We start from the raw sequence: 57,671 nt of genomic DNA on the forward strand, positions 1-57,671 counted from the left end.
GATGGAGACCCACGCCGAGAAATCCGAGATCCTCGCGCAGCGCTGCGCCGAGGCCGGTCGTCGACCCGAGGACATCGAACGGTCCACCTCGTGGCCCGGCGCCGACGCGGCCCCGTCCTATGTGGAGCTCGGGATCACGCAGTTCACGGTGGGTGTCGGTGGTCCCGACTACGACCTCACCGAACTGCGCGAAGCCATCGCGTGGCGAGACGACAACTCCGCACCCCCGCTGACGGGGCTGAGCTGATCCCGGCCCGTGCCGACGGACCCTGAGCCGAGCACAGTACGTCGGTAGCATCGGTGGTGCATGTCGAACGCACCATGGCTACCGCCCTGCACCGCCGACGACTGGGACGACGGTCGGCGGCGGCGACGTCTCCGCGATACCCGCGCCGGTCATCACTGGGTACGGTTCGGCCGGCTTCGACGAGCCCTCGCGCGCACCGCCGTCGCGGCGCTCCCGCTCGTCGCCCTGTTCACCCAGTACTGGGCATGGGACGTCGCGCCGGTCCGTGAGCGACTCGCTCTCACGCAGCCACAGCTACATCCGATCCACGACGCGGCGACGCGGGAGGACCGCGACACGGCGGTCGTCGACCTGGTGGGCCTGGGCAACCTCGACGCGACCGAGACCGCCACGGCACTGCCCGCACTGAGCGAACTCGGGCAGGTGTGGGCGGTCGAGTACGACAACAGCGGTCTCGACACCGCCGTCGTCAGCCGCCTGATCCGCGAGCGTGCCGCGTGGTCCGGGATCGAGAACATCGTGCTCACCGGGCACAGCATGGGTGGGATCATCGCCCTCGAGGTCGCCCAGCACCTGTATCAGGACACCGATCTCGAGGTGACCGGCGTGATCCTGGACTGCACGCCGCTCGACCTGCACGCCGTGCGGGCCGACGCGCGCGACGCCGGTGAGGACCTGTTGCGCTGGATCGGCTGGCTGCCCGGCGCGCGGGAGAGCCGCAGTATGCGGATGCTCGTCGAGGTCGTCGCCCGCATGGACCGTTTCGTACTTCCCTCGGACCGGTGGTACCGCCGTATCGACACCGAAGAGTTGCACGACGTCGCGGTCGAGGTGCTCCACGACAAGATCTTCTCCACCGACGCCGCGAGCAACGGACTGATCGAATCGCAGTTCCGGGCGATCGTCGCCTCCGGTGCGGTCGACAACCTGAGGGCACTCGCCGACGAACGCGACGACAAGATCCGTCCCGCCATAGCGTTCCTCCGGCCACGGAACGCCGTCAACGACAACGTCGTCGACGTCGAGTACAGCCACCGGATCCTGATCGACCAGTCCGGCGGTGTCGACGGCACGCTGCTGGTGTCGAAGCTCGACCGTACCGGTCACGCCAATCCCATCCAGGCTCCCGCCGAATACAACACGGCGATCACCGACCGGGTGGTGCCGTTCGTCGACGGCCGGCCCGGCGAGGTCGAGGACGAGGACGAGCAGTCGCGGGACGAGGAATTCTCCGATGGCAACCGTCCCGGTGTACGGCCGATCGTGGATCTCGACCGCATCGCCCCGGGCTGACCTCGGCCCGTTCTGTGACCGCCGTCTCACGGCCGCCGAATGCTCATCGGGTGTTCACCTTCTCGTTCCGTCCGACTCGCCTGACGCTCCTACGGTTCCGGCGTCGAACCGATTTCCGAGGAGAACGTTGTGGCCCGTAGAGTCCTGCCCTTGTTCGTCACGCACGACGGCATATCGTCGCGCTCGAACATCACGTGCAAGTACAAGTGCGGGGATGCCTGTTCGCACGCCGTCCCGAACACCTCCCGCGGTGAATACTTCGGCGACATCGTGCGCGCCGCCGTCTCGCGTCGCGGGGTCCTGCGAGGCGGTGCCATGGCCGTGCTCGCCGTCGGCGCCGGTGGTGTCCTGACGGCCTGTGCGGACGACTCCGCTGCGGCCGCCGGCAGTGACGCCGGGGCGGCGGGAGATCTCGGGCCGGTGCCCGACGGCACCAACTTCACGGCGGTCGCGCCGAACACCGATGACGCGGTGACGGTTCCGGAGGGGTACGAGAACGACGTCGTCATCCGCTGGGGCGATCCGGTGCTGCCCGATGCCCCGGCCTTCGACATCGGGAACCAGACGGCGACCGCGCAGGAGAAGCAGTTCGGGTTCAACAACGACTTCGCCGGCCTGCTCCCGGTGGACGGCCGACCCGACACCTACCTGCTCGTCGTCAATCACGAATACACCACCGAACCCTTCATGTTCGCCGACTACGATGCGGACGACCCCACCGAGGAACAGGTGCGCATCGGCATCGCCGGTCACGGGATGTCGGTCGTCCAGGTGAAGGGCGAGCCCGGGACCGGCCGCCTGACACCGGAATTCGGTGAATACAACCGTCGTATCACCGGAACCACCGAGTTCCTCCTCACCGGACCGGCCGCGGGCAGCGGCCTGCTGAAGACCACCGCCGACCCGACGGGCACGCGGGTCTCGGGGACGTTCAACAACTGCGCCGGCGGGCTCACCCCGTGGGGCACCGTGCTGTCGGGCGAGGAGAACTTCAACCAGTACTTCGCCAACGCCGAGAGCGTCACCGACCCGGTCGTCGCCGAACGTCTCGCCCGGTACGGACTCGAGGGCGCCGACACCGAACGGAAGTGGGAACGATTCGACCGGCGCTTCGACATCGCCACGGAACCCAACGAGGTCAACCGGTTCGGGTGGATCGTCGAGATCGATCCGTGGGATCCGAATTCGGTGCCCGTCAAGCACACCGCACTGGGACGGTTCAAGCACGAGGCGGCCACCGTCCACATCACCGACGACGGCACCGTCGTGTCGTACAGCGGTGACGACGAACGCTTCGACTACATGTACAAGTTTGTCTCGTCGCGGAAGATGCAGCCCGGAAACTCGCGAGCTGCGATGCGGCACAACATGACCCTGCTCGACGCCGGCACGCTCTACGTCGCGAAGCTCAGCGGTGACCATCCGGACGAGATCGACGGATCCGGAACACTTCCCGAGGCCGGCGAGTTCCGCGGCAGCGGCGAGTGGATCCCGCTGCTGCGCGCGAACGAGGACGGCAGCGCCGAGTCGCTGGTCGACGGCATGAGCGCCGAAGAGGTCGCGGTGTTCACCCGCCTCGCCGGCGACCGGGTGGGCGCGACGAAGATGGATCGCCCCGAGGACTTCGAACCGAATCCGGTCTCCGGCAAGGTCTACGTCGCACTCACCAACAACACCAAGCGCGGCGTCGACGGCGCCGCGCCGGCCGACGAGGCGAATCCGCGCGAGAACAACAAGAACGGTCAGGTCCTCGAGATCGACGACGACCACGCGGGTACGTCCTTCACGTGGAGGCTGCTGCTCGTGTGCGGGGACCCGAACGAGGCCGACACTTACTTCGGCGGCTTCGACAAGTCGCAGGTCAGTCCGATCTCGTGCCCCGACAACCTGGCCTTCGATTCGTACGGCAATCTGTGGATCTCGACCGACGGCAACGCACTCGGCTCCAACGACGGATTGTTCAGCGTCGTCCTCGACGGTCCGCGTCGCGGTGAGACGAAGCAGTTCCTCACCGTGCCGATCGGCGCCGAGACGTGCGGGCCGATCGTGCAGGACGGCCGGGTCGTGGTGTGCGTCCAGCATCCCGGGGAGACCGACGACGCGTCGTGGGCGTCGCCGGCCTCGCACTGGCCCGACGGAGGCGACTCCCAGCCGCGTCCCGCCGTGGTCGCGGCGTGGAAGTCCGACGGCGGACGTATCGGGGTCTGACACCTCGTGCGTGGTTCCGGTCGCGCTCGCTCCCGGAACCACGCACGGGTCATCCGANCCAGTCCAATACCGCTGCGGCGGTCCACGACTGCTGCATGCTGCCGAGCGGGTCGCCGGTGAACGGTTCGTAGTACTCGGCGAAGGTGCCGTCGCTCGCCTGCCGGAGTCCTTCCGCGCGAAGCACGTTGGCCCGTTCGGCCCAGCCACGACGGGCGAACGCCCACGAGAACAACCACGTCATCACGGGCCACACCGGTCCGCGCCAGTACTCGCGGGGACGGAAGTCGCCCGAGACGGGGGACGTCGACGGCGGTACCGCATAGCGAAGATCCGGATGCCCGCAGAACTTCGGCCCTTCGAAGGTGCGCAGCAGCGCCCTCTCGGCCTGCCGGTCGAGACCTCCGCACAGCAGTGGCGCGAACATCGCGAGAGTGTCGGTGGCGACCCACTTCCCGCTGCGTAGATCGAAATCCTTCGCCGCGCCCGTGCGGGAGTCGGTCGTGGTGATCACGCCCTTCCGGAACCGCTCGGCCCACTGATACAGCTCGCGCACATCCGCGTTGGGACGGGAATGCTCCTCACCGATGGTTGCAAGCACCTCGCACGACAGCGAGAACACCGCGCTGACGAAGACGTCCTCGACCGCGAAGCTCATGGCCTTCGCGAGCACGCTGTCCTCGTAACGCGCCGTCTTCATCTCCTCGAGCAACCACAGATAACGCGCGTATTCACGGTCGGTGGGTCGCTGGGTGGCGTCGGCGACGTGCTCGAGATCCTCGCGGTGGAAGGGCGGCACCGGACCGGCGATAACGTTGGCGTACGCCGTATCCCAGCGCGGGGAGTTGTCCATGCCCGACTCCCACCCGTGGTACAGCGCGATGCGGCCGTTGCCGTCGAGATCGCGTGCGTGCGAGAGCCAGCGGTGCCACCGCACGAGATCCGCCCACCGGCGATCCAGGAACTCCTCGGCGACAGCACGTGTCGAGCGGCCGTGCCGTCGTGAATGCTCGAGGATGCGCTGTACGGCGATGGCGTGCACGGGAGGCTGTGTGATACCCGAGGTCTGCACCTGCGCCGGTGCGTGCGCGGCCAGTTCGGAGACCGCCCAGCGCGCCGGGCCCGGGAAGTAGCCGTCGACACCGTTGGCGAAGACGATGTGTGGGATCATCCCGTTCTTCCACTGCGCCGAGAGCAGGGTGTCGAGTTCGACCACCGCCCGTTCGACACTGAGCGGCGCGAGCCCCACGGCGACGAACGCCGCATCCCAACTCCACATGTGTGGATAAAGCTTGGGAGCGGCACTCGTCATGGCGCCCAGGTCGTTCCCACGCAGCAGGTACGCCGCGCGTGCGGCGAGCTGTGTGGAGGTGAATCCTCGGTCCGGCATGGCCCCATTCTCTGTGCTGCGGACGGATCCGCACGACGAGGGCCGCAGCTGTAACAGCGCCGACACATTTCGCGCCGGCGCTGTGTCGAGCTGTGCTGTATCGATGTGTCAGGGGATGGTCAGTGCGCGGAGGGCAGGAAGGCCGTCGAGCCCGACAGGTCGCCCGGGCGGTGGGAGACCGGGGCGAGCAGGCCGCGACGCTCGAGGATCGGACGCACGCCCTCACCGAAGCGGTAGGCCTCCTCGAGATGCGGGTAGCCCGACAGCACGAAGTGGTCGAGTCCGATCTCGGCGTACTCGGCGATGCGGTCGGCGACCTCCTCGTGGGAACCCACGAGCGCGGTGCCCGCGCCACCACGGACGAGTCCGACGCCCGCCCACAGGTTGGGGGAGACCTCGAGGCTGCGGGCGTCCTTGCTCGCGGCGTAAGCGCTGCCGCCGCCGTGCAGCTCGACCATCCGGCGCTGCCCCTCGGAACCGGAGCGGGCCAGGCTCTGCTGGGCCTTCTCGATGGTCGCGGGGTCGAGCGCGGAGAGCAGGCGGTCGGCCTCGGCCCAGGCCTCGTCGGAGGTGTCCCGGCTGATGACGTGCAGGCGGATGCCGTAGTCGAGGGTGCGTCCCTGGATGTCGGCAAGGCCGCGGATCCACGCGATCTTGTCGGCGACGGCGGCCGGCGGCTCACCCCACGTGAGATAGGTGTCGCAGAACTGCGATGCGACGGTGCCGGCGGCGGGAGAGGACCCGCCGAAGAAGAGCGGCGGCACCGGATCGGGGATGCGCTGGAGCTGGGCGTTCTCGACCTTGATGTATTCGGCCTGGAAGTCGACCGGGCCGTTGCCCGCCCGTGTGTGAATGTGTCGGACGTGGTTGGCGTCGCCGGGTTGCACGCTGTCCACCACCGGGAATCGAGTCCGTGACCACGCTGTCACAGCCCAGTTCCGCACCCGAGTCCGATCTCGATCGTCGCAGGAGACTACGCACCGTGGTCGCGGCGAGCCTGCTCGGCACCACGGTGGAGTGGTACGACTTCTTCCTCTACGCGACGGCTGCGAGCCTGGTGTTCAACCAGCTGTTCTTCCCCGACCAGAGTTCGTTCGTCGGCACGATGCCTCTGATCCGAGGCAAACGAGCCGGTACTAGGCTCGTCGTATGAGCAGGCAACGAGGTGGCCGCGCCGCATCGTCGCCGCGCAAGGAGAAGACGGGTGCACCGGGCGGCCCGGCCGAGGGGTTGTACGACATCGACACGGGTACGTGCGAGCTCGTCAAGGACCGCTATCTCGCCGACGGATGGGTCCTCGAGATCAACGGGGTGCCCAGCTCGCACATCGACCTGAGCGACCCGGCCCTGCTCGAGTTCGAGTACATGCGGTGGATCGCGATGCTCGTCGAGAGCAGGTTCGAACACGACTCGAGATTGCGCGTGCTGCACCTCGGTGGGGGTGCGTGCACGATGGCGCGCTACTTCGCCGCGGTCTACCCCGACGCTCGGCAGGTCGTCGTCGAGATCGACGGTCGCCTCGCCGAACTCGTCCGCCACTGGTTCGATCTGCCCCGCGCTCCGTTGCTGCGTATCCGGGTGGGGGAGGCCCGTCAGGTCCTCACCTCGCTCTCCGACGCGAGCCGCGACGTGATCGTGCGGGATGTCTTCGCCTACAACCGCACTCCCGTCGCACTCACCACCCTCCAGTTCACACAGCACGCCCGACGCGTGCTCGCGCCCGGCGGTGTCTACGTCGTCAACTGCGGCGACTTCCGCGACCTGACCGTCGCGAAACGTGAGGCCGCGACGATCGGTGAGGTCTTCGAGCACACCGTGATCATCGCCGACCCCGCGATGTTCAAGGGACGCCGCTACGGCAACGTCGTCATCGCCGGCAGCGACCTGCCGCTCGGTGACTCCCCGGCCCTGGCCCGCGACCTGCTCGGCGGAGCCGTCCCCGCGCAGATCCGCCTGGGTGACCAGGTCGAGAAGTTCGCCGCCGGGGCGCGCGTGCTCGACGACAGCGAGGCCACCACACCGCCCGGAACAAAGAGCACGGGCACGTAGTTGCACGGGTCATGACGTCAGCAGCCCCTACTCCGGTACTCCAGGTCTTCCGGCTCGGTATGCCCTGGCAGACGATCGATCCCTTCCTGTTCGTCGCACACCACGTCGACGCGTATCCGGCGGGCAACGACGAGCTCGGACCCGACGCGTCGCTCGACGGCCGCCCGATCGGCCAGGACTTCGGCAACCCGGCGGGCTGGAGCATGTACCACGGCACCACCGTCCCAGGATTCCCCGGCCACCCGCACCGCGGCTTCGAGACGGTGACCTTCGTGCGCTCGGGTTTCGTCGACCACTCCGATTCGGTGGGTGCGGCGGCGCGTTTCGGTGAGGGCGACACGCAGTGGCTCACCGCCGGCAACGGGGTCGTCCACAGCGAGATGTTCCCTCTGCTGAACAAGGATTCGGACAATCCGCTCGAGTTGTTCCAGATCTGGCTGAACCTGCCCGCCGAGTCGAAGACCGTCGATCCGCACTTCTCGATGCTGTGGAACGAGGACACCCCCACCGTGACCGTCTCGGACGAGGACGGACGCACCGTCTCCGTCCGCGTCATCGCCGGTGAGCTCGACGACGTGACTCCGCCGCCGCCCCCGCCGAATTCGTGGGCGTCCCGACCCGGCACCGACGTGGCGATCTGGAACATCGACCTGTCGTCCGGTGCGCGCTGGGAACTGCCGGCCGCGCGCGGTGAGCAGACGCAACGGGTCCTGTACGTGTACAACGGTTCCCCCGTGCGGATCGGTGACCGGACGATCGAGTCCGGGCACGGGGTCGTCGTCGACGCGTCGGTGCCGGTGCACCTCACCGGCGGCGAGGAGGGCACGCAGATCCTGATGCTGCAGGGTCGCCCGATCGGCGAACCCGTCGTCTCGTACGGCCCGTTCGTGCTCAACGACGAGGCGGGTGTCCGCCAGGCGTTCGAGGACTACCGCCGCACCGGATTCGGCGGATGGCCCTGGGACAGCGACGGTCCCGTGCACGAACGTGACGCCGGCCGGTTCGCGCGGTATCCCGACGAGAAGCTCGAGCAACGCTGACGGCGTGCGCAGATCCTGTCGATTTCCGGCGGGATCTGCGACGAGAACTACTCGTTCGACGGCTGCACATCCGGGACGAGGTACTCGGAGACCTCCATCGACCGGATCTCCCGGGCCTGATCGTCGTCGGGTCCGCTGCCGCGGAAGTCGTCGAGGTGTGCCTGTGACTCCCACCGTTCGTAGATGCAGACGCGGTCGGGCTCGATCAGGTCGGCGGTGACAGCGAAGTCGAGGCAGCCCGGCGCTCTACGGGCGGCCTCGACGACGGACCTGCAGGTCGCCAGATAGAACTCACGCCTGTCGGCGTCGACGGTGAGATGTCCTGCGACGATGATCATGAATTCCCTCCCGTGGTCACTGCCTCGTCGTGGATAGGACCTGCGAACGGGGTCGAACTCATCGCGGCCCGTCGTACCATGCCGGAGTGACCCAGCCCGGATACGATGCCCTCGCGGATCTGTACGTCGAGTTGTTTCCCGATCCGTACCTGACTCCGCTCGAACGCCACACCGTCGCCGCCTTCTCCGAGATGGTGTGCCAGAGCCAGGTGCAGGGTGTCGTGCTGGACGTGGGCTGCGGACCCGGATACGTGGCCGCGGATCTCGCCGACCGCGGACTCGACGTGATCGGCCTCGATCCCAGCACCGAGATGCTGCGCATCGCGCGGGGCGCCTACCCCGCCCTGCGATTCGTGCGGGACGACGCGCGACTCGGGTCCGACGAACTCCGCGGAGTGGTTCCGAGCGCGATCATCGCACGGTGCAGCCTCATCCATGTTCCGCCGTCCGAGATCCCCGGGATCCTCGACGCGTGGTCGGAGCGGGTTCCGTCCGGCGGCGTGGTGCTCATCGCGGGCCAGACCACCGACACCCCCGGCGAAGTGGTGGAGTTCGATCACGCGGTGGCGCCGGCGTGGCGGTGGCACCCGGATCGTCTCGCCGCGGCCCTGTCCGACGCCGGATTCGACGAGGTGTGGCGGACGGTCGGCCGCCCCGACACCGATCATCGCTTCCCCGACGTCCACCTGGCGGCGCGGCGGCGCTGACGGGTCAGGGCGTGAACTGCATCGATTCGTCGACACGCCCGAGCCGCATGGTGGGCAGGTCGAGGAGATAGTTCTGCCGCATCAACCACGGGCTGCGCGCACCCTGTTTGGGCAGAGCACCTTCCGCGCGGTGGATGTACCCGGCGTCGAGACCGAGCAGCGGGCGGGTACACCCGTCGCCCGAATACCTCGGAACCGCCGAACGGTAACCGTTGCGTCGCATGTACCGCAGCAACCGGCAGACGTAGAGGGACGCGAGATCGGCACGCAGGGTCCACGACGCGTTGGTGTAGCCGAGACACATCGCGGCATTGGGCAGGCCGTCGAGCATCATGCCACGGTAGATGAACCGGGCCGAGAGGTCGATCTTCTCCCCGTCGACGACGAACTCGATTCCGCCCGCAGGCACCAGTTGCAGACCCGTCGCGGGGATCAGGATCTCGGCCTCGAGTTCGCGGCCGGACTCGAGGCGGACACTCTTCTCGGTGACGGTGTCGATCCGGTCGGTGACGATCTCGGCCTTCCCGGCGCGCAGGGTGCGGAACAGGTCGGAGTCGGGGACCACGCACAGTCGCTGATCCCACGGGTCGTAGCGCGGTGAGAAGTGGGGATCGACCGGGATCCTGCCGCGTAGGCGACGTTCGGTGAGGGTGCGCAACATGCGTTTCGCGGCCGAGGGGAACCGCTGGCAGAACTGGTAGAAGCCGAGATTGGCTACGACGTTCTTCGTCCGCACTGCGCGGTGGGCCACCCTGTCCGGCAACAGGCGTCGAATCCGCGTCGCGATCGGGTCGCGCGCGGGCAGCGACATCACGTAGGTGGGGGAGCGCTGCAGCATCGTCACGTGCTCGGCCTTCTCAGCCAGGGCGGGCACGAGCGTGACGGCCGTGGCGCCACTGCCGATCACCACGATCCTCTTCCCCTCGTAGTCGAGGTTCTCGGGCCAGAACTGCGGATGCACGACCGTGCCCGCGAAGTCCTGCAGACCGGGGATGTCGGGGAGGTAACCCGACTCGTAGCTGTAGTAGCCGCTGCAGAGATAGAGGAAGGAACAGGACATCTCGACGGTTCCCTGCCCGGTCGAGGCACGCACCGTCCACCGGGCGTCCTCCGACGACCAGGATGCATCGATCACCCTGTGGCCGAATCGGATCCGTCGGTCGATGCCGAATTCGGCGGCGGTGTCGCGGATGTACTGCAGGATGTCGGGGCCGTCGGCGATGGACTTCTCGCCCCGCCACGGGCGGAACGGGAAGCCGAGCGTGTACATGTCGCTGTCCGATCGGATCCCCGGATAGCGGAACAGATCCCACGTACCACCGATCGCGTCGCGACTCTCGAGGATGGCGTACCCGAGATCCGGGCACTGTGTCTGCAACCGGTAACCGGCATCGATGCCGGACAATCCGGCTCCCACGATCAGTACGTCGACGTGTTCCACGCGCATCTCCTACCTGTCGGCCCACGCCAGCAGGTCGTCGATCTCCCAGGTGTTGATCACCTGTTCGGGTTCGACACCCCGCTCGACGGCACGTTCGCAACCGTACCCGAGCCAGTCGAGCTGCCCGGGTGCGTGCGCATCGGTGTCGATGGAGAACAGGCAGCCCGTCTCGAGCGCGAGGTCGATGAGACGCGACGGCGGGTCGCGGCGTTCGGGCCGGCAGTTGATCTCGACGGCGGTGTCGTGGTCGCGACATGCGGCGAAGACCTTCTCGGCGTCGAACTTCGACTCGGGACGGTTTCCGCGCCCCCCGGCGACGAGCCGGCCGGTGCAGTGCCCGAGGACGTCGACGTGGGGATTCGCCGCCGCACGCAGCATGCGTTTCGTCATCGCCGACCGGTCGGCCCGCAAGTTCGAGTGCACGCTCGCGACGACGACGTCGAGTTCGGCGAGCAGCCCTTCGTCCTGGTCGAGCGATCCGTCGTCGAGGATGTCGACCTCGATACCCGTGAGAATCCTTGCACCATCGGCGTTCCCGTTGATCTGCGCGACGACGCCGAGTTGCGAGCGCAGCCGCTCCGCGGTGAGCCCGTTCGCAACCTTCAGACGGGGGGAGTGGTCGGTGAGAGCGAAGTACTCGTGCCCGATCATCATCGACGCGACGCGGTGCATCTCGTCGATCGGGCTGCCGCCGTCGGACCAGTTCGAGTGGGTGTGCAGGTCGCCGCGCAGGGACTCGAGCAGGTCGCGGGCGCCTCGTCCGATCGGTTCGGCCTCCTCGCGCAACTGCTCGAGATAGGCGGGCACTCCGTCGAACGACTCGCGGATGACGGTGGCGGTCTTCTTCCCGATGCCGGGCAGATCGGTCCACGAGTCGGTCTTCCGCAGAACCTCCCGCTTGTGGTCGCTCACCTCGGCGAGCACCTCCGCCGCGCGTCGATAGGCCTGCACACGGTAGGTGTCGGCGTGTTCGCGTTCGAGCCAGAAGGCGACTTCGCGGAGTGCGTCGACGGGGTCCACCCCTCCATTGTGGCCGCCGGGCGTCCGTAATCTGGGGCGCATGCTCGAATCCGTCCGGCCGTCGTCCCTCCTCGGTGCGGTCTCCGCACTGGCCGTCGGTGCGGTGTCCGCGCTGACACTCGTCTCCGCCCGCGTGGCGTCCGAGGCGAAGGGCCTCATCTACGAGGTGGACGACGCACCACCCGCCCCGGTGGTGATCGTGCCGGGCGCGCGGGTGCACGAGGGCCGTCCGATGCGGGTGCTCCGCAGCCGTCTCGACGTCGCCGTCGCGTTGATGGAACGGGGACGGGTGCAGGCCGTGCTCGTCTCGGGCGACGGGGCGGGAACCTCGGGCGACGAGATCGCGGCGATGATCGCGTATCTCGTCGAGCAGGGTGTCAACCGGGAACGGATCGTCGCCGACCCGTACGGTCTGGACACCTACGACACCGCCCGGCGCGCCGTCGCCACCTACGGCGTGCGGCATGCATTGATCACGACCCAGGCCTTCCACCTTTCGCGCGCGGTGGCGTTGTGCCGGCGGGCGGGAATCGACATCGCCGGAGTCCGCGCCGCGAACGACGTGCGACCGCGCACGCGGCTGAGGAATCTGGCGCGCGAATACGTGCTGTCACGACCCAAGGCGTTCCTCGAACTCCGGTTCCCTCGCGACCCGGCGGTGTCGACCCCGCCGGACGACCGGCTCGCCGAGATCCTGGCCGGTCTCGAGCACGGTGCGGTGGCCGCCCCGCCCTCGGCTTCCTAGGCTCGTGATCATGCGCCCCACAGCTCTCGTCACCGGAGGGGGTCGCGGTCTCGGCGCCGCGATCGCCCACGAACTCGCTCCCACCCACGATCTGCTCCTCGGCGGCCGACGTCGCGAGTCGCTCGATGCGATCCTCGAGGAACTGCCCGACGCCACGCCGTGGCCCGTGGACCTGCTCGACCACGACGCCGTCGCCGCGGCCGCCGCCGACATCGACCGGCTCGACGTGCTCGTCCACAATGCGGGCGTCGCCGAACTGGGCACGATCGCCGACAGCGAGCCCCGGCAGTGGCGCGAGACGTTCGAGGCCAACGTCGTCGCCGTGGTCGCCCTGACGCAGGTGTTGCTGCCTGCCCTGCGGGCCGCGAACGGGCACGTGGTGCTCATCAATTCGGGGGCGGGGTTGCGCGCTCGCCCCGGGTGGGGTGCCTATGCCGCGAGCAAGTTCGCGTTGCGGGCGTTCGGCGACGCGCTGCGCGAGGAGGAACCCGCACTGCGGGTCACCTCGATCCACCCGGGCCGGATCGACACCGACATGCAACGCGCAATCGTCGCGTCGGAGGGCCGCGAGTACGACCCGTCGCAGTTCCTCAGCCCCGGCACGGTGGCGCGCGCGGTACGGCAGGTCGTCGAGGCACCGGTCGACGCCCACCCCACCGAGGTCGTCCTGCGTCCTCGCTGACGACTCGGAACGACTGACGATTCAGAAGGGCAGTGGGATCACCACCGGGGGAGCGCCCGGGATCTGGATCTGGATCTGCGGCGGTGGCGGCGCGGGAGCCCGCGGCGCCGGCGGAGGTGCCGGGGCCGGTGCCACCACCGGGGGCGGTTCCGGAGCCGGCGGCGGTGGCGGTGGTTCCGGAGCGGGTGGCGGCGGCGGTTCCGGAGCGGGTGGCGGCGGTGGCGGCGGTGCGGCGGCTTCCGGCACCGGAGCGCGTCGCGGTGCAGGAACGGGTACCTGCAGCGCCTCGGTCTCCGGGCGGGTTTCCTCCGTGGTCTCCGGTGCGGCCGGAGCCATGGTTTTCGGCAGGGCCTCACCGACCGGCACGGGGACCATCGCGCCGGTCGTGATGTCGATGACCTCCAGCTCCCGCACGGGAGTCGCGGCGGGCTGGACGACGAACATCCGCTCGGCGTTCAGGCCGGGCCATTTCGGGCCTTCGAGTTCGTCGTTGCCGGTGAGCACCGGCGCGGACAGCGGATTGCCGCGCACGCACCGCACGCGCGGAACGCCGAGTTCGTCGACGAGGACGATCGTGCCGCGTTCGAGCAGCGACTGCACGGGCCGCGCCGCACCGTCGCGGTACTCGTGCATGGTCACCCGGGTGTCGGCGCGCAACAGGACCGCCGTGAGGGTGTCGGTGTAGCCGCGGATGTCGGGCACGCCGAGGACACCGCGCCACGCTTCGGCCTTGTCCGGGTCTTCTTCCAGATGGAGGACGAGGGCTTCGCGGTCGCACAGGGGCCGGTCGAGACTTCCCCCGTAGAGGGCGGGGCGATCACCGGGGACGGCCGGGGTTCCGGCGGTCGCGGTGACCGGGTCGCCGCCGTCCTCGACGACCTCGGGGGGTGGGGGCGGCACCGCGACCGGCACCTGGGGTGGCACGAGACGCGGCGTCCACGGGTCGTCCTGCGCGGTGGCGACATGCAGGTGCACGGGCGTCGTCGTCTCGACCGAACCGCCCGACGAGCAGGCACCCGCCACCAGTGCCGTCAGTGCGAGTGCCAGACCGAATCCACGAACCGTGTCGCTGGCCACGCCGTCATGCTAGGTCGATGATCGCCGGTGAAAGTGCTGTTCGGCGGTTCTCGTCGGTATCCGGATCCCGGAGACGAAGCTCAGGAGAAGCTCGTTCACCTCGTCGCGACGTTCCATCTGCACGAAATGCCCCGCGCCCTCGAGCAGGTGGACGCCGCGCAGATCGGGGACGAAATCACGCATCCGTTCGAGCGCCGACGGTCCCGACATCGTGATGACGGGATCCCGGTCGCCGGCCACGAACAGCGTCGGTACCTGCACTTTCGCACCCTCGTAGGGACGCGACGCCTCCCAGTTCGCGTCGTAGGCGCGGTACCAGGACAGGCCTCCGCGGAATCCGGTGCGGGCGAACTCGGACGCGTAGTGGGCGAGTTCGTCGTCGGCGAGCCAATCCCACGGCAGGTCGGGAGCGGTGGGCAGCACGTCGAGATATCCGCGTCTCTCGGACGGATGCGACCATGCGTCGCGATAGCGGTATCCGCCGGACCGGCGACGCGGTCCGGATGTCGCAGCGCCGTCGTCCATGCGACGGGCGCACCGAAGTCGTGACCGACGACGACCGCGCTGTCGATGCCGAGGACGTCGAGCAGCCGGACGAGGCGATCGGCGACCGCGACGTTCGTGTACTCCTCGACCTCCCGGGGCCGGCCGGTGCGGCCGTAGCCGGGCATGTCGGGGGCGACGGCACGGTATCCGGCGGCGACGAGCGCCGCGAGCTGGTGCCGGTAGCTATACCCCAGGCCGGGGAAGCCGTGGCACATGACGACCGCGGGTCCGTCGCCCCGATCGTCGATGTTCCACGTGAAACCATCGACCTCGACGATGAGGCTGTCCATCAGGAGGCGGGGACGGTCTGCATGTCCTCCTGGCTCCAGAACGCCCTCATGCTCGTGATCCTCGCGTCGTCGTCGAAGGTCATCACGTCGACGACCTCCATGACCAGATCCTGCTCACCCAGGTGCGTGACCAGGCGGAACACGAATGCGGCGTTGTTCTCCGCGATCTTGAGGGTTATCACCTCACCGGTCTGCGCGAGCGGTTCGACCACTCCGTAGAACTCGCGGATCTCGGCCTCGGTGGCGCGGACCGGCGTGCCGACCGGATCCTCGACCGTAGCGCCCGGTGCGTACAGCGCGAGGACATCGTCGACGGTGCCGGAGGCCACGGACTTCACGTAGTTCTCGACGGTGGTGCGGATCGCGTCCCGACTCGGTGCCATGGGGTCTCCTTCGTTCGAATCGGGAACACGTTTCAATTCGACGGTAGTGGGCCGGATCCGCGGATGCACTCGCGATTCCCACTCGGAAGACCCCCGCGCCGGAGGACGATGACATCGCCATCACCCGGAACGATCGGAGACCCGATGATCGACGCTGTCGCCTTCACCCTCGACGGACACGCCGGTGCTCTCGCAGCCCGCACGTGGGTCGGCGAGGCCCCGCGCTACGTGGCGTTGTTGTGCCACGGTTACGGCGAGCACTGCGGACGCTACGAGTATGTGGCCGCGCACCTCGTCGCCGACGGCGCCGCCGTCTACGCGGTGGACCACATCGGTCACGGTCTCAGCGACGGCGAACGCGTCCTGATCGACGACTTCGAGAAGGTGGTCGACGATTTCCGTCTGCTCGATCTCACGGCGCGACGCGAGCATCCCGACCTGCCGGTCGTGCTCGTCGGACACTCGATGGGTGGCATGATCGCCGCCCGGTACGCGCAGCGATACGGCTCGGAACTGGCCGCGGTCGTCCTGTCCGGCCCGGTCCTCGGCAGGTGGGCGGCCGTCGACGCCCTGCTCACGGCCGAGGAGATCCCCGATACCCCCATCGATCCGTCCACCCTCTCCCGTGATCCCGAGGTGGGTCGCGCCTACGTGGCCGACCCGCTCGTCTGGCACGGCCCGTTCAAGCGCACCACCGTGCAGGCGCTGAAGACCTGCATCGACACGATCACCGCCGCCGGTGCCGTCGACGACGTGCCCGTGTTGTGGTTGCACGGCGAGGACGATCGACTGGTTCCCCTCGACGGCACCGCCACCGGATGGTCGTCGCTGGCAGGTCGCGGGGCGTCGTCGAAGACCTATCCCGAAGCGCGGCACGAGATCTTCAACGAGACGAATCGGGACGAGGTCCTGGGCGATGTCGTCGACTTCGTCGGCGCGCACATCCACCCTCTCGAGACTCTCGAGGATTGAAGCCGACCGCGTCTGGCTACCCCAAGCCATGGGGGCCGTCCCCTTCGTGTCCCGTACGGAAGGAGATGACCGTGGTCGAAGACAACACATCCGACAGGGCTCGCCCTGGTGCATCCGACAGGGCTCGCCCCGGTCCGGCCGACAAGGCACGCCTCGGGTTGAAGCGGACCGTGGTCGGTAAGGCGAAGGAGGTCGCCGGCGCTCTGACCGGCAACGATTCCCTCACCACCGAAGGCCGTCTCGAGCAGGAGCAGGCTCGGCAGACCAGGAAGGCCGACACCCTCTCGCACATGGCCGAGGCCGAGAGCGACGAGGCGGTCGAACAGCTCGACGCCGTCCGCGAGGCCGGACAACAGGAACGCGAGGCCGTGCAGCAGCGGACCGACGCCGTCGAGTCGCAGGCCGAGCGGGAGGCACGGGTCCGCAAACAGGCCGCCGACCTCGAACATCAGGAGAACATCGTCCGAGGGCGATCCGACGCCGCTCGTGAGGCCACAGCCGCCGAACAACAGGCACGTCGCGAGGAGAACGAGCAGGTCACGGATGCCGCCGCAGAGGTCGCGGCCGCCGACGAGGACCACCGACGAGCCTCCCACGACGCCGAACGTGCACGCCTCCAGGCCGAAGAGGAACGCCGCAAGGCCGAAGCCCTCGAACGCACGCTGACCGACGAGCCGGATCGCTGACGAACACCACCGACATTCCCTACCGGAGCTGTACCCCCATCGAAGTTGGAGATGCGCCCATGAACCTCGCCACTCTACCCAAGAGCGTTCTGCGACTGCAGTACAAGATCGCCCGCTTCCCACTGGGATTGATCGAGCAGCAGTTGCGGTTCCTGCCCACCGACGCCCCGCCGCGCCTGATGTACGAGCGGGGGCTGGGCATGCTGGACGGCATCGTCGGCAGCGTGCTCGACGACCAGGAGATCGCCACCCGCGGGGCGCTCGCCACCGAACGCGCCGAGGCGGTGAAGCGCGCGGAGAAACTCGACGCGCAGGCCGCGGCCGAGAAGCGCGCGGCAGACGCCGAACTCCGTCGAACGCGTGAACGTGCCGCTGCCCAGCAGGAAGCCGCGCGACGCGACCGCGAGAACGAAGTCGAGCAGGCCCGGGAGCGTGCGCAGGAACGCGCGAAGCAGGCGGAGAAGGAGGCCGAGCAGAAGAAAGCCGCCGAGACCGCGAAGGCCGACCAGGAGGCCGCCGCGAAGCGCCAGGCCGCCGAGACCGCGAAGAAGAAGGACGAGGAGCGCATCCGCAAGGCCGAGCAGGAGGCCGCCGAGCCCGCCAAGGTCTCCCTCAAGGATGCCGTCGCCAAGCAGCTCGAGGCGAAGGAAGCGGAGGAGCGCGCGCACGATGCGGGCGAGGTCGCCGAGTTCGAGAAGATCGAACACAAGCACCCCTGATCCCGGTTGTAGTCGACGAGACCCCGGTGCATCCTGTGCACCGGGGTCTCGTCCGTCGTAAGCGGTTGCTACTTCACGACATTGACCATCTTGCCGGGAACCACGATCACCTTGCGCGGTGCGGCACCGCCGAGCAGGTCGGCGATCTTCTCGTCCACGAGCGCGGCGGCCTCGATCGCCTGGGGTGCGGCGTCGGCCGGGACGGTGATGCGGCTGCGCACCTTGCCGTTGACCTGGATCGGGTACTCGACGCTGTCCTCGACGAGCCACTTCTCGTCGGCGACCGGGAACGGGCCGTGCGCAAGCGATTCGGTGTGTCCGAGACGCGACCACATCTCCTCGGCGAGGTGCGGGGCGACCGGGCCGAGCATGAGCACGAGCGGTTCGACGGCGCTGCGCGGCGCACCCGACGGGTACTGCTTCGTCAGGTGGTTCGTGTACTCGATGAGCTTGGCGATCGCCGTGTTGTCGCGCAGGTGGGTGAAGTCGTCCGACACACCCGCGACCGTCTTGTTGAGCGCCCGCAGCGTGTCGTCGCCGGGGGTGTCGTCGGTGACGCGCAGCGCGCCACCCTCCTCCTCGACGACGAGACGCCACACGCGCTGCAGGAAGCGGTGCGCGCCGACGACGTCCTTGGTCGCCCACGGACGCGACTGGTCGAGCGGGCCCATCGACATCTCGTAGACGCGCAGGGTGTCGGCGCCGTACTCGTCGAAGATCTGGTCGGGGCTGACGGAGTTCTTGAGCGACTTGCCCATCTTCCCGTACTCGCGAGCGACCTCCTGCTCACCGTCCGGGCCGGTCCAGTAGAACGTGCCGTCGCGCTCGACGACCTCCTCGGCCGGCACATACACGCCGCGCGAGTCGGTGTAGGCGTAGGCCTGGATGTAACCCTGGTTGAACAGGCGACGGTACGGCTCCGAGGAGGTGACGTACCCGAGGTCGAAGAGCACCTTGTGCCAGAACCGCGCGTACAGCAGGTGCAGCACCGCGTGCTCGACACCGCCGACGTAGAGATCGACGCCACCCGGGTCGTTCGGGCCGTGCAGTTCCGGCCGCGGGCCGGTCCAGTACGCCTCGTTCTCCTTGTCACAGAAGGCTTCCGAGTTGGTGGGGTCGATGTAGCGCAGCTGGTACCACGAGCTGCCGGCCCACTGCGGCATCACGTTGGTGTCGCGCGTGTAGCGCTTCAGGCCGTCGCCGAGATCGAGCTCGACGTTCATCCAATCCACCGCCTTCGCGAGCGGCGGGGACGGTTCGGAATCGGCGTCGTCCGGATCGAAGGAGACCGGCGCGTAATCCTCCACCTCGGGAAGTTCCACGGGCAGAGCGGATTCGGGCAGAGCATGGGCGCGTCCCTGCTCGTCGTAGACGATCGGGAAGGGCTCGCCCCAGTACCGCTGCCGCGCGAACAGCCAGTCGCGCAGCTTGTACTGGATGGTGCCGCGTCCGGCGCCGTCCGCCTCGAGCTTCGCGACGATCGTCTTCTTCGCCTCGGCGACGTCGAGACCGTCGAGCAGGCCGGAGTTCACCAGCACACCGTCGCCGGTGTACGCCTCGGCGGTGACGTCGCCGCCGGAGATGACCTCGCGGATGGGCAGACCGAAGGCGGTCGCGAACTCCCAGTCGCGCTGGTCGTGGCCGGGAACGGCCATGATCGCGCCGGTACCGTAGCCGGTGAGGACGTAGTCGGCGATGAAGATCGGCAGTCGCTCGCCGTTGACCGGGTTCACGGCGTAGGCGCCGAGGAAGACACCGGTCTTCTCCTTCGACTCCTGCCGCTCGAGATCGGACTTCGCGGCGATCGACGCGCGGTAGGCCGCGACCGCGGCAGCCGGATCGGCGGCGCCACCGGTCCAGCGCTGGTCGACGCCCTCGGGCCAGGACGCGGCGACGATCCGGTCGACGAGTTCGTGCTCGGGAGCGAGGGTCACGTAGCTGGCACCGAACAGGGTGTCGGGCCGGGTGGTGAACACCTCGATCGCCGAATCGTGGTCGGCGACGGCGAACTTCACCTGGGCGCCGTGCGAGCGCCCGATCCAGTTGCGCTGCATGGACTTGACCTTGTCGGTCCAGTCCAGATGCTCGAGATCGTCGATCAGGCGGTCGGAGTAGGCGGTGATCCGCATCATCCACTGGCGCAGGTTCTTCCGGAAGACCGGGAAGTTGCCGCGCTCGGAGCGGCCGTCGGCCGTGACCTCCTCGTTGGCGAGCACCGTGCCCAGACCCGGGCACCAGTTGACGAGCGAATCCGACCGGTAGACCAAGCGGTACGAGTCGATGACGTCGGCGCGCTCACCCTCCGACAGCGACGCCCAGTCGCGTCCGTCCTCGAGACGACGCGTGCCGTCGGCGAATTCGGCCTCGAGTTCGGAGATGCGACGCGCCCGGCCGGCCTCGCGGTCGTACCAGGCGTTGTAGATCGTCAGGAAGATCCACTGCGTCCATCGGTAGAAGTCGACGTCGGTCGTCGCGACCGAGCGACGCTCGTCGTGCCCGAGACCGAGCCGGGAGAGCTGCCGCTTCATGTTCCCGATGTTGGCCTCGGTGGTCGTGCGCGGGTGCGTGCCCGTCTGCACGGCGTACTGCTCGGCCGGCAGACCGAAGGCGTCGTAACCGAGGGTGTGCAGCACGTTGCGGCCCTGCATGCGGTTGAAGCGCGCATACACGTCGGTGGCGATGTACCCGAGCGGGTGCCCCACGTGCAGGCCCGAGCCCGAGGGGTACGGGAACATGTCCTGCACGAACAGCTTGTCGGAGGGCACCTCGCCGGCGAGATCGCCCACCGGATTGGGGGCGTGGAAGGTGCCGCGCTCGCGCCAGAGCTCCTGCCAGCGCTGCTCGATCCGCCCCGCGAGCTCGGCGGTGTACCGATGCTGCGGAGTGCTGCCGGGTTCGTGCTGGGAGGTCTGTTCGGGACGGGTCACGGTGATCACTATCTACTCGGCCGGGCGTGTGAGTGCTCCCACCAGGGTAGAACGTGCCCGCACCCGCGCAGACCGGTGGCACCACCGGCCGCGTATCCTGGTCGGGTGCTCATCGTCGCTGTCCTGCTCTTCGTGCTCGCTCTCGTCGTCGGCGCGGTGGGTGTCGCGGCACTGACCGGCAAGCTCCCGCGCAACCGCTGGGCCGGTGTGCGCACCCCCGACGCGCTGCGTGACGACGAGGCGTTCGCCCTGGCCAACAAGGTTGCCGCACCCAGCATGCTCGGGTCCGCGGTGCTCCTCGCCCTCGGTGGTGTCGCGTCGCTGACGCTGCCCACCGTCGCCGGGATCATCGCAGTCGTCGTCACCGTGGTGGCCGCCCTGATCACCGCCGGAGCCGGCGGATCCGTCGCAGCGCGGGTCGCTGCGGCGACGAAGCCGGAGGAGACAGCCGGCTGCGGTACCTCGTGCGGGGCGTGCAGCCTGCGCGGGGCGTGCGAGCCGACCGCCTGACGGTCCTCCCACCGGCAGTCCTCACGCCCAGCGGCGCTCCCGTGCGTAGCGCGGTGTCCACCAGAACCGGTTGAGCACCCGCACCGGTACCGGGAGACTCTTCAGCACGACGGCCACGCGGTCCTTCGGTGCTCCCTCGAAGAGGTAGGGCAGCATTTCGGAGACCTCGCGCTTGTCCAGTTGCGCGAACGCCCGCATCGAGATGTCGTGCCATTCCTCCTTGGTGATGGATTGTTCGATCAGCGGGAAGGCGTCCCGTTCCTCGTGCGCGAGGTGAGCACCCAGCGACGTGACGAGACCGTCGAGCAGACCGCCGAGCCGCTCGGTCGCCGTCTCCCGGTCGTCGAGCACAGCCTCGATCTCCGCCAACGCCGGGTCGATCACGGAATGTTCGGCCTCCATCGCATCGAGCACCTCCATCGCCCCCGCATCGTGTGCGAGGCGTGGCCGCATGAACGGCCAGACGTAGACGTCCTCGACGGAGTGGTGCGTGTGCAGTTCGGTGCTGAATCCGTGCCAGCCGAGGAGCAGCGCATCGTGCGTGCCGGGATCGGCGGTCCGCCACTTCTGCGCGAAGTCGGCGAGACGTTCGGTGTCCCGGCGTAGAGCGGAGTGGATCAGATGCACGACCTCCAGATCCTCGGCGGACAACGGCGTGGCGTGAGTGGTGGTCATGGCGGGTACCTCGACTTCCGTATGAATGTCCCCGTGTCCATGGAGCCTCGTCGCCGCGTGAGGTGTTCTCAATCCCACATTCGAGGGGGATACTTCGGGATATGCGCTCTGCACAGCGGTTGAGGGCAGGCATCCACGACGCAGCATCCGCGGCTGCGGACGGGGCGCAGTTTCGCGAGTTCGTGATGGATGTGCTCGGCGCTTTCATTCCGTACGACGGTGGTTGTGTCGCACCCGTGGACCCGGCCGTCGGGGTTCCCACCGGCTTCACCACCCGCGGCCTCGACGACCCAGCCGAGGTACTCCGATTGTCGATCGAGTTCGAGTACGGTCCGGACCTCGATCCGGACAGCCTCTACGCGCTCATGCAGCACCGGTCCGGAGTGCGGCGGATCGAAGAACCCTCCGGCCGCGGACCGGGATACGGCAACAGGCGGTATCTCGAACTCGTGTCGCATCTGGGCATGGGACACGAAGTGCAGCTGGTCTTCCGGGACGGAGACCGTCGGTGCTGGGGTGTCGGTGATCTGCTCCGCGCGTCGGGCCGAGGTTTCTCCGACGCCGAACTCACGATGCTCGACGACGTTCTCGACGACGTCGCGAACGGATTCCGCACCACGTTGATCCGGCACGCATCCGCACGAACACGGAACACGGTCGTCGAGGGCACCGCCTGCGAATGCTCGGGTCCGGCCGTGGTGGTAATCGGGGCGGACGACGAATTCGATTCCGTCACTGCCGCAGCGATGATCTTCTTCGAACGCCTCGGCTGGGAGAGTCCCGCTCGGGGGCGCCCCGGACCGGCGCATGTGATCGCCCGTCAGGTCCGTAGAACACGACCCGTGCCCGCGGATGTGCGTGTCCGCACCCTCGACGGCGAATGGCTCGTACTGCGCGCCGCGATCTTCGACGAGACCGGCCGCGTCGTCATGACCTTCGAGCGGGCACGCCTGCCCGAGATCGTCGCCCTGGTCACCGCCGCCTACGGTCTGACGCCACGCGAATCGGAGGTACTCGTCGAAGTGCTCGCCGGACGGTCTCGCAACGAGATCGCGAGTCGGTTGTTCATCAGCCCGTACACCGTGCAGGACCACCTGAAGAACATCTTCACCAAGACCGGTGTGAACAGCCGGCGCAGCCTCGTCTCGCGACTCGCGTGTACCGAGTACATGCCCCGGTTCGGTGGCGACCTGCGACCCGACGGATGGTTCGACGAGAGCGGAACGAGGACGGCGTCGGTGGAGGCCCATACCCTAGGCTGACCCCCATGACGACGCGTCAGGTCGACCCCGTCGGTGCGCTGCTCGGACTGGCCGTTCCGTTGCTGTGTGCCGTGGCCGTACTCGTGCTCACCCGCTCGTGGATCCCACGATTGCCCGAGGAGATCGCCACGCACTGGTCGGGCACGACACCCGATTCGTTCGGGTCACCGATGACCTCGGCGTGGACCGCCGCCCTGCTGATCGTGCTCGTCGGGGGAGGGTGCTGCGCGATCGCCGCGATCGCGCAGGCGCAACTGCTCATGCGTCGCTACATGCTCGCGATCGGTCTCGGGGTCACCGGCACGATCACCGCACTGTTCCTGGCCGGTCTCGCGGGGCAGCTCGACACGACCGACGCCACGCAGGCCGCGTTGGAGGGCTGGCCGGCGGTGCTCGGCATGTGGGTGGGTATCGCGGTGGGCTGGTTCGGGGGACGGCTCCTGCGCGACGGTCGGGAGCGGAAGGCGGCGACCGCCGCTCCGGATCCGGCGCTGCCGCGCGGTCGTGCCGAACTGCCGATCGTCGAGCAGGTGGGCACCGGTGTGGGCACGACGGCGGGACTGTCGCTGCTCGTCCTGATCCCCGCGCTCGTCGTGTGCGGTGCGACGCAGAGCTGGTGGCCGCTGGGTTTGATCGCGCCCGTCGCTCTGCTCGTGCTGGGTCTGCTCCGCTACACCGTGGTGGTCGACGCGGACGGGATCCGGGTGTCGAATCTGGCCACCGACGCGCTCGGATACGACCTCGACGAGATCGTCGGGGCGAAGGTCACCGAGACCCGCCCGTTCCAGGACTGGGGCGGCTGGGGCCTGCGGGCCGAGGGCGGCAAGCGGTACGGCCTGGTCACGCGCACCGGGCCTGCCGTCGTGGTGACCACGGCCTCGGGACACGAATTCACCGTGACCGCAACGAGGGCCGAGGAGATGGCCGGCGCGCTCAACACTCTCGCCGACGCCCGCTGACCGGTCCCGGTCGTCCGAGGGGGGCTCAGTTGCGCTCGACCTCGATGGGGTGCGTCGCGAGCAACGCCATCGGCAGCGGCTGCCGGCGCAGCACCCTCGCCCACACGTCGAGGTGCGCGGGGGCGAGCACATCGGTGGGCAGTGCCGAGACCACCATCCAGTCGTCGTTGCGTAGTTCGCCGTCGAGCTGACCTGCGCTCCACCCCGCGTATCCCGCGAAGATCCGCACACCCTCGACGTAGTGGGCGATGTGCCCGGGATCGACATCGAGGTCGATCATCACCACTCGGCCGTCGACGTGGCGGATGCCGGGGACGTCGGTGATGTCGGTCCCCACCCGCAGCGTGCCGAGGCACAGCGCCGAACTGCGGTGGACGGGACCGCCTACGAACAGGGTCTTCGGTTCGGCGGCGAGCCACGACCATTGCGGCAGCATGGCGTCGACGGAGGTGTCGCTGATGCGGTTCAGGACGACACCGAAGCTGCCGGCATCGGTGTGCTCGATGATGTAGACGACGGTGCGGCGGAAGGTCGGCTCGGTGAGATCGGTGGCGGAGACGAGCAGGCTTCCGGCCCGCACCCTGGGTGTCGAGGGTGCGGTGCGGTCCTCGGGTTCGTCCTGATGCTGCGCCACGTCAGCCATTCTGTCACCGCCGTCACCGGCGCGTGGGGTGGAACCCGACGGTCTGTGCCAACAGGGCGAGATGATGTTCGAACAGGACCTCGCGGTCCGGAAAAGTGTCGGGGCCGTACTGCCCGAAGACCTCGAAGCTCACGGACCCGAACAACGACGGCCACACCCAGAGACCGCGTGCCAGTACGGAATCCGGGGCCGTGAGGGAGAACTCGTCCCGGATCCGGCCCAGCGGTTCCCCCAGGCTCTCCGGAGGTGGGGCAGCGGCCGTGTCGTCCAATACACCCGCGGCGTGGGCCTCGTCCACGATCCGGGCCAGTCGCAGGACCACGCGGATACCGGGTGCGGTGGTGCGCTCGGCCGGGGCAGCGTAACCGGGCACCGGACTGCCGAACAGCAACCCGTAGCGGGCCGGTTCGGCCAGCGCCCACGAGCGCACCGCCCGGCCGAGGGCGAGAAACCGTTCGCGGTGATCGGAGGGGTCGACTGCGTCGACGGCACGGTCGACACTGTCGCCGAGTTCGTCGTAGGCGTCGACGACGAGCAGGGTGAGCAGCTCGTCGCGGCTCGAGACGTAGCGGTAGACGGCGGAGGAGACGACGCCCAGGTCTCGGGCGACGGCACGCAGCGACAGCGCCGCCGCTCCGTGGGTGCCGAGATGCTCGCGGCCGATCCGGAGGATGTCGGCCATCGTCTGTGCGCGTGCGCGCGCCCGTGGTGTCGTCACCGGACCATTCTGCCGTCGAACAGAGAGCACCGTCAACAAATGAGAGCACTGCTCTTGACAAGCACGGCTGCACGGAGGATCGTCGACGGCATCAGAGAGCAGTGCTCACACTTTTCCGAAGCGAGGAATCATGTCGCATCTCCAGGTGGTCGCAGGAGCCGGACCCGTCGGCTGGACCGTCGCCGAACAGATTGCCGCACAAGGACATCGCGTGCGCGTTCTCACCCGATCGGGCAGTGGACCGGAAGGCGCGGGCATCGAACGCCTGCGTGTCGACGTCACGGATCCCGAGGCCGCGGCCGCAGCACTCGTCGACGAAGACGGACTTGTTGCCGACGCGGTGTACATGTGCGTCCACGGGTCGGCCTACCGCGCCGACGTGTGGGCACGCGAACTCCCCGTCGCCGAGCGGGTCGTTCTCGACGCCGCCGCGAACCTGTCGGAGAAGACGGTCGTCGTCTTCCCCGAGAGCCTCTACTCGTACAGCGAACCCGACCGGGTCATGACCGAGGACTCGCCCCGCGAGGCCGACACCGGCAAGCGCGGTGTCCGACGGCAGCTCCTCGCCGCCCGGGCAGCGCATCGCGCACCGACGGTGAGCGTGGTCGCGTCGGACTTCTTCGGTCCGCGGGTACTGAACGCGATGGCCGGCGCACGCATGGTGCCCACCGTGCTCGCCGGGAAGAAGGTGCGGGTGCTCGGCTCGGCCGACGTCCCGCATTCGTTCACCTACGTTCCCGACCTGGCCGCGGCGATGATCGCGGCAGCGGGGGAGCCGACCGTGTGGAACACCGTGATCCACGCACCCACCGGACCGGCCGTGGCACAGCGCGAGATCGCCACCGCCTTCACGCGGACGGCCGGCCTGCCCGCGCCCGCGGTGGGGACGATCCCGTCCTGGCTGGTGCGGGCCGGCGGCCACGTGAACCGGGACATGAAGGAACTCGCCGAGATGCTCTACCAGTTCGATGCCCCGTTCGTCATGGACTCGACCCGCACCGAACAGGTACTCGGCCTGTCGCCCACCCCGCTCGACGAGGCGGCCGCCCGCACCGTCGAATGGTGGCGGAGCCGATAGTGTCGTGCTTGTGCGAGACTCCGGGCGGCAGTCCAGGCAGCGGGCGTGGCGATCGACCGCAACCGTCCTGCGGAACTCGCCGGGTCTCGTACGACTGACCGGAGTGCGGTTCGCGAGCCAGTTCGGTGACGGACTGTTCCAGGCCGCACTCGGCGGGGCGATCCTGTTCAACCCCGAACGTCACACCGACCCGGTGACGATCGCGGCAGGCTTCGCGGTGCTGCTGTTGCCGTACTCGGTGATCGGTCCGTTCGCCGGCGCCCTGCTCGACCGGTGGGACCGGCGCCTCGTCCTCGTCTGGGCCAACCTGCTCCGCGGAGTGTTCATCGCGGCAGCGGCGGCCGTGTTGCTCCTCGGGGGACCGCAGACCCCACTCATGCTGCTCGCGCTCGCCGCCATCGGTGTGAGCAGATTCGTCCTGGCGGGCGTCTCGGCCTCGCTCCCACACGTGGTCGCCCAGTCGTGGCTCGTCCCGGTCAATTCCGTTCTGGCAACGGTCGGTTCGGGTGTCTCGGCGGTCGGGGCCGCCACGGCGGTCGCGACCATAGGATTCGTGGGCGCGGGCGACACTGGCTCCGGGACGGCCGTCCTCCTCGGAGTGAGCGGTTCGCTCGTCGGTGCGGTCGCCGCAGCGGGATTCGCCGCGAATGCCCTCGGCCCCGAGGGAATACGTCCCCGGGCCGTGATCCCCACCGTCCTGTCAGGTCTGCGGACCGGTGCAGGGGCCGTCCTCGAAGCTCCTGGCGTGACGATCGCGATGCTCGGAATCGGCGCGCACCGCATCGTGTTCGGCATCGACACGCTCATCATGGTGCTCGTCCTGCGTGCCGAGGAGAATGGCTCCGACCTGCTCGCGGGATTCTCCGGATTCGGTGTCGCGGTCGCCTGCACCGCCACCGGCATGCTCCTCGCAGCGGTGCTCGCACCGATCCTGATCCCGCGGCTGGGCCGGCCGCGCACCGTCACAGTCGGGTTGATCGCCGCCGCGATCGTGCAGTTCGCGTTCGTCACCACCGTGTCGGCCGGACCGTTGCTCGTCGCGGCCTTTCTGCTCGGCCTCGCCGGTCAGACCATCAAACTCACCGGCGACGCCGCGATGCAGATCGATATCGACGACGCGCGCCGAGGTCAGGTCTTCGCGCTGCAGGACACCGTCTTCAACATCGCCTTCCTCGGCGCGATCGTCGTGGCGGCCTTCGTCATCGACCCCGACGGGCGCACACCCGAGCTGGCCGTCGCAGGTGGGGTCGTCTACCTGATCGGGCTCGTCGCCGTGTTCGTCGTGCGCCGCACGCGGCAGTAGCGATCACGCGCTCAGCGCGGCCGGATGGATCCCCACCTCCGTGGCCTTGACGACGAACCATACGGAGTCGCCCGGATGGACGTCGAGGTCGGCGAGTGCCGCCGTCGTGATCTCCGCGGCGATACCCGTATCCGATCGCACGAGCACCGACGAACCCTGCGCCTCGAGTTCCGCGATCCTCACCCTCAGGGCGTTGCGCGGGCTCCCGTGCGGGGCCTCGGTGTAGACGGCGACCGCCGACGGCGCGAAGACGGCGACGGCGGCCGTTCCCGGGACGCAGTCGTCGTGGACGCGGCCGTGGACGAGACCGTCCGCGGATTCCAGCGCCTCAGCTCGCACGATGCCGGTGACGAGATTGCTCCCCGCGATGCGGGCGGCGAAGGCACTGCGCGGTCGCGTCAGCACCCGGCGTACCGGCCCGTCCTCGACGATCCGCCCGGCCTCGATCACGATCACCCGATCGGCGAGGGCGAGCACGTCGAGCGGGTCGTGGGTGACGAGCAGGCCCGTGCGTCCACTGTCGCGCAGGACGCGTCGCAGCAACGACCGCAACACCGGTGTCGCGGTGACGTCGAGCGCGGCCATCGGCTCGTCGAGCAACAGCAGGTGCGGTTCGGCCGCGAGGGCACGTGCGAGTGCGACCCGTTGCGCCTGCCCACCCGATAACTCGTGCGGACGACGATCGGCGAGTGCTGCGGCATCGACCTCCTGCAGCCACCTCTCGGCGCGCACACGGGCCTCACGCCGACCCGCACCCGCACTGCGCGGTGCGAACTCGACGTTGTCCGCGACCGTCAGGTGCGGGAAGAGCAGCGCCTGCTGGGCGAGCAGCACCACCGACCGGTCGTGCGGAGCGACGGCGACGCCGGTCGCGGTATCGGTGAGGACGCGACCGTCGAGTTCCACGCGACCCGCATCGGGACGCAGCAGACCGGAGACCACTCCCAGCAGCGTCGACTTGCCGGCTCCGTTGGGGCCGAGCACCGCGACGATCTCACCCTGCGCGACCTCGAGGTCGACGTCGACATCGCGTGCGGCGACCCGGGCCCGCACCGTCAGGCTCACAGCGGGCGGTCCTTCCGCCGCGAGTACACGGCCACGACGATCACGACGGCCACCAGGATCAACACGAGCGACAGCGCGACGGCGGCATCGGGATCGGTTTCCCGCTGCAGATAGATCTCGAGCGGCAGCGTGCGCGTCACACCCTGGAGGCTGCCGGCGAAGGTGAGGGTCGCGCCGAATTCGCCCAGTGCGCGGGCGAATGCGAGTACCGAACCGGAGACCAGGCCGGGCAGCACGAGGGGCAGGGTGATGCGCCGGAAGACCGTCGTGGGACGCGCACCGAGTGTGGCCGCGACGTCCTCGTAGCGTGAACCCGCACTGCGCAGCGCACCTTCGAGACTCGTGACGAGGAAGGGCAGTGCGACGAAGGTCTGCGCGAGCACGACCGCGGTGGTGGTGAAGGCGATGTGGATCCCGAGCGCATCGAGGTGCTCACCGATCAGTCCGCGACGACCGAAGGTGTAGAGCAGGGCGATACCGCCCACGACCGGGGGCAGCACGAGCGGCAGCAGGACGAACCCACGGATCACCGATATCCACCGGAAGCTACTGCGCGCCAGCACCATTGCGAGAGGCACGCCGAGCAGGATGCACAGGATCGTGGCGGCCGCGGAGGTGCGCAGGCTCAGGACGAGCGCGTCGAGGGACGCCGGGGATGTCACCAGCGCGGGGAAGGTCGTCCAGTCCACGGTGAGCAGCATCGACACCAGGGGCACGACGGCGAACAGCAACCCGAGTGCCGCGGGAACGAACAACCACCGGGGCAGTCCCGTCGCGGTCACGGTGCACCGAATCCTGCGTCGGCCAGGACGGCACGACCGCCCGTGCCGGTGACGAAGCGCACGAAGGCGTCGGCGCGACCGGGATTTCGGGAATTCGACAGTGGTGCAACGGGATAGATGTTGACGATCTCCGCGGCTTCCGGGACGGGGACAATGGTGACCTTCTCGCCGGCCCCCATCGCGTCCGTGACGTAGACCAGACCGGCGTCGGCCTGACCGGAGGTGACCTTGCCGAGCACGTCGGTCACCGACGATTCCTCGGACACCGGCGCGAGCTCGACACCGCCGGCCTCCTCGAGTCGCTCGGTCGCCGCCCCGCACGGCACCTGGGGCGCACACACGACCACCGAGAGACCGTCGCCGGTGAGATCGTCGAACGAGGTGACGTTCTTCGGGTTCCCCGGTTCGGTGACGATCGTGAGCATGTTGGTCGCGAACGGGATCGGCTCACCGGCAACGAGTCCGGCCGCGACGGCGGCGTCCATCGTCCGGGTGTCGGCGGAGGCGAAGACGTCGGCGGGTGCCCCCTGCTCGAGTTGGGTCTCGAGATCGGACGAGCCGGCGAACGAGAATTCCACCGACACTCCGGGGTTCGCCTCCTCGAATCGTTCGGCGATCTCGGTGAACGGCGCCCGGAGCGAGGCCGCCGCATAAACGGTGAGGACATCCGAGCCACCGCCGGTGCCGCACGACGTCAGTGCCGCAGCGGTGAGACCGGCAGCGAACGCGGCGAGCGCCCGGCGCCTCATCCGTCCCCTCCAGGTGTCTCGACGATGACAGTGGTCGCCTTGACGACGGCCACCCCGATGCTGCCCGGCTCGAGACCGAGTTCGTTCACGGCCTCGGTGCTCATGAGCGAGACGATGCGGTGCGGACCGCACTGCATCTCCACCTGCGACATGACGGTGTCGGAGACGACGCGCGTAACCAGCCCGACGAAGCGATTGCGAGCGGAGCTGCCCACCCCGAGCGGATCGGGACCGGCATCGGCCTGAGCGCGGGCGAACTCCGCCAGCTCGCGACCGTCGACTGTCTTGCGTCCGGCGGAATCCTTGCCGGCGCGCAGCAGCCCCTGGTCGATCCAGCGACGGACCGTGTCGTCGCTGACCCCCAGCAACGACGCGGCGTCGCGGATCCGGAGGGAGGTCACGGGTATCTCCGCAGATGCGTCATGAACGCTACGTTATACCCGCATCTGCGGACCGACAAACAGATCAGTAGACATCGCGGACGTACCGCTTGTCGGCGGCCATCTGCTCGACGTACGCCGCGGCGGCGTCGCGGTCGAGCCGTCCGTGTGCCTGCACCACCTCGCGCAGGGCCGCGTCGACGTCCTTCGCCATACGTCCGGCGTCGCCGCACACATAGAAGTGGGCACCGTTCTGCAGCCACTTCCACACCTGCGCACCATGCTCGCGCATCCGGTCCTGCACGTAGATCTTCTGCCGCTGGTCGCGGGAGAAGGCCAGTCCCAGCTCGGTGAGGAAACCGTCGGCGTGCATCGACTCGATCTCGTCGCGGTAGAGATAGTCGGCCTCGGATCGCTGGTCGCCGAAGAACAACCAGTTGCGGCCCGTGTGCCCGGCCTCACGACGGTCGTGGAGGAAACCGCGGAACGGTGCGATGCCCGTACCGGGACCGACCATGATCATGTCGGTCTCGGGTGCCGGTGGCCGGAAGTGCTCGTTGCGCTGCACGAAGATCGGGATGTCCACACCCTTGCTGTGATCCGCGAGGAACGACGAGCACACGCCCGCCCGGGATCGACCCTCGAATTCGTAGCGCACCACCGACACCGTCAGTTGCACCTCGCGCGGGTTCGTCTTCGGGCTCGACGAGATCGAGTACAGGCGCGGACGCAGACGGCCGAGGAGGTCCTTCCATTCGTCCCAGGGCGCCTTGAACGGGTACTCGGCGATGACGTCCATCGCCTGCCTCCCGTACAGCCACTGCTGCAGCTCGATCTTGTTGCCCGGTCGCAGGAGTTTCGCGAGTTCGGGACTGCCGCTCTGCTTCTGCACGAACCGGAGCAGTTCCGGTGTCACCCGGGTGATGTCGAGGTGACGGGTCGCGGCCTCGCGCAGCGGCACGGTAGGACGGTCGCCGAGTTCGACGGCGGTCTCCGGGTCGAGGGCGGTGACCTGCAGCCATTCGTCGACGGCCTCCGGGCCGTTCGTCGGCATCACCCCGAGTGCGTCGCCGGCCTCGTATTCGAATGCTGGATCGAAGATCTCGAATCCGAACTGACGCACGTCCTTCGCCGAACCCGCACCGCTCAGTGCAATGTTGCGGGTGATCCGGGTGACGAGCGGCGAGTTGCGGGTATAGGCAGGGGCCGCGGGAGCAGCCGATGCGACCGGGGTCGTCGAGCCTCCCAGCAGCGGTACGAGGGCGTCGAGCCAGTTCTGCGCGCGCTCGTCCTCTCCGGGTTCGCAGTCGACGCGCTCGGCCAGGCGGGTCGCGCCGAGAGTGCTCAGACGGTCATCGACACGGCGCCCGAAGCCGCAGAAATCGTCGTAGCTCGAATCGCCGAAAGCCATTACTGCATAACGCGTTCCGCTCAGTTCGGGCGCGGTGTCCGCCGCGAGCGACCGCCAGAACGACCCGCCGTTGTCGGGTGGGTCGCCGTCGCCGAAGGTGCTCGTGACGACCACGAGGTCGTCGATGTCCGCCAGCGCGGCGACGTCGAGTTCGTTCAGCCCCCTCAGCCGCACGGCCCGACCGGCATCGCGGAGCCGTTGTGCGCAACTCGCCGCGAAGGATTCGGCGTTGCCCGTCTGCGACGCCCAGGCCACCACGACGACCGGCCCGTCCGGCACCGCCTCGGTGGGCGTCGCGTCGGGAACCGGGGCCGAGTGCGCGTACATCCCGGCGAGCAGTCCGTCGACCCATACCCGCTTGTCGGCCGGGAACGGCGCGGTCGGCGGAAGGGTCGGCGCGGCAGTGATCTCCGCCGTCCTGAGTCCGGCGAGAAGACCTGCGAGATAACCTCGTTCGGCGTCGTCGAAGGTGGGTGCGGGAATCGTCCCGAGTCCCAGCGCAGACTCGAGACGGTCGAGCACCGAACCGCTCTCGAGCACCGGTTCGACCGCACCCGCGACCTTCTCCACCGACACGGCGCAGACCTTGAATTCGGGCTGCAGGGATGCCGGGTCGACGGCGTCGTTCGTCACGGCGTTGATGGCGAGATCGTCGCCGAAGAGGTCGTTCCAGTGGAAGGGCGCGAAACAGTTCCCGGGCAGCACCCGGTCGGTGACGACGGCCGGCAGCACGGCCCGGCCGCGCCGCGATGCGATCTCGACCCGGTCGCCGTCGACGATCGACAGTCGCTGTGCATCATCGGGATTGATCTCGACGAACGGTCCGGGATTCAGTTTGGTGAGTTTCTCGACCTTCCCGGTCTTGGTGAGGGTGTGCCACTGGTGCGGGACGCGTCCGGTGTTCAGGACGAAGGGGTGGTCGTCGTCCGGCATTTCCGCGGCGGGCATGTGCGGGCGAGGGAAGAAACGAGCGCGGCCGTCGGGGGTCGCGAACGCCAGTCGCGGACGGGAACCGTCCTCGCGCACCACCGGGGTCCGGCTCGTCCCGTCGTTGAGATAGCGGACGGGGTGCCGTGTCGCGGCCGACTCCGGCGGGCACGGCCATTGCACGGGCCCTTCCCGCAGTCGGTCGTAGGTCATGCCGCGCAGGTCGTAGCCGGTCTGCGGATTCGCAAATCCGGTGATCTCCTCGAAGATTTCCTCGGCACTCGAATAGTCGAAGGCGTCGCCGAAACCCATCTCCTGAGCGACCCGCGCGATGATCTCCCAGTCGGGCAGCGACTCACCGACGGGTTCGACGGCCTGCTGTAGAAGATTGACGGTGCGGTCGGATCCGACGGTGACATACTCGGATTCGGCCCACAGAGCTGCGGGTAGGAGAACGTCTGCGTACGAAGCGGTTTCGGTCTCGCGATAGACGTCCTGCACGATCACCAGCTCGGCCTTCCCGAGTGCCTCGAGAACGGTGCTCCGATTCGCGATCGACGCCACGGGATTGGTGCAGATGATCCAGCACGCCTTGATCTCTCCGGCGGCCATGCGCTCGAACATGTCGACGGTGCCGGCGCCGCCCTCGGTGCGCAGCGTGCCGCGCGGCAGCGACCAGCGATCTTCGACGAACGCGCGGTCGTCGTCGGAGAGGACACTGCGCTGACCGGGCAGACCCGGTCCCATGTATCCCATCTCGCGGCCGCCCATCGCGTTGGGCTGGCCGGTGAGGGAGAACGGCCCGCTGCCGGTGCGGGAGATCGCCCCGGTCGCGAGGTGCAGATTGCAGATCGCGTTGGTGTTCCACGTGCCGTGGGTGCTCTGGTTCAGACCCATCGTCCAGCAACTCATCCACTCCCCGGCCTCGCCGATCCACTGCGCCGCGGTGCGGATGTCGGCCTCGGCCAGACCGGTGACTTCGGCGACGACGTGCGGTGGGTAGTCGGCGAGGAACGACTCCATCGCGTCCCAGCCGTCGGTGTGCTTCTCGACGAAGTCGCGGTCGACGTGTCCGTTCTCGACGATCAGGTGCAGCAGACCGTTGAGAAGCGCCAGGTCGGTGCCCGGCGCGATCTGCAGAAACAGGTCGGCCTTGTCGGCGGTCGCGCTGCGCCGCGGATCGACGACGATCAGTCGCGCTCCCGCCTTGACCCGATCCATCATGCGCAGGAACAGAATGGGATGGCAGTCGGCCATATTGGAACCCGACACGAAGAAGACGTCGGCGAGGTCGAAGTCCTCGTACGAGCCGGGCGGGCCGTCGGATCCGAGCGACTGCTTGTACCCGGTCGCGGCGCCGGCCATGCACAGTCTCGAGTTCGATTCCATGTGCGAGGTGCGCAGGTATCCCTTCGCGAGCTTCGTCGCGAGATACTGGGCCTCGAGCGACATCTGTCCCGAGACGTAGAGAGCCACCGCGTCGGAGCCGTGGGCCGAGACGATATCGTTCAGGCGCCGCGCGGTCTCGGCGATCGCATCGTCGAAGGGGAGCCGGGCGACCTCGGCCGCCCGCTCGGAACGCATCCACGCCGTATCGAGCCGGCCCCCGGCCGCGAGCATCTCCGCGCTGGTCGCGCCCTTCGTGCACAACCGACCCCTGTTGGTCGGGTGATCCTTGTCTCCGTATGCCCTCACCACGCGTCGGTCACCCGTCTCCGGGTCGACGGCGACGTCGAGGAGCATCCCGCATCCCACACCGCAGTAGGAGCAGGTGGATTTCACCGTGGTGATCGCGTCCTGCATCCCGCAACTCCTCGACACCGTCTCGACTACGCCGGTGTCCATGCTGGAGAAGCGGTGTTGCGGTGGCGTCACCCGCGGTGAGCACGCGGTGACATCTGGCTCACGCCGCCGTCACGACGATGTGAGATCAGACGTTCGGAGTCAGGCCTCCTGCTGCTGTGCCCACCACTCGAGCAGCGCGGCCTCGGCCTCGTCGCGCTCGAGCGGGCCGCGGTCGAGCCGCAGTTCCTTGAGGAAGTTCCACGCCTTGCCGACCGTCGGACCTGCGGAGATACCCAGCAGTTCCATGATCGCGTTGCCGTCGAGGTCGGGCCGGACCTTGGCGAGATCCTCCTCGGCGGCGATGCGCTCGATCCGTTCCTCGAGACCGTCGTAGGTGGCCTGCAGCGCGGCGGCCCGACGCTTGTTGCGGGTCGTGCAATCGGCGCGCACCAGCTTGTGGAGCTTCGGCAGCAGCGGCCCGGCGTCGTGCACGTAACGGCGCACGGCCGAATCCGTCCACTGTCCCCTGCCGTAGCCGTGGAAGCGCAGGTGCAGGAAGACCAGACGGCTGACGTCCTCGATCATCTGCTTCGAGTACTTGAGGGCGCGCATGCGCTTGCGCACGAGCTTCGCTCCGACCACCTCGTGGTGGTGGAAACTGACGCCGCCCTGCGGCTCGTTGCGTTTGGTGTCGGGCTTGCCGATGTCGTGCAGCAGCGCGGCCCACCGCAGGACGAGATCGGGATCGCCGTCCTCGAGGTCGATGGCCTGCTTCAGGACGGTCAGCGAGTGCCAGTACACGTCCTTGTGCTGGTGGTGCTCGTCGATCTCGAGCTTCATCGCGGGGATCTCGGGGATCACCCGCTGCGCCAGACCGGTCTCGACCATCGTGTCGATGCCCTCGATCGGATAGTCGCCGAGGATCAGCTTGTCGAGCTCGGCCTGCACCCGCTCGGCGCTGATCCGCAGGATCTCGTCGGCCATCGAGACGATCGCGGTGTGCACGCGCTCGGTGAGGGCGAAGCCGAGCTGGGAGACGAACCGCGCCGCGCGCAGCATGCGCAGCGGATCGTCGTGGAAGGAGTCCTCGGGCTTCGCCGGGGTGTCGAGCACGCCGGCGAGCAGGGAGTCCATGCCGCCGAGCGGGTCGACGAACTCACCCGCACCGTCCGGTCCGATCCGCACGGCCATCGCGTTGACGGTGAAGTCGCGGCGCACGAGATCGTCCTCGAGACTCGTGCCGTACTTCACGATGGGGTGACGCGTGACACGGTCGTAGGCGTCGCTGCGGAAGGTGGTGATCTCGAGTTGCTCGAGTCCCTTCACCGCACTGATGGTCCCGAAGTCGATACCCGTGTCCCACTGGTGGTCGACGAATCCGCGCAGCAGCTCCTGCACGACCTCCGGACGCGCATCGGTGGTGAAGTCGAGGTCGGTGCCGAGGCGACCGAGCACCGCGTCGCGCACGCTGCCCCCCACGAGATACAGCTCGTGTCCGGCTTCGGCGAATCGCGCCCCCAGCGGGGCGAGGATGTCGGACAGATCGCGCAGAGTGGCCTCGGCTCCGGCGAGCAGCCGGGTACGACGGTCGGTGTCTGCGGTGGGGGAGTTCACGTCTTTGCACCTTACCGAGCAGCGCGTTCGTGTGGTTGAGCCGGGACCGACGTCGGTCCATCTACTATCTATGAGGTGTCGCCCGCCGAACGTGCCAACCGTAACCGCCGCAGCTCGCGGCGGCGTGGCGCGGGCGCAAAGAAGACCGCACACGGTGCTTCGCCCGGATCGTCCGCTTCGCCCGGACCTCGCATGCGGACCGTCCGCGAGACTTCCGCGGGAGGTCTGGTGGTCGACGGACTCGGTGGTCCGCCCGAGAAACTCTGCGCAGCCCTGATCGGCCGCACCGACCGGCGGGGACGCCTGCTGTGGTCGTTGCCGAAGGGCCACATCGAGCAGGGTGAGACCGCCGAGGAAACCGCGATGCGCGAGGTCCGCGAGGAGACCGGCGTGCGCAGTTCGGTGCTCGCCGAGCTGGGCAGCATCGATTACTGGTTCGTCACCGAGGGCCGCCGGGTCCACAAGACCGTGCACCACTATCTGCTGCGTTATCTCGGCGGAGAACTCTCCGACGCGGACGTCGAGGTCACCGAGGTGGCGTGGGTGCCGCTGCGCGAACTGCGGACCCGCCTGGCGTACGCCGACGAACGCAAGCTCGCCGACATCGCCGATCAGCTCATCGCCGAGATGGACCACACGCGACTCCCCGATGCCGACGAACCGGGGGCCCCACGCGGATGACGGTGGTGGTGTCCCGGGCGGGCGCCGCGGTGCTCGCCGTGCTCGTACTCGTCCTCACAACGGCAGGCGTGACGCCTCTTCTGCCGACGACTCTTCTCCCGACGGCCTCGGCGAATCCGGCCGCAGCCCAGACCGACCCCGACGAGCCGCGCTTCCTCGAGTTGAGTATCGACGAGGTGACGCCGCAGACGGTGACTCTCACGAGCGAGTCCGTCGTCACGGTCCGCGGCACGGTGGCGAACATCGGCGACCGGGACGTCGAGGACGTCTGGGTGCGGCTGCAGCGCGCACCGGTGGTCTCCGACTCCGCAGCGCTGCGCACCTCGCTGTCCCTCGACCAGGCCGGATTCGACACGGTCGGTGAGTTCGAGGAGGTCGCCGACCGGCTGGGGCAGGGCGAACGTGCCGACTTCGAACTCGAACTGCCGCTGCGCTCCGATCTCGTGCCGTCGCTCGACATCGACACTCCCGGCGTCTACCCGCTGCTGGTGAACGTCAACGGGGTCCCCGAATACGGCGGGGCGGCCCGGCTCGACGACGCACGCTTCCTGCTGCCCGTGCTCGCGGTTCCCGCGAGCGACGAGGTCACCGAGGAGACCGAAACCGGGAACGGCGGGTCGCGGGGCACGACCCGCTCGTCCGACGACGGCCGGCTCGACCGCGAGGAGAAGGCGTTCCCCGCCGTACCGCCCGACGTGTCCCGCCCCGCCGCGGTCACGATGCTGTGGCCACTGGCCGATCGGCCGAGGCTCGCCGCCGGCGTGGCCGGTTCCGGCACCGAGCCGGTACGCCTGGTCGACGACGACCTCGCGGCCTCGCTCACCGAGGGCGGGAGGCTCGACGGTCTGCTGCGCGCCGTCGAGGACACCGCCCGCACCGAACCCCGCGTCCTCGAGGGACTGTGCCTGGCCGTGGACCCGGACCTGCTCGTGACCGTCGCGAACATGACGCGCGATTATCTCGTCGTCGAGGATCCGAACGAACCGACCGGCGATGCGCGTCCGGGCTCGGGCACGGATGCCGCGGTCGCCTGGCTCGAGCGGTTGCGTGCCCTCGCGGCGACGACCTGCACGATGGCCGTGCCGTTCGCACAGGTCGACCTGACCGCGCTCGGCGACCTCGCCGACTCGTCCCTGACCGACTCCGCGCTCGAATCACCGGCGGCCATCGTCGACTCCATCCTCGGCGTCACCTCCACCCCGGGCGTGATGTGGCCCGACTCCGGCGTACTCACCGAGAAGACCGGATCGATGCTCGCCGCCGACGGCCCGGTGACCGCTCTGGTGTCCGACAACGCCCTCGAGGGCGGACGCGCCCTGCTCGCGGGCACGTCGTCGACGCCGTCCACCGCGCCGGGCGGCAACGGCTTCCGGATCTCCGGTGTCTCCGGCCTCACCGCCGCCCTGTTCGACTCGTCCGCGTCCGCGGCACTGGCCGGGATGGGCACCGACCCGCAGACGCCGTCCTTCGTCCCCTCCTCGGCGCGCTACGACCTCTCCCGCGATTCCTCGACGGCCCGCCTGCAGGACGCCCTCGGCGCGCTGGCCTGGCCGGCCATGGTGCCGACGGTCAGCGAGGTCACCGGGGCGGCACTGCCGGCCGCAGGCCGATCGGTGCTGTTCGCGCCGCCGCAGAACTGGTCGGCATCGCCCGACGACGCCGCCTCCGTGCTGTCGATGCTCTCCACGCTCGTCCGCTCGGGCCTGACCACGCCGCGACCGCTCGCCGCGCTCGTCGACGCGGCCGCGAACACCGCGAACGACCCGACGGCCTCGATGCTGGTCTATCCCGAGCAGGCGATCACCGACGGCGCCTCCGCGACGGTCGTGTCCGAGGCCGAGGAACAGATCGGCCGCCTCGACGCGATCCAGACGGCGCTGGTCGAGGACCCGCAGGCCCAGCTCACCCCGCAGCAGTTCACCGCCCCGCTGCGCGAGGACCTGCTGCGCGCGATGAGCCTGGCCGGTCGTCGCGGTGCCGACGCCGACGGTGCCTACGCGACCGGCGAGCACCGCGCCTCCGAGGTGCGGGAGGCCGTCGACGACATCTACGACGCCGTGACGGTCATCTCGACCGGCGGTGTGTACACCCTGACGTCCGAACAGAGTCCGCTGCTGCTCACCGCGCGCAACGACCTGCCCGTGGGCATCACCGTGCGGCTGCAGGTGGACGCGCCCGACACGGTGGACATCACCGATATCGGGCCGACCCAGCTCCCGCCGCGTGGCAGCCGCACCCTCACGGTGCCGGCTCAGATCAGCGACTCGCGGAACCTCCGGTTGGAGTTCGCACTCACCACCGACTCCGGCCTGCCTCTCGGCAGCTCGACGACGGTGACGGTACGTTCCAATGCGTACGGCCAGATCCTCGCCGTCGTCACGGGATGTGCGGGAGCCCTCCTGCTGTTCCTGGCGGGCAGGCGACTTCTGCACCGGTTCCGGGGAGAGCCGGATCCAGCCGACGAAGGGTATGAGAAATGACCGGGAACTCCACACGGGACGACGTGGAGACACACCCGAACCCGGGACCGTCGGACTCTCCCACCACCTCACCGGACGTCACGGGTGCCGGTGCGGGTCGCCGCAGGCCGCAGAGCCTGCTCGCGGCGACCGGCTCCATCGCCGTGGCGACCCTGGTCAGCCGCATCACCGGCTTCCTCAAGCAGCTGCTCATCCTGACCCTGCTCGGTGCGAGCGTCGCGTCGTCCTTCACCGTGGCGCACCAGATCCCCAACATGATCTCCGAGCTGGTGCTCGGCGCCGTCCTGACCTCGATCGTCGTGCCGGTGCTGGTGCGGGCCGAGCGGGAGGACCCCGACGGCGGTGAGGCCTTCGTCCGGCGACTGTTCACCGCGGCGCTGGTGCTGCTCGGCACGGCGACCGTTCTCGCGGTGGCCGCAGCCCCGGTCCTGACCACCCACGTCTTCCTCGACGAGTCCGGCAAGGTCTCGACGTCGCTGACCACAGCGCTGTCGTACCTGCTCCTGCCCGCGATCATGTTCTACGGGTTGTCGGGCCTGTTCACGGGCATCCTCAACACCCGGCAGGTGTTCAAGCCGGGCGCCTGGGCCCCGGTGTGCAACAACCTCGTGGTGCTCACCGTGCTGGTGATCTACTACCTGATGCCGGGCGAGATCACGCTCGATCCGGTGCGGATGAGCGATCCGAAACTGCTCGTCCTCGGCATCGGCGTGCTGCTCGGCGTCATCACGCAGGCGATGTGCCTGGTACCCGCGCTGCGCCGCGAAGGCATCAATCTCAGGCCGTTGTGGGGTCTCGACGACCGGCTCCGGCAGTTCGGTGGCATGGCCGCCGCGATCGTGCTGTACGTGCTGATCAGCCAGGCCGGGATGGTCTTCGCCACGCGTGTGTCGTCAGGCGCCGACGAGGCAGGTCCCGCGATCTACAACAACGCGTGGCTGCTGCTGCAGCTGCCCTACGGCGTCCTCGGGGTCACCGTGCTCACCGCGATCATGCCGCGCCTGAGTCGCAACGCCGCCGCGGACGACACCCCGGCCGTCGTCGACGACCTGTCCGTCGCGACCCGCCTCACCATGATCTCGCTCATCCCGATCGTCACCTTCCTGACGATCGCGGGTTCGCAGGTCGGCGCCGCGCTGTACGGCTACGGCAACTTCGGCGGCAGCAACGCCGAACGCCTCGGCCAGGCGGTGAGCTGGTCGGCGTTCACGCTCATCCCGTACGCGCTGGTGCTCATCCACCTGCGCGTGTTCTATGCCAGGGAACAGGCCTGGACCCCCACCTGGATCATCCTCGGCATCACCGCCGTCAAGATCGGCCTGTCCGCGCTGGCGCCCGTCGTCGCGGCGAACGACGAGCAGGTGGTGCTGCTCCTCGGCGCGGCCACGGGCGTCGCGTTCACCGTCGGAGCGTTCATCGGCGGCTATCTGCTGCACCGCACACTCGGCGACCTGCAGATGGCGAACGTCGGACGCACCGTCTGGCACGTCGTGCTCGCGTCGCTCGCCGCGGCGATTGTCGTGCTCGTCACCGACCGTCTCCTGCAACTCGACGTCCTTGCCGACCGCTTCGGGGGCATCGGCTCGCTCGTGCGGGTCGGGCTCAACGGTGTGCTCATGGTGCTCGTCGCGCTGGTCGGGATGTACCTGCTCAAGGTGCCCGAGATCCTCGCGATCGAAGCGGCCGTGCGACGGAAGGTCGCGGCACTGCGCGGCACCGCCCCGGTCGAGGAGGCCCCCTCCGAACCCGAGACCGGAACCACCTCCGACGAGGCACCGGCTCCCGCCCCCGTCCCGCGTCCGCGCTACGCCGAATCGAATGCCGAGAAGACCGTCATCCTGCCGCGTATCGACTACGGCGAGTACGGCGTCGGACCTTATGACGCCATCACAGAGGTCATGCCCGCCATCAGGGACGTGCCCGGTCGCAGCAATGCGCACGGACAACTCCCGTACCCTGATCAGCAGCAGGTACGGTCCGGGAGCCGTCGACCACGGTTCTTCGCGGCCCCCAGCGGCGACCCGCGTCTGCACACCGGAAGTGGACGAGTCGACAACGAAGGAGTGAGGGTGAGCGACGACCACGCTGCCGGCAAGTCCACCATCGATGCCGCCGCACGGCAGAAGTCTGCCGACAAGGACGGCAAGCGCCCGCCGCGCGATCCGAACCTCGACACGGGTGTCATCCCCGTCGGATCCCCGCAGCTCCCGCCGGTGCGTGTCGCGGGCCCGGCCTCCCAGCCGCGCCGTCCGATGCGCGGCCCCGATCTCATCGCCGGTGCCTCGGTCGCCGGTGGTCGCTACCGTCTGCTCGCCCCGCACGGAGGCGCGCGCGGTCTGCGTTTCTGGCAGGCACTCGACGTCAAGCTCGATCGCGAGGTCGCGCTGACCTTCGTCGACGCGGAACAGCGCGCGGCCGACGGCACCGGCCCCGACTCGCCGCAGGCCGTGCTCTCGCGCACCCTGCGCCTCGGTCGTATCAATTCGCCCGGACTCGCCCGCGTCCTCGACGTGGTGCGCGGCAGCTCGGGCGGCATCGTCATCTCGGAGTGGACTCCCGGCCGGTCGCTGAAGGAGATGTCCACCACCGAGCCGTCGCCGATCGGTGCGGCACGCGCGATCCGCGCGCTCGCGGCCGCCGCCGAGGCGTCGCACCGTGCGGGCAGCGCGCTGTCGATCGACCACCCGGATCGCATCCGCATCAGCGTGGCGGGTGACGCCGTGCTGGCCTTCCCCGCGACCTTCTCCGATTCCGACGCGATGTCCGACGTGCGCGGTCTCGGCGCGAGCCTGTACGGACTCATCACCGGACGGTGGCCGCTCGGTGAGCCATCGGCTCCGGGCGGCGTTCCCGTCCCGCACCACAGCGGTGCCACCGTCGGCGGAATGCCGGAGCCCGACCGCAAGGACGGTGTGCCGGTGGAGCCGCGCGTCCTGCGTCCCGATGTGCCGTTCGAGATCTCGGCGGTCGCGGTGCGTGCCCTGTCCGAGGACGGCGGTATCCGGACCGCCGCGACCGTGCAGCACATCCTCGACCAGGCGTCGGTCGTCGATCAGAAGACCGAGATGATCCCGGCACTGCGGATCGGGCAGCGCGCTGCCGCCGCGGAGACGCATGCACTCGCGGATCCCGAAGCGCTGGAACAGAAGAAGAAACATTCGCAGCGGATGCTCATCGCCCTGGCCGCGCTCGGTGCCACGACGGTGCTGTTGCTCGCGCTCATCGGATGGTGGATCGCGAACCTGCTCGCCGGCGATGCCAACGATGCTCCGCTGACGAGTCAGGAGTTCGGTCTGACTCCCACTGCCGAGGCACCCGCCGAGGAGGGGGCGGGCGACGAGCAGGTCGAGGCCGCGCCGCCGCGACCGGCGGCGAGCGCTCCGGTCTCCGCGACCTCCGTGTCGGTGTTCTCGCCTCAGGGCACACCCGATTCGCCCGCCACCGCGTCGCAGGCGATCGACGGTGATCCGTCCACCTCGTGGAGCACCGATGCCTACTTCGATCCGTTCCCGTCGCTGAAGAACGGTGTCGGACTTCTGTTCACGCTCGCCGACGCGTCGGAACTGTCCGCGGTGAAGGTCACCACCGACACGCCGGGCACGGTCGTCGAGGTGCGCAGCGCACCGTCCGAGTCGACGTCGCTCGATCAGACGCAGGTGATCGGTTCGGGCACACTGGCTTCCGGTGAGACCACGATCCCGGTCGAGGCGGACGGCCAGACTTCGCACGTGCTGGTGTGGATCACCGATCTGAGCTCGAGCGGCGGAAGCAACAAGAGTTCCCTCTCCGAAGTGGAATTCGAAGCCGCACGCTGACCGCGGACAGCCGGGCGGAATCGTCCGGATCGGCTACCATCCGCGCGTGCGAATTTTCGGGGGGATCGCAAAAATCGCCGTGCCCGACGGGGGTGTCGACGACGGCGGAAGCGTGTCGGACGGGGTGGCGTCCGATGGAGCAGTGTCGGATGCCGAGCTGCTCGCAGCACACATCGCAGGCGATCGGCATGCCTTCTCCGCCTTGCTGGCACGACATCACGACCATCTGTGGCAGGTCGCGCGGCGGACGAGTTACTCGAACGAGGACGCGGCCGACGCGCTGCAGGAGGCACTGCTCTCGGCGCACCGGAGGGCTTCGGGTTTCCGGGAGGACGCCGCGGTCCGCAGCTGGTTGCATTCGATCGTCGTCAACGCGTGCCTCGATCGCATCCGCCGCAATCGTGTCCGCGTGACCGTCCCACTGTTCGAGGACGATTCGCACGACCTGCGTACCCCGCGCGATCCCATCCACGACACCGAGATCGCACTCGACATCGAATCCGCCCTGTTCGCACTGCCACCCGACCAGCGGGCAGCCGTCGTCGCGGTGGATGTGGAAGGTTTCTCCGTCCGGGAGGCGGCGCAACGTCTCGGTGTTCCGGAGGGAACGGTCAAGAGCCGCTGTGCCCGCGCGCGGAGCCGGCTCGCAGTTCTTCTCGACGACCTTCGCTCCGAGGGGAACCGATCGTGATCCTCCTCCGTCTTACTCTGGTGAGGGATGCCGAACCGCGGAGGAGAGTCGCGCATGAACGAGGACGAGATGCGTCCGTCGAACTCCGCCGAGATGCGCCCGCCGTACTCCGCGGAGTTGCTCGCCGATCTGCATGCCGGGGTGCTCGACGAGGAGCTCGCCGCCCGGTTGTGGCCGCGCGTGCGCCGCGATCCCGGGGCCGTCGTGTATCTGGCGCGGCTCGACGCGACGCAGGCGCGGTTGTCGGCCCTGCGCGGCGCTCCACCGAAGGAATCGATTCCGCCCGAGATCGCCGCGCGTATCGGTGCCGCGCTCGCGGAGGATCGATCCGACGACCGGTCCGATGTCCGGTCCACACCGTCCCGCATCGCACGGCGTCGCCGGTGGGCGGTGGCCGGTGCCGCGGTCGCGGCTGCAGTGGCGGTGTTGCTCGTGGTGGTCGTGCGCGAAACGGCTTTCGGTAGCGACGACCCGACCGGTGTTCCCGTCGCGGCAGCGGAAGACGAGGCCCTGTTCGAACCCTCCACCCTGCGGGCGATGATCGGCGACACCGATCCCGGTCTCCTCGGTGGAGCCGATCGTCTCCGAGAATGCTTGGACGCGAACGGTTTCGAAGGCCGGTCACCGATCGGTTCACGCGCGGTGCGGTACGCCGGCGACGATGCCGTCCTCGTCCTGTTGAGCGGACCGGACGCACCGGCGCTCACCGCCCTGGTGGTCGGAACCGACTGCGACGCAGATGATCCCGCGATATTGGTCCGCAAGACGATCGGCTGACCTTTCGGCGCTCGGGTCCGGCGCTCGGGTCCGGCGCTACGCCACGGTCGACAACAGTTCCAGGATCCGCGCGCGCAGCGCGGGTGTGTCGTCCTCCGCGGCGATGAGGCCGGCGAACAACGCCGACCCCGCTGCCATCACGAGCACGGCCTTGGCGTCGATCTCGACGTCCGAGCCGTCGCCGTCGGCGAACAGGGCGGTGCTGGGGCCGCTGAACGTGCGCCAGAGCGTGTTGCGGAGGTCGTCGTGGTCCCGCAGTGCCGCGAGAAGCCCCGGGAGCGCAGCGCGGACCTCCGGCCGGGAGAACAATTCGATGCTCCCGGTGACCACCCATTCGATCCAGCCCTTGCGATCGATGCCGTCGTAGGACGTCAGATCGGGTGCGGAACCGAGCAGTGCGTCGAGCACCAGGTGGGCCTTGGTCGGCCACCGACGCGTGAGTGCGGCGCGGCCGACGCCGGCGCGGGCGGCGACCGCCCGCAGGCTCAGCCCGTCCCAGCCGTGGGAGCGGAGCATCTCGCGGGTGGCGGTGAGGACGTCGTTGTCTATTCGGGGGTCGCGGGGGCGCCCCGGAGCGGTGCTGGGCATGGGATCCGTGATGTCGGGACCGAGTGGGAATCGATCTGGCGCGGAGTGTGACGAGCGTTATAGTCGAAGCGCAATTACGATACCACTGGCATCGAAAGTAGGGGCATGTCTTCGCCGCGACCCACCGTGTTCGAACCGGCCCGACTCGGGCCGCTCACCCTCCGCAACCGCATCGTCAAGGCGGCAACCTTCGAAGGGGTCATGCCTCGAGGAGCCGTCAGCGACGAACTCGTCGAATTCCACGCCGAGGTCGCCCGCGGCGGCACCGCCCTCACGACCGTCGCCTACTGCTCGGTCTCCCACGACGGCCGCGTCCACCGCGACACCCTCGTGCTCGACGCCGACTCCGTCCCCGGCCTGACCCGGCTCACCGACGCCGTGCACGCCGCCGGGGGTCTGGCCTCCGCGCAGATCGGCCACGCCGGACTCGTCGCCAACCAGATCTCCAACAAGATGAAGACGCTCGCGCCGTCCACGCGCATCAGCGCCCCCGCCATGGGGCTCGTCCGCGGCGCGACACTCGAGCAGCTCGATCGGGTGGTCGAGGACTACGCACGCGCCGCGCGCTTCGCCGTCGAGGCCGGATTCGACGCCGTCGAGGTCCACCTCGGGCACAACTACCTGCTCAGCTCCTTCATGAGCCCGAATCTCAACAAGCGCTCCGACAAGTACGGCGGCAGCATCGAGGGCCGTACCGCCTTCCCGCGTCGCGTGCTCGAGGCCGTCCGCACGGCGGTGGGGGAGGGGGTGGCCGTCATCGCGAAGTTCAACATGACCGACGGCGTGCCCCAGGGTCTGTGGCTCGACGAGTCCCTGCCCATGGCCAAGCTCATCGAGTCCGACGGCACCATCCATGCCATGCAGCTCACCGGCGGGAGCTCGCTGTTGAACGGGATGTACTTCTTCCGCGGCGACGTCCCCATGAAGGAGTTCCAGGCGTCGCAGCCGAAGGTCGTCGGCTGGGGACTGAAGGTCTACGGGCCGAAGATCTTCCCGAAGCTCCCGTTCGAGGAGGCATTCTTCCTGCCCATGGCCCGGCAGTTCCGCGAGGAACTGAAGATCCCGCTGATCCTGCTCGGCGGCATCAACCGGCTCGACACTATCGAGACGGCGCTCGACGAAGGCTTCGAGTTCGTCGCCATGGGCCGCGCGCTGCTGCGTGATCCGTATCTCGTCCGCAAGTTCGAGGAGAAGACGGCACACGAAGGTCTGTGTATCCACTGCAACAAGTGCATGCCGACCATCTATACGGGCACGCGTTGCGTGATCCGCGAGACGCTGCGGGACGTGCCCGGCGCGGCCTGAGACCGTACCGGTTCGCATCGAGGGCGGGCCGGTCGGGCGACCGGCCGGTCCGTACAGGGCGTCTGTGGCGGGACGCACGGCGGAAGGGGAACAACACAGTTTACCCTGGTGTTGACAGTATCTGTAGGCTGCCGTCCGGTTCCGGCCGGATCGCCCGCAGTCCTCGCGCCCCCGTTCACCCAACCGGAAGGCTCCGCCGCATGACGACCTCGCCCACGATTCACGACCTCATCATCGTCGGTTCGGGACCGGCCGGATACACCGCCGCCATCTACGCGGCCCGCGCCGAACTCACCCCGCTCGTCTTCGAGGGAACGCAGTTCGGTGGCGAGCTCATGACCACCACCGAGGTCGAGAACTTCCCGGGCTTCAAGGACGGGATCATGGGCCCGGAACTCATGGACCAGATGCGTGAGCAGGCACTGCGTTTCGGCGCCGATCTGCGCACCGAGGACGTCGACGAGATGGACCTCACGGGCCCGGTCAAGACGGTCGTCGCCAATGGCGAGACCTACCGCAGCCACGCCGTCATCCTCGCGATGGGCGCCGAGCCGCGTTACCTCGGTGTGCCCGGGGAGTCGCAGCTGCTCGGCCGCGGCGTTTCCGCCTGCGCGACCTGCGACGGCTTCTTCTTCCGCGACCAGGACATCGCCGTCGTCGGCGGTGGCGACTCCGCGATGGAGGAGGCGACCTTCCTGACGCGCTTCGCGCGCAGCGTCACCCTCATCCACCGCCGCGAGGAGTTCCGCGCCTCGAAGATCATGCTCGAGCGCGCCCGCGCCAACGAGAAGATCCGCTTCGTCACCAACGCGAAGGTCGCCGAGGTGCAGGGCGAGAACAGCGTCACCAACCTCGTCCTCGAGGACACCGTCACCGGCGAGCGCAGCGACCTGCCGGTCACCGGCTTGTTCGTCGCCGTCGGCCACGACCCGCGCAGCTCGCTCGTCAAGGGTCAGGTCGACCTCGACGACGAGGGCTACGTGAAGGTCTCGGCGCCCTCCACCGCGACCTCCGTGCCGGGTGTCTTCGCCGCGGGCGACCTCGTCGACCACACCTACCGCCAGGCGATCACCGCCGCCGGCACCGGATGCTCGGCGTCCATCGACGCGGAGCGGTGGCTCGTCGCGAACCGCGAGGTCGAGGCGCCGACGCTCGCCGAGGCCTGATCCACCACCCCGTTCCACATTCCACCCCGAGATTCAGGAGACATCCGTGGCCGACAAGAACACCGTCACCATCACCGACTCGTCGTTCGTCGAGGACGTACTGCAGTCCGAGAAGCCCGTCCTCGTCGACTTCTGGGCCACTTGGTGCGGTCCGTGCAAGATGGTCGCTCCGGTTCTCGAGGAGATCGCGGCCGAACACGGCGACAAGCTGACCGTCGCCAAGCTCGACATCGACGCCAATCCGTCGGCCGCACGCGACTACCAGGTCATGTCGATTCCCACGATGATCCTCTTCTCCGGTGGCAAGCCGACGAAGACGATCGTGGGGGCCAAGGGCAAGGCGGCGTTGCTTCGGGATCTCGCGGACGTCCTGTAGTACCGTCCCAGGATCAACCTCTCGGATGTGCCCGTGAGCCCGTCTTCACGGGCACATCCTTCATCCCACTCCCGTTCGATGCTGCCCAGCCCTCACGCCGGGCACCGATCCTGTCAGCACGGAAAGGCCCGATACATGCGCCCTCTTCGTCACGGCGACCACGGTCCGGCGGTCGCCGAGATCCGGAGCACCTTGGCCGGCCTGGGCTTCCTGCACAACGAGCCCGAGGAGTCGGGCGACTGGATGGGATCGGACGTCCGCTTCGATCGTGAACTCGACGGAGCCGTGCGCGCGTTCCAGCAGCAGCGCGGTCTGCTCGTCGACGGGACCGTAGGCCCCGCGACCTACCGTTCCTTGAAGGAAGCGTCGTACAAGCTCGGTGCGCGCACCCTGATGTATCAGCTCTCCGCTCCGCTTTACGGCGACGATGTCGCGGCCCTGCAGACCCGTCTGCAGGATCTCGGCTTCTACGTCGACCGCGTGGACGGCTACTTCGGGCCGAAGACCCACGAGGGTCTGTGTTCCTTTCAGCGCGAGATCGGACTCGCCTCCGACGGCATCTGCGGTGCCGAGACACTGCGCTCGCTCGAACTGCTCGGCACGCGCGTGTCGGGCGGGTCGCCCCACGCGATCTCCGAGGAGGAGATCGTGCGCCGCTCCGGTCCGCAGCTCAGCGGCAAGCGCATCGTCATCGACCCGGGTCTCGGCGGTAACACCCACGGCATCATCGTGCCGAGCCCTCACGGCCCGATCTCCGAGGCCGACATCCTGTGGGATCTCGCGCGTCGGCTCGAGGGCCGGATGGCGGCGACGGGCATGGAGACCTTCCTGTCGCGGCCGTACCACGTGAATCCGACCGACGTCGAACGCGCGGGCACGTCCAACGCGTTCGGTGCCGACCTCATGATCTCGCTGCGGTGCGACGCGAGCCACAGCCCCGCCGCGAACGGCATCGCGAGCTTCCACTACGGCAACTCGCACGGGTCCGAGTCGATGATCGGACAGGTGCTCTCCGGTTACATCCAGCGCGAGATCGTCGCCCGCACGAGCCTGCAGGACTGCCGCAGCCACGGCCGCACCTGGGATCTGCTGCGCCTGACGAACATGCCGACGGTGCAGATCGATCTCGGTTACCTCACCAACGAGCAGGACGCCGCGCTGCTCGCCGATCCGCGCAGCCGCGACATCATCGCCGAGGCGATCCTCATCGCGGTGAAGCGGCTGTACCTGCTCGGCCAGGACGACCAGCCGACCGGCACGTACACCTTCGCCGAGTTGCTTGCCGAAGAGTTGTCCATCTCCGACAGTCGCTAGCAGGCCCGTAGACGAGAAAAGGACCGCCTCGCAGAGTCTGCGGGGCGGTCCTTTTTCGTCGGTGTCGGGTGTACGTCAGTGGGCGCCGACGGCCGAACCTGCGGTCAGATCCGCGACGGTGAGAGAGGACTCCTCGAGGAGCCGATCGAGGGCGGCCTCCACGGCGAACTTCCACTCGTGGTCGCGGTCGAGCTCGAGACGCAGCCGCGGGTAGCGGTAGTGCGGGGCGACGACCTCGAAGCCCATGTCCTCGAGGAAGTCTGCGTCGATCATGCACTCCGTGTCGGAGCACCCGAGTGCGGCCGTCGCGTGCGGCACATCGCTCGCTTCTACGTCGGCGGTACGTCGGATCCCGAAGGCCTCGATGGCACGGACGTTACGACGGACGAGATCGGCGACGACACCGCGGATGAGGTCGGCTCCGACATCCGGCTCGTCCGCGTGCGGTTCGGTCCGCATGGATGTCAGCAGGATCGCGTCGGCGCTGACGGGCGCGGTAGGGAAGGCCTGCGCGCGGGGAACCATGCCCGGCGGAGCGTAGAGCGCGCACCCGGCGGCCTTGTCGCCGATCGTCGCGATCTGGCCGCACGACCCCCATTCGAGAAGGACCATGGACAGCCATGCTTCCTTCTCGAATTCGGGGTCGGCGAATTGCTGAACGTCGGGCGATGAGGTGGGATCCAGCTCCCAGAAAACGCACCGTCGCGCATGAGCAGGCAACTGCTCGATCCCACTCAACGTGAGCGGTGATACTCGGGTCGACACGGGATAGCTCGCCTCCACGTCTTTCGTCTACAGACTGTTGTCTTGCTCCGACGAGGAGTCAAGAAAGGTCGGTCTGAGACTCCATCATCTTCACGATGCGTTCGAGGTCGTCGACCGAACCGAACTCCACCACGATCTTGCCCTTGCGCTTGCCGAGGCTCACGGTCACGCGCGTGTCGAAGGAGTTCGACAGACGCTCCGCGACGTCCTGCAGCCCCGGCATCTGGATGGGCTTCCGACGCTTCTGCTGCGGAGCGTCGGGGGTGTCGTTGCGGTTGGCGAGCACGACGGCTTCTTCCGTCGCCCGCACGGACAGGCCCTCGGCGACGATGCGTGCGGCGAGTGCCTCCTGAGCGTCGGCACCGGCCTCGAGCGCCAACAAGGCACGCGCGTGCCCGGCCGACAGCACTCCGGCCGCCACGCGTCGTTGCACCGCGACCGGCAATTTGAGCAGCCGGATCATGTTCGTGATGACCGGCCGCGACCGTCCGAGCCGACTCGCGAGTTCCTCGTGGGTGACCTCGAACTCCTCGAGCAACTGCTGATAGGCCGCGGCCTCTTCAAGGGGGTTGAGCTGCACCCGGTGGATGTTCTCGAGCAGCGCGTCGCGCAACAGCGATTCGTCCTCGGTGTCGCGGACGATCGCGGGGATCGTGCCGAGGCCTGCCTCCTGGACGGCACGCCAGCGACGCTCACCCATCACGAGCTGGAATCGGTCGCCTTCGAGGCGGCGGACCACGACCGGCTGCATGAGCCCGAACTCGCGGACGGAGTGGACGAGCTCGGCGAGCGCTTCCTCGTCGAAGACCTGCCGCGGCTGCTTCGGGTTGGGCTCGATCCGGTCGATCGGGATCTCGAGGTACACCGCTCCGGTGGGGGAGGGGAGGGGTTCGCTTTCGGATGCCGCTCCGGACGCCCGTGCCGCGTCGTCCTCGACAGGCTCCGCCGGGGACGCGGGCGCCGGCGTTCTGCCGTCGCCGATGATGAGATCGGCGGCTGCCATACCCAGACCCGANGGGAGGTTCAGGACCGACGAGCCGGGGCGACGCGACGCAGCCGACTTGGACTGTCCGCCCGAAGCAGGCTTCGACGGTTCCCCCGCGGCCGGTGCGGACTTGGCCGGCGCAGGAACGGCCGGAGCAGCGGTATCGGTGGGAGCGGTGGCCGTGGGGGCGGCGGCAGTGGAACTCGGGGCGGCCGTCGGCTTCTGCTCTGCATCCACCGGGGGACCGGTGGGGATGAGCGCTGCCAGACCTCGACCGAGCCCGCCTTTACGTGTCGCGCTCATCCGTTCCCCTGATTCTCGTGTACCCCGCGTGCCGCCAACTCGCGCCCGGCGTCGAGGTAGCTCATCGCGCCGCGCGATCCAGGATCGTAGTCGAGAACGGTCATCCCGTAACCGGGAGCTTCGGAAACCTTCACGCTGCGGGGAATGACCGAACGCAGCACCGCGCTGCCGAAGTGCGCACGCACCTCTGCGGCGACCTGATCGGCCAGCTTGGTGCGACCGTCGTACATCGTCAGGAGGACGGTGGAGACGTGCAGTTCGGGGTTGAGGTGCGACTGGACGAGCTCGATGTTGCGCAGGAGCTGCCCGACACCTTCGAGTGCGTAGTACTCGCATTGGATGGGTATGAGAACTTCCTTCGCCGCGACGAGCGCGTTGACCGTGAGCAGACCGAGCGACGGCGGGCAGTCGATGATCACGTAGTCGAACTCGCGGTCGCCTAGCGCCTCCTTGGTGAGGGCGTTCCGGAGGCGGTTCTCGCGCGCGACCATCGAGACGAGTTCGATCTCGGCACCGGCGAGATCGATCGTGGCGGGGATACAGAAGAGGCGTTCGTTGTGCGGGCTCTGCTGCACGGCCTCGGCGGCATTGATCTCGCCGAGGAGGATCTCGTAGCTCGAGGGCACACCGGAATAGTGCGGCACGCCCAGGGCGGTGCTCGCGTTGCCCTGCGGATCGAGGTCGACCACGAGGACCGACAATCCTTGCACGGCGAGCGCGGAGGCGATGTTCACCGCCGTGGTGGTCTTACCGACCCCGCCCTTCTGATTGGCGATCGTGAAGACGCGACGCTCGCGCGGCTTGGGCAGTGCGTTGGCATCGCTCGGATGCAGGACCTGGGTGGCGCGATGAGCAGCCGCGCCGATCGGGGTGTCGACGGTGGAGAAACCGTCGAAGGGTACGGGGGAGAAGTCGTCCTCGGCGCCTCCGGTTTCACGTGAAACAGCGGATTCAGATCCACCCGTCATAGAACACTCCTTACACGTAGATCCGCTCGGTTCGCACGCTACATCCTCGTCGCTTCCCGGTCGCGATTTCGAAGACCGGGTCGAGGCGCCGAAGGGAGAATGCGAGTCCCGGGCCCGGAGCTGTCCCCGGCCTTCCGACCACGCGCACGCATTCTCAGTTGGTTTCAGTATCCCATCCGCATTCTAGGTTCCGTCGGCGACATGGCCGGGTGACGTTTCACGTGAAACGGGGAGCGGAGTTGTTTCACGTGAAACAGGCGGAGGAGCGGCTCGGTGGTTTCACGTGAAACAATCCCGACCCACACGAGTGGGCCCGAGAACCGCGAACACCCAGAATGAAATGCTCTGGTCCGCAATACTATTCACATTAGTGAGTTTCAATCGTAGTGCACAGGAAGATAATTCGTTCAATAAACACATTTCCGGGAATCTGAAACATCACAGTGACGAAACGTCATGGGGTGATCGGGTCTGGTGTGACAACGTCCGAAACAACCGTTTTGCACCGGTAATGTACTCGAGTAGATTCCTCGAGTCGGAAAGAATGTCTCGGAAACGGCAACACCCTCCCGACCCGGTAGGGGAGGGGAGGGTGTCGGGGCGATCGTCGCGCCAGGCGATTCGCTCAGCGCTTCTTGCGACGCCGCGCCGGCCGCGGAATCCGCTCGGCCTTCACGACGATCGTCGGTGTCGGAAGGAGATTGCCTCCGCACTCGAGCACCTCGAGATTGCCGGCACCGAGGCGAGCGAGTTCGTCGTGATCGCGGTCGATCTCTTCTCGAGCGGACGAACCCTTCAACGCCAGCATCCGGCCTCCCTCGTGGACGAGGGGGAGCGACCACTTGGCGAGCTTGGCGAGAGGTGCGACGGCACGGGAAGTCACGACGTCTGCGCCGCCCGCCTCCTGGAGGACGCTCGGCTGCTCAGCACGGCCACGGACCACGAGAATGTTCTCGATCCCGTGGGATTCGACGAACTCCGCCAGATAGACGGTGCGGCGCAGAAGCGGCTCGACGAGCGTGACCTGGAGGTCGGGACGGGCAAGTGCGAGAGGAATACCCGGCAGACCGGCACCGCTGCCCACGTCGACGACTGTCTCACCCTCCTGGATGAGTTCGCCCACCACGGCGCAGTTGAGAATGTGTCGTTCCCACAGGCGCGGCACCTCACGCGGCCCGATGAGCCCCCGCTCGACACCTGCCGTCGACAACGAATGGTGGTACCGCTCGGCAAGTTCGGTCCGATCCCCGAAGACCCGCTGCGCGACCGCCGACAGTTCCGCCTCGTGCTGTTCCACGTGAAACATCCTTTCCTGTCGGCTCACCCGAAACAACATCGGGACCCACAGCATCAGTTACGAAAAGGCGAAGAGGGACCCTGACGACGCAGAGTCCCTCTTCGGTCGGCACGGCCGACTCAATCCTTGACGATCACCACACGGCGGTGCGGTTCCGCACCCTCGCTCTCGCTGGACACACCGTCGATCTTCGCGACGGCGTCGTGCACGATCTTGCGCTCGAACGGCGTCATCGGCTCGAGCTCTTCGCGCTTGCTGGTCTCGAGCACGCGCTTCGCGGCCGACGCGCCGAGCGATGAGAGCTCGGCACGCTTGCCTGCACGCCACCCGGCGATGTCGAGCATGAGCTTGCTGCGCTCGCCGGTCGCCTGCTGCACGGCGAGACGGGTGAGCTCCTGCAGAGCGTCGAGAACCTCACCGTTGCGACCCACCAGCTTGGTCAGATCCTTACCGCCGTCGATGCTCACGACCGCGCGGTCGCCCTCGACGTCGAGGTCGATGTCACCGTCGAAATCGAGAACGTCGAGCAACTGCTCCAGGTAGTCGCCGGCGATCTCGCCTTCTTCGATGAGGTAGTCGTCATCGAGATCGGCGTCCGCCGCAGTGTCGCGCTCCTCGGGTGTCACCGCGAGGTCCTCTTCCACCTTGTCCAGGTCACTGGCCATATTCAGCTCTCTTCTACTTCGGTCAGCGCCGCTTGCGCTTGGAGTTCTTGGGTCGGCTACCCGGCTTCGGTGCGTTCTCGTTCCGGCGGGCCAGAGCCGCAGCCTTCTTCTCCTCTTCCTCCTTGTCGATACGGCGGAAGATGAGGTGCTGCTGTCCGTAGGTCCAGATGTTGTTGCTGACCCAGTAGATGATGACGGCGATCGGCAGGAACGGACCACCGACGAGCACACCGAGTGGGAAGACGTACAGGGCCAGCTTGTTCATGATCGCGGCCTGCGGGTTCGCGGCGGCCTGCGCGCTCTGGCGGGAGACCGAGGCACGAGCGTTGAAGTGCGTGGCGACGCCGGCGACGATCATGAGCGGCACCGCGACGGCGGCAATTTGCCAGCGCGTCGGAATGCCGCCGAAAGGCTCGAACGCCTCGAGCGACGCCATCGGCTGCGTGATCCACGACGAAATCGGAGCACCGAACAGGCGGGCGCTCAGGAACGACTGGACGTCCTCCGGGCTGAACGCATAGTTGCCGATCTGCGCGTTCTCCTCCGGAGTCAGCCCGAGCTGGCCGAAGCCGGTACCCGTGCGGTTGAACGAGCGCAGCACGTGGAACAAGCCGATGAAGACCGGGACCTGCAGCAGAACGGGCAGACAGCCCATCAACGGATTGAAGCCGTGCTCCTTCTGGAGCTTCTGCATCTCGAGTGCCTGGCGCTGCCGGTCCTTGGCGTACTTCTTCTGAAGTGCCTTGATCTGCGGCTGCAGCTCCTGCATCTGGCGGGTCGTGCGAACCTGCTTGACGAAGGGCTTGTAGAGAATCGCGCGCAGGGTGAACACGAGGAACACCACCGACAGCGCCCAGGTCCAACCGCTGTCCGGTCCTAGGAACGGGATCGCGGCGAAGACTTTGTGCCAGACCCAGAGGATCCAGGACACGGGATAGTAGATGAAGTCGAGCACGGCTCTATGTACTCCTCTGGTCGTCCATGATCGCCACGAAGAGGCGTCGGTCTCGGGTCTCGGCTCCGGTCAGGTACCCACTGGGGACGACCGATGTTTCCGTTCGGGTACCGGATCCCACCCACCAGGGTGCCAGGGGCCACACTTGAGCAGTCTCACCGATGCCAGGACCGCACCGACGACGACACCCCGCGTGCGCAGCGCCTCCACGGCGTACTCGCTACAAGTCGGGGTGAATCGACAGGTCGGCATCCGTGTGGGCGACACATAGGTGCGATAGAGCTCGATACAGAAGATCAATGCCCGGGCCGGGGCGGACCGCAGGGACCGCCACCACGACCTCCGCTCGGGCTCGGTCATGCGCGAGCACTCCCATGCGAGGCGGAAGCACCGGCGTCGAGCAGTCCGAGGCGGGTGAGACCCGACCGCACCTGCTTGTCGAGCTCACGGGAATCCGCGATGGCAGCGCCGGGTAGTGCGCGCAGCACGATGTCGGTCTCGGAGGGCAGAGCCTCGACGAGACCTGCACAGATATGACGAAGCCGGCGTGCGACTCGATGTCGAATCACCGCCGGCCCGACAGCCTTGCTCACGACCAGTCCGAAACGCGGACCGCCGACACTCACCAAGGACTCGGTGCGATCGCGTTCGAGAACGTGAACGACCAGATCCCGCCGCCCCTGACGACGCCCTCGGCGGACGGTATCCGAGAAATCCGAGTGGCGCCGCAGTCGATACGGCTCAGGTAGCACCCCGAGCTCCCGTTAGGGAATCAGGCGGTGAGAGAAGCGCGGCCCTTACGGCGACGCGCCGAAACGATCGCGCGACCCGCACGGGTGCGCATCCGGAGACGGAAGCCGTGAACGCGCGCGCGGCGTCGGTTGTTCGGCTGGAACGTCCGCTTGCCCTTGGCCACGGTCGACACTCCTCGATAATTCTGCGACGGCGCGGCAAGCACCGTCGTCCAACGTGTACGTGAATTCGCAGGATTCGCATTGCTCGACTCGAGCCGGACGAACCCGTCACCTCGGTATGAGTGACTGTTCGAGGCTACTCGGACGCGGGCGCGAAATCAAACCGCGACGAACAGCGCCGATCAACGCGACACGCCGGACCTGTTCGGCGAAAACTACTCGCCGAGAAGATATGTGATCCGGAGCACAGCTCGGGTACGCTTTGGGCCATGTCTTCGACGGCGCATCGCGACTACCTGTGCAGTCCCGCGTCTCGCTCCGTTCGACGACGATGTGCCGGCCGGTGACGGCCTGCTGCCCCGCGCCTCTTCGGGCGTCGTCGCGCAGCTTCTCCGGGCGCGTTCACCGAACACGGAGTCGGACCGCGTCGCACCGTGTGTCACACTGATCCTCGCAGACCGCCCTGGCCCACGAGCCCCGCCGAGCGAATACACACCTCCCATCCACACATCCACCGGGTGATTCCCCCGGTTGTCCACACCTGTGGATAATCGTGTGGAAAACCGGTGACCAAAGGGAGGGAAGCTGCGTGAGCGACGAGCCGAACGCGCTGGCCGATGTGTGGACGGACGTCGTATCCGAGCTGACCATCGACGACGGAATGCTGACGAAGAGCCAGAAGGCATGGCTCGCGCTGGTAAAACCGATCACGCTCGCACAGGGATTCGCGCTGCTCTCGGTGCCGTCCACCCTCGCCCAGCAATCGATCGAACGCGATCTGCGCGAACCCATCCTCCGCACCCTCAACCGGCACCTCGGTCACCGGGTCGAGGGTCTCGGTGTGCGTGTCGAACCGCGGGAACGCATGGACGACCCCGCCGAGGATCCCTACGCCGAACCCCGCGACACGCTGCCCCTCGAGGGTCTGCCGGAAGATGCACAGCCTGTGAATCCGCGCACGGCAGAGCCCCGCAGCCGTGACCCGCGCACGGCAGAGCCCCGCAGCCG

The 57,671-nt window shown here is 68.3% G+C and carries 51 protein-coding genes and 5 pseudogenes (2 of these 56 only partly in view); 27 read left to right on the forward strand and 29 right to left on the reverse strand.

Annotated elements, in window-relative coordinates:
• The 3 genes from QR64_RS05330 to QR64_RS05340 form a co-directional block, all read left to right on the forward strand.
• A protein-coding gene (locus QR64_RS05330) for an LLM class F420-dependent oxidoreductase (protein ID WP_006550857.1) crosses the window boundary here: on the forward strand, positions 1-247 show its 3' portion. The gene continues 548 nt to the left of window position 1, outside the view; the window shows 247 of its 795 coding nt (coding positions 549-795); its start codon lies off the left edge, out of view; it ends in the stop codon at positions 245-247.
• Positions 248-307: 60 nt separating this feature from the next.
• Positions 308-1,540 (forward strand): alpha/beta fold hydrolase, encoded by a 1,233-nt coding sequence (locus tag QR64_RS05335; protein ID WP_039584410.1) that lies wholly within the window; start codon positions 308-310, stop codon positions 1,538-1,540.
• A 129-nt stretch (positions 1,541-1,669) separates the two neighbouring features.
• A complete protein-coding gene (locus QR64_RS05340) occupies positions 1,670-3,748 on the forward strand; it encodes a PhoX family protein (RefSeq protein WP_033098483.1) in 2,079 nt (692 codons plus the stop codon).
• 58 nt (positions 3,749-3,806) lie between these two features.
• Here QR64_RS05340 and ggh read toward each other — a convergent pair.
• Positions 3,807-5,135, reverse strand: a pseudogene (ggh, locus tag QR64_RS05345) (glucosylglycerate hydrolase); the annotation flags it as partial.
• Positions 5,136-5,254: 119 nt separating this feature from the next.
• A pseudogene (locus QR64_RS05350) lies at positions 5,255-5,977 on the reverse strand (LLM class flavin-dependent oxidoreductase); the annotation flags it as partial.
• A gap of 71 nt (positions 5,978-6,048) precedes the next feature.
• On the opposite strand from QR64_RS05350, the pseudogene QR64_RS05355 reads away from it, so the two are divergent.
• The 3 genes and pseudogenes from QR64_RS05355 to QR64_RS05365 form a co-directional block, all read left to right on the forward strand.
• Positions 6,049-6,243, forward strand: a pseudogene (locus tag QR64_RS05355) (MFS transporter); the annotation flags it as partial.
• 41 nt (positions 6,244-6,284) lie between these two features.
• On the forward strand, positions 6,285-7,184 hold the full coding sequence (locus QR64_RS05360) for a spermidine synthase (protein ID WP_006550863.1): 900 nt from the start codon (positions 6,285-6,287) through the stop codon (positions 7,182-7,184).
• Positions 7,185-7,243: 59 nt separating this feature from the next.
• On the forward strand, positions 7,244-8,224 hold the full coding sequence (locus tag QR64_RS05365; RefSeq protein ID WP_039584414.1) for a pirin family protein: 981 nt from the start codon (positions 7,244-7,246) through the stop codon (positions 8,222-8,224).
• Positions 8,225-8,271: 47 nt separating this feature from the next.
• On the opposite strand, the gene QR64_RS05370 is transcribed toward QR64_RS05365, so the two are convergent.
• Complete coding sequence (locus tag QR64_RS05370; RefSeq protein ID WP_006550865.1) at positions 8,272-8,562, reverse strand: putative quinol monooxygenase; 291 nt, start codon at positions 8,560-8,562, stop codon at positions 8,272-8,274.
• Positions 8,563-8,648: 86 nt separating this feature from the next.
• On the opposite strand from QR64_RS05370, the gene QR64_RS05375 reads away from it, so the two are divergent.
• The gene (locus tag QR64_RS05375) at positions 8,649-9,269 is read left to right on the forward strand and encodes a class I SAM-dependent methyltransferase (protein WP_019290506.1); all 621 of its coding nucleotides are present in this window, start codon (positions 8,649-8,651) and stop codon (positions 9,267-9,269) included.
• Positions 9,270-9,273: 4 nt separating this feature from the next.
• On the opposite strand, the gene QR64_RS05380 is transcribed toward QR64_RS05375, so the two are convergent.
• Together QR64_RS05380 and QR64_RS05385 are read right to left on the reverse strand one after the other, a co-directional pair.
• Positions 9,274-10,716 (reverse strand): flavin-containing monooxygenase, encoded by a 1,443-nt coding sequence (locus tag QR64_RS05380; protein WP_019290505.1) that lies wholly within the window; start codon positions 10,714-10,716, stop codon positions 9,274-9,276.
• A 3-nt stretch (positions 10,717-10,719) separates the two neighbouring features.
• A complete protein-coding gene (locus QR64_RS05385; RefSeq protein ID WP_039584415.1) occupies positions 10,720-11,730 on the reverse strand; it encodes a PHP domain-containing protein in 1,011 nt (336 codons plus the stop codon).
• A gap of 40 nt (positions 11,731-11,770) precedes the next feature.
• Here QR64_RS05385 and QR64_RS05390 point away from each other — a divergent pair, with 40 nt between their 5' ends.
• Together QR64_RS05390 and QR64_RS05395 are read left to right on the forward strand one after the other, a co-directional pair.
• Entirely contained in the window at positions 11,771-12,475 is a 705-nt protein-coding gene (locus QR64_RS05390) for a vancomycin high temperature exclusion protein (RefSeq protein WP_039584416.1), read from the forward strand.
• A gap of 10 nt (positions 12,476-12,485) precedes the next feature.
• Complete coding sequence (locus tag QR64_RS05395; RefSeq protein ID WP_039584495.1) at positions 12,486-13,157, forward strand: SDR family oxidoreductase; 672 nt, start codon at positions 12,486-12,488, stop codon at positions 13,155-13,157.
• Between the two features lie 21 nt (positions 13,158-13,178).
• On the opposite strand, the gene QR64_RS27000 is transcribed toward QR64_RS05395, so the two are convergent.
• From QR64_RS27000 to QR64_RS05410, 3 genes and pseudogenes are all read right to left on the reverse strand, one after another.
• Positions 13,179-14,234 carry a DUF6777 domain-containing protein gene (locus QR64_RS27000; RefSeq protein WP_039584417.1) on the reverse strand — a complete coding sequence of 352 codons (1,056 nt, stop codon included), beginning with the start codon at positions 14,232-14,234 and terminating at the stop codon, positions 13,179-13,181.
• A 9-nt stretch (positions 14,235-14,243) separates the two neighbouring features.
• A pseudogene (locus QR64_RS05405) lies at positions 14,244-15,070 on the reverse strand (alpha/beta fold hydrolase).
• Positions 15,070-15,453: a nuclear transport factor 2 family protein gene (locus tag QR64_RS05410; RefSeq protein WP_006550872.1), complete on the reverse strand. Its 384-nt coding sequence runs from the start codon at positions 15,451-15,453 to the stop codon at positions 15,070-15,072. The pseudogene QR64_RS05405 and the gene QR64_RS05410 overlap by 1 nt, the downstream one beginning before the upstream one ends.
• A 144-nt stretch (positions 15,454-15,597) precedes the next feature.
• On the opposite strand from QR64_RS05410, the gene QR64_RS05415 reads away from it, so the two are divergent.
• From QR64_RS05415 to QR64_RS05425, 3 genes are all read left to right on the forward strand, one after another.
• On the forward strand, positions 15,598-16,425 hold the full coding sequence (locus QR64_RS05415; RefSeq protein ID WP_019290501.1) for an alpha/beta hydrolase: 828 nt from the start codon (positions 15,598-15,600) through the stop codon (positions 16,423-16,425).
• Between the two features lie 65 nt (positions 16,426-16,490).
• Positions 16,491-17,111: a general stress protein CsbD gene (locus QR64_RS05420; RefSeq protein WP_039584419.1), complete on the forward strand. Its 621-nt coding sequence runs from the start codon at positions 16,491-16,493 to the stop codon at positions 17,109-17,111.
• Positions 17,112-17,170: 59 nt separating this feature from the next.
• The gene (locus QR64_RS05425) at positions 17,171-17,830 is read left to right on the forward strand and encodes a hypothetical protein (RefSeq protein ID WP_019290499.1); all 660 of its coding nucleotides are present in this window, start codon (positions 17,171-17,173) and stop codon (positions 17,828-17,830) included.
• 68 nt (positions 17,831-17,898) lie between these two features.
• On the opposite strand, the gene leuS is transcribed toward QR64_RS05425, so the two are convergent.
• The gene (gene leuS, locus QR64_RS05430; protein ID WP_039584420.1) at positions 17,899-20,766 is read right to left on the reverse strand and encodes a leucine--tRNA ligase; all 2,868 of its coding nucleotides are present in this window, start codon (positions 20,764-20,766) and stop codon (positions 17,899-17,901) included.
• A 96-nt stretch (positions 20,767-20,862) separates the two neighbouring features.
• On the opposite strand from leuS, the gene QR64_RS05435 reads away from it, so the two are divergent.
• The gene (locus QR64_RS05435) at positions 20,863-21,267 is read left to right on the forward strand and encodes an SdpI family protein (RefSeq protein ID WP_016691037.1); all 405 of its coding nucleotides are present in this window, start codon (positions 20,863-20,865) and stop codon (positions 21,265-21,267) included.
• A 21-nt stretch (positions 21,268-21,288) separates the two neighbouring features.
• Here QR64_RS05435 and QR64_RS05440 read toward each other — a convergent pair whose 3' ends face one another.
• A complete protein-coding gene (locus tag QR64_RS05440) occupies positions 21,289-21,942 on the reverse strand; it encodes a hemerythrin domain-containing protein (protein WP_006550878.1) in 654 nt (217 codons plus the stop codon).
• Between the two features lie 101 nt (positions 21,943-22,043).
• On the opposite strand from QR64_RS05440, the gene QR64_RS05445 reads away from it, so the two are divergent.
• Both QR64_RS05445 and QR64_RS05450 read left to right on the forward strand, forming a co-directional pair.
• The gene (locus QR64_RS05445) at positions 22,044-23,204 is read left to right on the forward strand and encodes a helix-turn-helix transcriptional regulator (RefSeq protein WP_039584421.1); all 1,161 of its coding nucleotides are present in this window, start codon (positions 22,044-22,046) and stop codon (positions 23,202-23,204) included.
• 5 nt (positions 23,205-23,209) lie between these two features.
• Positions 23,210-24,163: a DUF1648 domain-containing protein gene (locus tag QR64_RS05450; protein WP_006550880.1), complete on the forward strand. Its 954-nt coding sequence runs from the start codon at positions 23,210-23,212 to the stop codon at positions 24,161-24,163.
• Between the two features lie 25 nt (positions 24,164-24,188).
• Here the strand turns inward: QR64_RS05450 and QR64_RS05455 are convergent, their stop codons facing one another.
• On the reverse strand, positions 24,189-24,806 hold the full coding sequence (locus QR64_RS05455; protein WP_200886479.1) for a YqgE/AlgH family protein: 618 nt from the start codon (positions 24,804-24,806) through the stop codon (positions 24,189-24,191).
• A 13-nt stretch (positions 24,807-24,819) separates the two neighbouring features.
• Complete coding sequence (locus QR64_RS05460) at positions 24,820-25,488, reverse strand: TetR/AcrR family transcriptional regulator (protein WP_039584422.1); 669 nt, start codon at positions 25,486-25,488, stop codon at positions 24,820-24,822.
• A 166-nt stretch (positions 25,489-25,654) separates the two neighbouring features.
• Here QR64_RS05460 and QR64_RS05465 point away from each other — a divergent pair, with 166 nt between their 5' ends.
• Both QR64_RS05465 and QR64_RS05470 read left to right on the forward strand, forming a co-directional pair.
• Complete coding sequence (locus tag QR64_RS05465) at positions 25,655-26,602, forward strand: NAD-dependent epimerase/dehydratase family protein (RefSeq protein WP_006550883.1); 948 nt, start codon at positions 25,655-25,657, stop codon at positions 26,600-26,602.
• 10 nt (positions 26,603-26,612) lie between these two features.
• Positions 26,613-27,905, forward strand: a complete 1,293-nt coding sequence (locus QR64_RS05470; protein WP_039584424.1) for an MFS transporter — start codon at positions 26,613-26,615, stop codon at positions 27,903-27,905.
• A 3-nt stretch (positions 27,906-27,908) separates the two neighbouring features.
• On the opposite strand, the gene QR64_RS05475 is transcribed toward QR64_RS05470, so the two are convergent.
• The 6 genes from QR64_RS05475 to QR64_RS05500 form a co-directional block, all read right to left on the reverse strand.
• Positions 27,909-28,970: a sulfate/molybdate ABC transporter ATP-binding protein gene (locus QR64_RS05475; RefSeq protein ID WP_006550885.1), complete on the reverse strand. Its 1,062-nt coding sequence runs from the start codon at positions 28,968-28,970 to the stop codon at positions 27,909-27,911.
• Positions 28,967-29,752 (reverse strand): ABC transporter permease, encoded by a 786-nt coding sequence (locus tag QR64_RS05480; protein WP_039584425.1) that lies wholly within the window; start codon positions 29,750-29,752, stop codon positions 28,967-28,969. Before QR64_RS05480 ends, QR64_RS05475 begins: the two co-directional genes overlap by 4 nt.
• Positions 29,749-30,501 carry a molybdate ABC transporter substrate-binding protein gene (gene modA / locus QR64_RS05485; protein WP_033098066.1) on the reverse strand — a complete coding sequence of 251 codons (753 nt, stop codon included), beginning with the start codon at positions 30,499-30,501 and terminating at the stop codon, positions 29,749-29,751. Before modA ends, QR64_RS05480 begins: the two co-directional genes overlap by 4 nt.
• Positions 30,498-30,902, reverse strand: coding sequence for a molybdopterin-binding protein (locus QR64_RS05490; protein ID WP_019290487.1), 405 nt, complete (start codon positions 30,900-30,902; stop codon positions 30,498-30,500). The genes modA and QR64_RS05490 overlap by 4 nt, the downstream gene beginning before the upstream one ends.
• A gap of 64 nt (positions 30,903-30,966) precedes the next feature.
• Positions 30,967-35,022: a bifunctional nitrate reductase/sulfite reductase flavoprotein subunit alpha gene (locus tag QR64_RS05495; protein WP_039584426.1), complete on the reverse strand. Its 4,056-nt coding sequence runs from the start codon at positions 35,020-35,022 to the stop codon at positions 30,967-30,969.
• 141 nt (positions 35,023-35,163) lie between these two features.
• Positions 35,164-36,618 carry a CCA tRNA nucleotidyltransferase gene (locus QR64_RS05500; protein WP_006550891.1) on the reverse strand — a complete coding sequence of 485 codons (1,455 nt, stop codon included), beginning with the start codon at positions 36,616-36,618 and terminating at the stop codon, positions 35,164-35,166.
• 75 nt (positions 36,619-36,693) lie between these two features.
• Here QR64_RS05500 and QR64_RS05505 point away from each other — a divergent pair, with 75 nt between their 5' ends.
• The 5 genes from QR64_RS05505 (at position 36,694) to QR64_RS05525 (ending at position 45,062) form a co-directional block, all read left to right on the forward strand.
• Complete coding sequence (locus QR64_RS05505; protein ID WP_033098068.1) at positions 36,694-37,299, forward strand: NUDIX hydrolase; 606 nt, start codon at positions 36,694-36,696, stop codon at positions 37,297-37,299.
• Complete coding sequence (locus tag QR64_RS05510; RefSeq protein WP_006550893.1) at positions 37,296-39,779, forward strand: DUF6049 family protein; 2,484 nt, start codon at positions 37,296-37,298, stop codon at positions 39,777-39,779. The genes QR64_RS05505 and QR64_RS05510 overlap by 4 nt, the downstream gene beginning before the upstream one ends.
• Positions 39,776-43,594: a murein biosynthesis integral membrane protein MurJ gene (murJ, locus tag QR64_RS05515; RefSeq protein ID WP_039584427.1), complete on the forward strand. Its 3,819-nt coding sequence runs from the start codon at positions 39,776-39,778 to the stop codon at positions 43,592-43,594. Before QR64_RS05510 ends, murJ begins: the two co-directional genes overlap by 4 nt.
• Before the next feature lie 142 nt (positions 43,595-43,736).
• Entirely contained in the window at positions 43,737-44,285 is a 549-nt protein-coding gene (gene sigM / locus QR64_RS05520) for an RNA polymerase sigma factor SigM (RefSeq protein ID WP_033098127.1), read from the forward strand.
• Between the two features lie 54 nt (positions 44,286-44,339).
• The gene (locus QR64_RS05525) at positions 44,340-45,062 is read left to right on the forward strand and encodes a hypothetical protein (RefSeq protein WP_019290481.1); all 723 of its coding nucleotides are present in this window, start codon (positions 44,340-44,342) and stop codon (positions 45,060-45,062) included.
• Positions 45,063-45,098: 36 nt separating this feature from the next.
• On the opposite strand, the gene QR64_RS05530 is transcribed toward QR64_RS05525, so the two are convergent.
• On the reverse strand, positions 45,099-45,650 hold the full coding sequence (locus QR64_RS05530; RefSeq protein ID WP_039584429.1) for a TetR family transcriptional regulator: 552 nt from the start codon (positions 45,648-45,650) through the stop codon (positions 45,099-45,101).
• A gap of 105 nt (positions 45,651-45,755) precedes the next feature.
• On the opposite strand from QR64_RS05530, the gene QR64_RS05535 reads away from it, so the two are divergent.
• The 4 genes from QR64_RS05535 to QR64_RS05550 all read left to right on the forward strand — a co-directional run bounded on the left by QR64_RS05535 (position 45,756) and on the right by QR64_RS05550 (position 49,811).
• Positions 45,756-46,955 carry an NADH:flavin oxidoreductase gene (locus QR64_RS05535; RefSeq protein ID WP_006550898.1) on the forward strand — a complete coding sequence of 400 codons (1,200 nt, stop codon included), beginning with the start codon at positions 45,756-45,758 and terminating at the stop codon, positions 46,953-46,955.
• A 200-nt stretch (positions 46,956-47,155) separates the two neighbouring features.
• Positions 47,156-48,121 (forward strand): thioredoxin-disulfide reductase, encoded by a 966-nt coding sequence (trxB, locus tag QR64_RS05540; protein WP_006550899.1) that lies wholly within the window; start codon positions 47,156-47,158, stop codon positions 48,119-48,121.
• A gap of 46 nt (positions 48,122-48,167) precedes the next feature.
• Positions 48,168-48,497: a thioredoxin gene (trxA, locus tag QR64_RS05545; protein ID WP_006550900.1), complete on the forward strand. Its 330-nt coding sequence runs from the start codon at positions 48,168-48,170 to the stop codon at positions 48,495-48,497.
• A gap of 135 nt (positions 48,498-48,632) precedes the next feature.
• A complete protein-coding gene (locus QR64_RS05550; RefSeq protein WP_006550901.1) occupies positions 48,633-49,811 on the forward strand; it encodes an N-acetylmuramoyl-L-alanine amidase in 1,179 nt (392 codons plus the stop codon).
• 75 nt (positions 49,812-49,886) lie between these two features.
• On the opposite strand, the gene QR64_RS05555 is transcribed toward QR64_RS05550, so the two are convergent.
• From QR64_RS05555 to rpmH, 10 genes and pseudogenes are all read right to left on the reverse strand, one after another.
• Positions 49,887-50,576 (reverse strand): hypothetical protein, encoded by a 690-nt coding sequence (locus QR64_RS05555; RefSeq protein ID WP_033098129.1) that lies wholly within the window; start codon positions 50,574-50,576, stop codon positions 49,887-49,889.
• Positions 50,577-50,634: 58 nt separating this feature from the next.
• On the reverse strand, positions 50,635-51,585 hold the full coding sequence (locus QR64_RS05560; RefSeq protein WP_411908075.1) for a ParB/RepB/Spo0J family partition protein: 951 nt from the start codon (positions 51,583-51,585) through the stop codon (positions 50,635-50,637).
• Between the two features lie 7 nt (positions 51,586-51,592).
• Positions 51,593-51,864, reverse strand: a pseudogene (locus tag QR64_RS28805) (chromosome partitioning protein); the annotation flags it as partial.
• Positions 51,861-52,832 carry a ParA family protein gene (locus tag QR64_RS05565; RefSeq protein ID WP_006550904.1) on the reverse strand — a complete coding sequence of 324 codons (972 nt, stop codon included), beginning with the start codon at positions 52,830-52,832 and terminating at the stop codon, positions 51,861-51,863. The gene QR64_RS05565 and the pseudogene QR64_RS28805, both read right to left, overlap by 4 nt.
• Before the next feature lie 625 nt (positions 52,833-53,457).
• Complete coding sequence (gene rsmG / locus QR64_RS05570; protein WP_033098073.1) at positions 53,458-54,138, reverse strand: 16S rRNA (guanine(527)-N(7))-methyltransferase RsmG; 681 nt, start codon at positions 54,136-54,138, stop codon at positions 53,458-53,460.
• Positions 54,139-54,248: 110 nt separating this feature from the next.
• Positions 54,249-54,794: a protein jag gene (locus QR64_RS05575; protein ID WP_039584432.1), complete on the reverse strand. Its 546-nt coding sequence runs from the start codon at positions 54,792-54,794 to the stop codon at positions 54,249-54,251.
• A 22-nt stretch (positions 54,795-54,816) separates the two neighbouring features.
• Positions 54,817-55,749: a membrane protein insertase YidC gene (yidC, locus tag QR64_RS05580; RefSeq protein WP_235367017.1), complete on the reverse strand. Its 933-nt coding sequence runs from the start codon at positions 55,747-55,749 to the stop codon at positions 54,817-54,819.
• A 69-nt stretch (positions 55,750-55,818) separates the two neighbouring features.
• The gene (gene yidD / locus QR64_RS25545) at positions 55,819-56,109 is read right to left on the reverse strand and encodes a membrane protein insertion efficiency factor YidD (protein WP_006550908.1); all 291 of its coding nucleotides are present in this window, start codon (positions 56,107-56,109) and stop codon (positions 55,819-55,821) included.
• Positions 56,106-56,501 (reverse strand): ribonuclease P protein component, encoded by a 396-nt coding sequence (gene rnpA / locus QR64_RS05585; RefSeq protein WP_024102541.1) that lies wholly within the window; start codon positions 56,499-56,501, stop codon positions 56,106-56,108. Before rnpA ends, yidD begins: the two co-directional genes overlap by 4 nt.
• 20 nt (positions 56,502-56,521) lie before the next feature.
• Positions 56,522-56,665, reverse strand: a complete 144-nt coding sequence (gene rpmH, locus QR64_RS05590; protein WP_006550910.1) for a 50S ribosomal protein L34 — start codon at positions 56,663-56,665, stop codon at positions 56,522-56,524.
• Positions 56,666-57,252: 587 nt separating this feature from the next.
• Between rpmH and dnaA the strand changes: the two genes are divergently transcribed.
• Positions 57,253-57,671, forward strand: the 5' end (the start) of a protein-coding gene (dnaA, locus tag QR64_RS05595; protein ID WP_039584434.1) for a chromosomal replication initiator protein DnaA. The gene runs 1,357 nt beyond the window's last position; 419 of the gene's 1,776 nt are visible here — the first part of the coding sequence; the start codon lies at positions 57,253-57,255; its stop codon lies off the right edge, out of view.

It is taken from the genome of Rhodococcus sp. Chr-9, from assembly GCF_000801125.1.
Taxonomy (GTDB): Bacteria; Actinomycetota; Actinomycetes; order Mycobacteriales; family Mycobacteriaceae; genus Rhodococcus; species Rhodococcus pyridinivorans.

Bases quoted from the DNA above. Each gene is read 5' to 3' on its own strand.
- QR64_RS05335 (WP_039584410.1), top strand. From the start codon at position 308: ATGTCGAACGCACCATGGCTACCGCCCTGCACCGCCGACGACTGGGAC.
- QR64_RS05360 (WP_006550863.1), top strand. From the start codon at position 6,285: ATGAGCAGGCAACGAGGTGGCCGCGCCGCATCGTCGCCGCGCAAGGAG.
- QR64_RS05365 (WP_039584414.1), top strand. From the start codon at position 7,244: ATGCCCTGGCAGACGATCGATCCCTTCCTGTTCGTCGCACACCACGTC.
- QR64_RS05370 (WP_006550865.1), bottom strand. From the start codon at position 8,562: ATGATCATCGTCGCAGGACATCTCACCGTCGACGCCGACAGGCGTGAG.
- QR64_RS05380 (WP_019290505.1), bottom strand. From the start codon at position 10,716: ATGCGCGTGGAACACGTCGACGTACTGATCGTGGGAGCCGGATTGTCC.
- QR64_RS05390 (WP_039584416.1), top strand. From the start codon at position 11,771: ATGCTCGAATCCGTCCGGCCGTCGTCCCTCCTCGGTGCGGTCTCCGCA.
- QR64_RS05395 (WP_039584495.1), top strand. From the start codon at position 12,486: ATGCGCCCCACAGCTCTCGTCACCGGAGGGGGTCGCGGTCTCGGCGCC.
- QR64_RS05410 (WP_006550872.1), bottom strand. From the start codon at position 15,453: ATGGCACCGAGTCGGGACGCGATCCGCACCACCGTCGAGAACTACGTG.
- QR64_RS05415 (WP_019290501.1), top strand. From the start codon at position 15,598: ATGATCGACGCTGTCGCCTTCACCCTCGACGGACACGCCGGTGCTCTC.
- QR64_RS05420 (WP_039584419.1), top strand. From the start codon at position 16,491: ATGACCGTGGTCGAAGACAACACATCCGACAGGGCTCGCCCTGGTGCA.
- QR64_RS05425 (WP_019290499.1), top strand. From the start codon at position 17,171: ATGAACCTCGCCACTCTACCCAAGAGCGTTCTGCGACTGCAGTACAAG.
- QR64_RS05440 (WP_006550878.1), bottom strand. From the start codon at position 21,942: ATGACCACCACTCACGCCACGCCGTTGTCCGCCGAGGATCTGGAGGTC.
- QR64_RS05445 (WP_039584421.1), top strand. From the start codon at position 22,044: ATGCGCTCTGCACAGCGGTTGAGGGCAGGCATCCACGACGCAGCATCC.
- QR64_RS05450 (WP_006550880.1), top strand. From the start codon at position 23,210: ATGACGACGCGTCAGGTCGACCCCGTCGGTGCGCTGCTCGGACTGGCC.
- QR64_RS05455 (WP_200886479.1), bottom strand. From the start codon at position 24,806: ATGGCTGACGTGGCGCAGCATCAGGACGAACCCGAGGACCGCACCGCA.
- QR64_RS05460 (WP_039584422.1), bottom strand. From the start codon at position 25,488: ATGGCCGACATCCTCCGGATCGGCCGCGAGCATCTCGGCACCCACGGA.
- QR64_RS05465 (WP_006550883.1), top strand. From the start codon at position 25,655: ATGTCGCATCTCCAGGTGGTCGCAGGAGCCGGACCCGTCGGCTGGACC.
- modA (WP_033098066.1), bottom strand. From the start codon at position 30,501: ATGAGGCGCCGGGCGCTCGCCGCGTTCGCTGCCGGTCTCACCGCTGCG.
- QR64_RS05495 (WP_039584426.1), bottom strand. From the start codon at position 35,022: ATGCAGGACGCGATCACCACGGTGAAATCCACCTGCTCCTACTGCGGT.
- QR64_RS05510 (WP_006550893.1), top strand. From the start codon at position 37,296: ATGACGGTGGTGGTGTCCCGGGCGGGCGCCGCGGTGCTCGCCGTGCTC.
- murJ (WP_039584427.1), top strand. From the start codon at position 39,776: ATGACCGGGAACTCCACACGGGACGACGTGGAGACACACCCGAACCCG.
- QR64_RS05525 (WP_019290481.1), top strand. From the start codon at position 44,340: ATGAACGAGGACGAGATGCGTCCGTCGAACTCCGCCGAGATGCGCCCG.
- QR64_RS05530 (WP_039584429.1), bottom strand. From the start codon at position 45,650: ATGCCCAGCACCGCTCCGGGGCGCCCCCGCGACCCCCGAATAGACAAC.
- QR64_RS05535 (WP_006550898.1), top strand. From the start codon at position 45,756: ATGTCTTCGCCGCGACCCACCGTGTTCGAACCGGCCCGACTCGGGCCG.
- trxB (WP_006550899.1), top strand. From the start codon at position 47,156: ATGACGACCTCGCCCACGATTCACGACCTCATCATCGTCGGTTCGGGA.
- QR64_RS05550 (WP_006550901.1), top strand. From the start codon at position 48,633: ATGCGCCCTCTTCGTCACGGCGACCACGGTCCGGCGGTCGCCGAGATC.
- QR64_RS05565 (WP_006550904.1), bottom strand. From the start codon at position 52,832: ATGACGGGTGGATCTGAATCCGCTGTTTCACGTGAAACCGGAGGCGCC.
- rsmG (WP_033098073.1), bottom strand. From the start codon at position 54,138: ATGTTTCACGTGGAACAGCACGAGGCGGAACTGTCGGCGGTCGCGCAG.
- QR64_RS05575 (WP_039584432.1), bottom strand. From the start codon at position 54,794: ATGGCCAGTGACCTGGACAAGGTGGAAGAGGACCTCGCGGTGACACCC.
- yidD (WP_006550908.1), bottom strand. From the start codon at position 56,109: ATGACCGAGCCCGAGCGGAGGTCGTGGTGGCGGTCCCTGCGGTCCGCC.